Raw genomic sequence first — 56228 nt, forward strand, 5'->3', positions numbered from 1 at the left:
TGCCCCGGAATGACGGTGGCAAAAGCGGCTCTCCATCCCTCCCGGAACTGCCCCCACGCCTGGCCGTTATGGCCCCTGGGGCGGCCGCCCGGCCGCGTCAATTTCGCAGGGGAAGTGTTCACCTCCGCCAGCCACTTTCCGCTAAAATGCCGGTCACCCGCGCTGATCCATGAGGTCCGCCATGAGCTTCCGCCGCGACACCATCACAAAACCGGTCTTCTCCTGGGCGCGCGGCGTGCTGCCGGCGATGTCCGAAACCGAGCGCGAGGCGCTGGAGGCCGGCGACGTCTGGTGGGACGCCGATCTGTTCACCGGCAACCCCGATTGGGCGAAGCTGCTGAAGGTCCCGCAGGCGACCCTGACCGACGAGGAGCAGGCCTTCCTCAACGGCCCGGTCGATGAGCTCTGCGCCATGCTCGACGAGTGGAAGATCTTTTGGGAATGGCGCGATTTGCCGCCGGATGTCTGGCATTTCGTCAAGCGCGAAAAGTTCTTCGGCATGATCATTCCGAAGGAGTTCGGCGGCCTCGGCTTCTCGCCCTATGCCCATTCGGAAGTCGTGCGCAAGATCTCGACCCGCTCGATCGCTGCCGCCGTCACGGTGATGGTGCCGAACTCGCTCGGCCCCGGCGAGCTCCTGATGCGCTTCGGCACCAAGGAGCAGCAGGCGCGCTGGCTGCCGCGGCTGGCCAACGGCCGCGACATTCCCTGCTTCGGCCTCACCAGCCCGGAAGCCGGCTCCGACGCCGCCTCGATGGTGGACAGCGGCGTCATCTGCAAGGGCACCTTCGAAGGCCGCGAGGTCGTGGGCCTCAGGCTCAACTGGCACAAGCGCTACATCACGCTCGGCCCCGTCGCGACGCTGCTCGGACTCGCCTTCAAGGCCTATGACCCCGACCACCTCGTGGGCCAGCAGGAAGAGCTCGGCATTACCGTGGCGCTGATCCCGAGCAATCTGCCCGGCGTCGAGATCGGCCACCGCCACCTGCCGTCGATGCAGGTCTTCCAGAACGGCCCGAACCGGGGCCGCGACGTCTTCATTCCGCTCGATTACGTCATCGGCGGCAAGGAGCGCCTCGGGCAGGGCTGGAAGATGCTGATGACGGCGCTTGCCGCCGGCCGCGGCATCTCGCTGCCGTCGCTGTCGGCCGCGGGCGCCGCCTATGCCGCGCGCACCACCGGCGCCTACGCCCGCATCCGCGAGCAGTTCGGCATCTCCATCTCCAAGTTCGAAGGTGTCGAGGAGCCGCTCGCGCGTATCGTCGCCACCGCCTATCAGCTCGACGCGGCACGGCGGCTGACCTGCGCGGCGCTCAATGCCGGCGTCCATCCCGCCGTCATCTCCGGCATCATGAAGCTGCACGCGACCGAGCGGATGCGTACCGCCGTCGACGACGCCATGGATATCCACGGCGGCAAGGCCGTGATCGACGGTCCGCAAAACTATCTCGGCAATCTCCACCGCGCCGTTCCGGTCGGCATCACGGTCGAGGGCGCCAATATCCTCACCCGCAATCTCATCGTGTTCGGGCAGGGCGCGATCCGCGCCCATCCCTATCTGCTCGACGAGATGAACGCGCTCGCCGACACCGACCGAGAACGCGGTTTGACGGCATTCGACACCGCGTTCTGGAAGCATGTCGGCCACAGCTTTCAGACACTCTTTCGTGCCTTCGGCCGGAGCTGGACCTTCGGCGCGTTCGCGTCGGCGCCGGATGCGGGCGACGCCACGCCATTCTATCGCCAGCTCTCGCGCTATTCGGCGGCGTTTGCGCTCTGTGCCGACATGGCGCTGCTCACGCTCGGCGGCGCGCTCAAGCGCAAGGAGATGCTGTCGGCGCGCTTCGGCGACATTCTGTCCGAGCTGTATCTGCTCTCGGCCGCGCTGAAACGCTGGCAGGACGAGGGCCGGCAGACGGAGGACTTTGCCGCGCTGGAATGGTGCATGGCGACCGGCTTCAAGACCATTGAAAATCGGCTCGCCGAAATTCTCGCCAATCTGCCGAACCGCTTCGTCGCCGGATTCCTCAAGCTCGTGGTCCAGCCCTTTGGCGCCCGTGTGCTCGGCCCGTCCGACCGGGTCGTGCATCAATGCGCGAGCCTCGTGCTGGAGCCGTCGGCGGCACGTGACCGCCTGACGGCCGACCTCGCTCATGTCGACGATGACGGCGGCTTTGCCCGGCTGGAGCGCGCCTTCAAGCTGGTCGCGGGCACCGATGCGATCGCCAAGCGCATGCGCGCCGCGCACATCAGCGACTGGAAGGAGGCGGTCGCCAAGGGGGTGGTCACGCAGGCTGAGGGCGAGCAGCTCGCCGCAACCCGCGAGGCCGTCACGAAGGTGATCGAGGTCGACGATTTTGCGCCGGAGGCGCTGTCGCCGATTTACAAGAAAACCGGAGATGTGCATCAGTTCTTCCAGGAACTCGGTGAACAGAGGGCGGCGAGCTGATGGCACGACCGGTATTCATCGTCGACGGCAGCCGGACGCCGTTCCTGAAGGCGCGCTCGGGGCCGGGGCCGTTCACACCGGTCGATCTCGCCGTGCAATGCGGCCGGCCGCTCCTGGCGCGCCAGCCGTTTTCGCCCACAAGCTTCGACCAGGTCATCCTCGGCTGCGTCAACGTGATCGCGGACGAGATGAACCCGGCTCGCGTCGCGGCGCTTCGGCTCGGCATGGGCGAGGACATGGTCGCCTTCACGGTGCAGATCAATTGCGGCTCCGGCATGCAGTCGATCGACACCGCCTACCGCTACATTCGCGAGGGCCACGCCGACATGATCCTGGCCGGCGGCACCGAGGCGCTGAGCCACGCGCCGCTGGTGTGGCCGAATTCCGGCGTGCGCTGGTTTGCCGGTCTTGCCACGGCGAAGGGCGTGGCCGCAAAGCTCGCCGCCGCCTTCAAATTGCGGCCGCGCTATCTCAAGCCGATCATCGGCCTCGAGCGCGGCCTGACCGACCCCATCACAGACTTGAACATGGGCCAGACCGCCGAGGTCGTCGGCCATCTCTTCGGTATCACCCGCGCACAGTCCGACGCCTACGCAGCCGAGAGCCATCGCCGGCTCGCGCACGCGCAAGGCGCGGGTTTTCTGAAGGGCGAGGTCGAGACCGCCTTTTCCCGCGACGGCAAGTTCTTCGACCATGACGACGGCGTGCGGCCGGACTCCACGGCCGAGACGCTCGCAAAGCTGAGGCCGGTGTTCGAGCGCCCTTGGGGCCAGGTCACCGCCGGCAATTCCTCGCAAATCACCGATGGCGCCTCCTGGGTGATCCTCGCCTCCGACGCGGCAGTCGCAAAGCACAAGCTGACGCCGAAGGCCGTCATCGTCGACAGCAACTGGGCCGCGCTCGATCCCAGCATCATGGGGCTTGGTCCCGTGATGTCGGCGACGCCGCTGCTTGCGCGCAACAACCTCACCATCAAGGACGTCGAGACCTGGGAGCTGAACGAAGCTTTCGCAACTCAGGTGCTCGGCTGCCTCGCCGCCTGGAACGACGACAAGTTCTGCCGCGAGATTTTGGGGCTCGACGGCGCGGCCGGCGAGATCGACCGTGACAAGCTCAATGTCGACGGCGGCGCGATCTCGCTCGGCCATCCCGTCGGCACCTCCGGCAACCGCATCGTGCTGCATCTGGTCAACGCGATGAAGCGGCTCGGCACCCGGCGCGGCGTTGCCACCGAATGCATCGGCGGCGGGCTCGGCGGCGCCATGCTGATCGAGGCGGTGTGACCATGGATTCCAGGATCATGACCGCGCTCGGCGACCGCGTGCTGACGCTCGGGCCTCAGCCCGCGGCAGACAGTCCATACAAGCACTTCAAGCTCACGCGCGATGCCGACGGTGTCGCCTGGCTGCTGTTCGATCGCGCCGATGCGAGCGCCAATACGCTCTCCTCCGACGTGATGGAAGAGTTCGACGCGGTGCTCGCCGCGATCGAGACCGAACGCCCCGCAGGTCTCGTGATCCGCTCGGCCAAACCGTCCGGCTTCATCGCCGGCGCCGACGTCAACGAATTCCGCGGCGCCAGCGATCCCGAGATGGTGGAGACGCGCATCCGCGCCGCGCATGCCGTCGTCGACCATCTGGAGGCCTTGAGGCTGCCGACGGTCGCGGTCATCCACGGCTTCTGCCTCGGCGGCGGGCTCGAGGTCGCGCTCGCCTGCCAGTCGCGCATTGCCATCGAGGGGGCGCGCTTCGGCTTCCCGGAGGTGATGCTCGGCCTGCATCCCGGTCTCGGCGGCACTGCCCGTTTCACCGCGCTGGTCAATCCGACCCAGTCGATGGCCTTGATGCTGACCGGTCGCACTATCGATGCGCGCCGCGCCAAATCGCTCGGCCTCGTCGACACCGTGACGCAGGAGCGCCACGTCCGTGGCGCGGTGAAGGACGTGCTGTTCGGCCGGCTGAAGCGGGCCAAGCCCGGCCTGCTGACGCGGGCGGCCAATCTCGGGCCGGTGCGTGGACTGCTGGCCAAGCGCATGCGCTCGGAGGCGGCGAAGGCCGCACCGCGCGAGCACTATCCGGCGCCTTACGCGCTGATCGATCTCTGGGAAACGCATGGCGGCAGCAAGGCCGCGATGTTGGCGGCCGAGCAGGCGTCGTTCGCCAAGCTGATGGTGACGCCGACCGCGCAGAATCTGATCCGCGTGTTCTTTCTGCGCGAGCAGATGAAGAAGGCGGCAGGCTCCGGCAAAAAGGTGAAGCATGTCCATGTCATCGGCGCCGGCGCCATGGGCGGCGACATCGCAGCATGGTGTGCGGGGCAGGGGCTGCGGGTCTCGCTCGCCGACATGAAGGCGGAACCGATCGCAGGGGCGGTGAAGCGCGCGGCCGAGCTTTACGGCAAGATCATCCGCAAGCCCACCGAGGTGCGCGACGCCCTCGATCGCCTGATTCCGGACATGGACGGCGAGGGCGTCCGCAACGCCGATCTCGTCATCGAGGCGGTGCCGGAAAAGCTGGAGCTCAAGCAGAAAGTCTATGCCGGTCTCGAGCCGAAGATGAAGCCGGGTGCGATTCTTGCGACCAACACCTCGAGCATTCCGCTTCAGGATCTGCGCACCACGCTGGCGCGGCCCGAGCGGCTGGTCGGGCTGCACTTCTTCAATCCGGTGTCGCGGCTGCAATTGGTCGAGGTCGTCAGCCATGACGGCAACGAGCTGGCGGTCCTGAAGGAGGCGCTCGCCTTTGTGGGTGCGATCGACCGCCTGCCGCTCGCCGTGAAGAGCTCGCCCGGCTTCCTCGTCAACCGCGCGCTGACGCTCTACATGCTGGAGGCAATGGTGATGCTGGACGAGAAGACCGACCAGCGCCTGATCGACGCCGCGGCCGAGCAGTTCGGCATGCCGATGGGACCGATCGAGCTTGCCGACCAGGTCGGGCTCGACATCTGCCTCGATGTCGGCGACATGCTGCGCACCAAGTTCGGCGATCTGCTGCCGCCGACGCCGGCCTGGCTGCGCGAGAAGGTCGCCAAAGGCGAACTCGGCCGCAAGACCGGCAGGGGCTTCTACACCTGGAAGGACGGCAAGGCCGAGAAGGTGCCGCTTCCCGAGACCGGCCCGCGCGTGACCGACCAGATGATCGACCGCCTGGTGCTGCCGATGTCCAACGTCTGCGTCGCGGCGCTGCGCGAGGGCATTGTCGAGGATCCCGATGCGGTCGACGGCGCCATGATCTTCGGCACGGGGTATGCGCCGTTCCGCGGCGGCCCGCTGAACTATGCGCGCACGCGCGGCGTGGATAATGTCGTGTCGACTTTGCGCGAGCTTGCCGATCGATTCGGCGGACGTTTCGCGCCTGACGCGGGCTGGGACAATTTGAAATAGGGATGATGTCGGCAAAAGGTGCTATTATGGGTAGTGGAGCCCGTGGAGGAGCATCGCCGATGCCGACGATCCCGTTCTTCAAGCATGCGACCTTGCGCGAGATCATCATCACGCGGCTGTGCTGTGCGGCTGATGCCGTCGTGATCCTGTGCTGCGCAATTTATCTCGTCGAATGTTACCGCGCGGCAGGATTGCGCTGGCCGTGGCTGATCGTGGCACTCCTGATCGGTTATTTCCTCGCTGATTTTTTTTCGGGGCTGGTGCATTGGGCGGTCGACACGTGGCTGGACGAGGGGGTGCTCGGCCGCGGCATCGCGATGACGCGAGAGCATCACACCCATCCGAGCCACGTCCTGCTCTACGAATTCCTCGACCAGGCTTCCCTCGGTGCGGCACCGAGCGCCGTGGTGGTCGGCATTGCGGCCGCGATCACGGCGTTGTTCCCGGTTTCCGCGCTCACTTACGCGCTGATGATCGTCTGGTTCGTGATCGCGACTTGCATGCTGTTTGGCATGAGCTTTCATAATCTTGCGCATTGGCGGGTCCGCCCGCCGCTCCTGCGCATGGCGCAAAGGCTGCATCTGGTCTGCTCACCCGAGCATCATTTGCGTCACCACCGCGACCACACTGTCCGCTATTGTGTCATCAATGGATGGGCCAACTATCCGTGCGACCGTCTCCGGCTTTGGAGCAGGCTGGAACGGCTCGTGACGGCAACGACAGGGCGCACGCCGCGGGCCGACGATGCGGAGTGGCAACGCAAGCTCAACGATACCGGAATCTTCGTCGGGACGCCGCGGCCGGCTGGATAGCGCAAGCTTGTCGCGTGCCGATGTTGCGCAAGGCGCCGCGGCTTTGTATCCAGAGCCGAGAGCCGCGGAGATCAACCATATGACCGACACGCACGTCAAAACCCCTATCAGCTCCGGTACCGAGCCGAGCGGCGATCTCTGCATTCGCACGCTGGCGATGCCGGCCGACACCAACGCCAATGGCGACATTTTCGGCGGCTGGTTGCTCAGCCAGATGGACGTCGGCGGCGGCGTGTTCGCCTCGAAGATCGCGAAGTCGCGCACCGTGACGGTTGCGATCGAGGCGATGAATTTTCGCAAAGCGGTGTATGTCGGCGATCTCGTCTCTGTCTACGCCAATCTCGTGCGGGTCGGGCGCACCTCACTCACCGTGCATCTCGAAGCCTGGGCGCTTCGCCGCAGGGAGGCGCACCCGTTCCTCGTCACCGACGGCAACTTCACCTATGTCTCGATCGACGATCACGGCCGTCCGCAGTCGATAACCCCCACCGATACGCCGATCGCGACGTAGCCGCCGCGGCGCATCACCGCGCGACGTTGCGTCCGCGGTCGTCGCGTCTTCGCCAAGAACAAGTCATAAAACGGATGAGGTCCCGGCGTACTCAATTGCGTGTCGATTCGGGGTGGAAACGGCCTCAAATGCCCAGGAACCTTTGGGCAGAAGTGTCGTTATTTGCCCGCACTTGAGGAATCCACGGGCCATGCCGGACAGCTACATCATCGAAGTTAATTCACAGACCGCAGGTATCGTCGTTCGCTCTCAAGGAGGCTATTGCTTCTTCGCCTCATCCGACCGCTTCTACCGCCTCGAAGGCCAGCTCTTCCGCAACGCCCGCGAAGCCGAGCGCGCTGCGCGCAAGCTGGTTAACGGCGATGTGAAAGAAGCGGCGTAGCCCCTGTCATTCCGGGGCGCGCGTAGCGCGAACCCGGAATCTTTTGCCGCGCACTTCGCCTTACCCCCTCCCGCAAGGGGAGAGGGTAAGAAGCGACATCACAATTTCGTCGCCGCGCGTGACAGCAGCTTCCAGTCGTCGCCCTGCTTCTGCCAGTTCATCAGGATGTGAAGGTTGGTCGGCACTTTTTTCCCATCGGCCGCCATCTCCTGTTCCGCGACCCAGTGGAAGCGCACGATCGCGGCCGGGCCGACGACCTTGATGGTCGGGTCCTTGTATTCGATCGACAGGAATTTCGATTTGCCGTCGGTGGCGTTGGTGATGAAGGTCGCCTTGTCCTCCACCTTGCCGCTGGAATGGCTGTAGCTCAGATCGTCCCAGCACAGCGCGCCGAGCGCCTTCGGATCGGCCGCGATCTGGGCGAGGCGGAAGGCCTCGACCTTCTTCGCCACGGCTTCTTCGTCCGCCGCCGCGGCCAGCGCCGGTGTCGTAAGGGCGAGCGCAGAGATGGCGAGAGCTGGAACGGCAAGGGTCGAGAGAGCCAGATCGCGTCGGTTGATCGTCATCGTTTCCTCCTTTTTGCTCTTGATGAGAGTGTTACAGCCGCGCGCGGCTTTGTCGAGTGGTCACGTCGTCGTCATGCGCATGCGTCATTGCGTGATCGCAGCCATATTGATACGTGTCGCGCATCGATGCGTCGTGCATTTGGGAAAGTACGGAAATGATCGAGGCCAAGGACAATGCGACGGGCAGGGCATTGCTGTTCGACATCGACGGTACGCTTGCCAATACCGACCCGCTGCACTTGAAGGCTTTCAACGAGGTGCTCGGCCCTCGCGGCCATGTCTTCGATCACGCGCGGTTCTCGAGGGAGCTGCAAGGGTTCGCCAATGTATCGATCGGTGAGCGCTTTCTGCCCGACGAGGCGCCGGAACGGCGCGCCTCGATCCTCGATGAGAAGGAGGAAGTCTTCCGCGCGCTCGTCGCCGGGCAGATCGAGCCGCTGCCGGGTCTGATGGCGCTGCTCGACCGGGCGGACGCGGCCGGCGTTCCCATGGTTGCCGTGACCAACGCGCCGCGTCTCAACGCCGAACTGCTGCTCTCCGGCCTCGGCATCACGGACCGTTTCAAGGCGCTCGTGATCGGCGACGAGCTGCCGCACGGCAAGCCGCATCCGCTGCCCTATCAGGAAGGCTTGCGCTTCGTCGGCGCGAGGCCGGAAACCTCGGTCGCATTCGAGGACTCCCGCACCGGCGTGCAATCGGCCACCGCGGCCGGCATTCCGACCATCGGCATCCGGACCAGCCTCAGCCATGCCGACCTGGTTGCCGCCGGCGCGGTCGCCTCCGCCGGCGCCTTCGACGATCCGGCCCTGCTCGCGCCTCTGGCTGCCGCGATGGCGTGGTGAGAGGCCTCATCCGTTAACCGTGATCGGCGGGCGCATTGACCGATGGCGCGAACCGCCGCACCATGCACCTTCCTGATTTGAGGCCATTGCCGTGACCGGATTGACCCATCGCCAAGCCGAAATCCTCAACATCGCGCGCGCCTCCGGCCGGGTTATGGTCGAGGAGCTCGCGCGCCGGTTCGAGGTCTCGGCGCAGACCATCCGCAAGGATCTCAACGATCTCTGCGAACGGCGTTCGCTGACCCGCATCCATGGCGGCGCCATCATCGCCTCGGGCGTGGAAAACCTCGCCTATGAGGCGCGCCGCTTCGTTGCCGCCGAGGAGAAGAAGGCGATCGGGGCTGCGGCCGCATCGCTCATCCCGAACGGATGCTCGCTCTTCATCAACATCGGCACCACGACGGAGGAGGTCGCGAGCGCGCTGACCTCGCATGAGGATCTCCTCGTCATCACCAACAACCTCAACGTCGCGATGCTGCTCTACCGCCATCCCCGCATCGAGGTGGTGGTTGCCGGCGGCACGGTGCGGCGCGCCGACGGTGCGGTGGTCGGCTCGACCGCGACGCAGCTGATCGGCCAGTTCAAGGTCGACTATGCCATCATCGGCGCCTCCGCGATCGACGAGGAGGGCGCGCTGCTGGATTTCGACTATCGCGAGGTGCAGGTCGCGCAGGCCATCATCGCCAATGCCCGCAGTGTCATGCTGGTCGCCGATTCCACAAAACTCCGCCGCAGCGCGCCGGTGCGCATCGCCCACATGACCCAGATCCAGACCTTCGTCACCGACCAGGAGCTTCCCGAACGCCTCGCCACCATCTGCCACAGCAAGGGCATCGAAGTGGTGGAGGCGATGCCGAAGGGGGCGGATATTGATGATGTGCAGGCCGATGCTCAGGAAGCTGCACCCGAAGCGGCGCCGGTGGTGCGGTTAAGATAGGACTATCGGTCGTCCCACGGATTGAGCAGGGGGACGCCGAATGCAGCAAAATCCTTCACATTGCGCGTGGCGAGCGTGAGATCGTTTGCAAGCGCGGTCGCGGCAAAGAAGCCATCCATGACGGACAGAGCAACGCCGCTGCGGCGGCTCTGAGCCATCAGGTCGCCCCAGCGCTCGACCACCGCCTGGTCGATCGGCAGGACACGTTCGCCAAACCGCGTCGGCAGATCATCGGCAAGCCAAGCGGCCAGTGCCGAGCGCCGGCGGCCATCCTCCAGCAATGCGATGCCGCGGCGAAGCTCGGCGATCGATGCGACGCTGATGAACGCACGATCTTCATCGATCGTGTCAAGCCAAGCCAAGACATTCGGCGAGGGGGCTGGCCGCTGAACTTCCGACAGTATGTTGGTGTCGAGCAGCAGGTTCACGGCATCTCGTCGCGCGGCGCATCGTGCGTGCGATCAAGTGCGAGGTCGGCGCCGCGCAGCGGAGAGGCCAGCAGGAATTCGGCCAGCGTGCCTTTGCGTGCGGTCTTGCGGGCCCATTCCTCGGCGGAAACGACCACGGCGTTCGGCTTGCCGTGACGGGTGATGATCTGGGGGCCGGTCTGGGCACGGTCGATCACCTCGGACAGTCGTGCCTTGGCGTTGGCAAGCGTCCACGTGTCATCAGTCGGAAGCGTGTCGGGTGCAGTGTTGTGGTCGGCCATGTGAGCAAGAACCAATATGACTATTATGACTATAATCTATCGTGGCTGACCTTCAAGTGCGCTATTGCTTCTCGAATTGCCGTCTAAGCTGCTCATTTCCTCGTCCGATTGCCCACTAAAAAGTTCCGCTTTCACTTCCCTTCGCCTCTCTTTCATCTTGCTTTCGTTTTTCGGTGTGATCTAATCAAAAACGAAAGTAGTCGCTCGAAGGAACGAGCGAGTCGCCGGGGGATGCGTCTGTTGGAGCGTATTTTCGACCTCGCCATTATTGGAGGCGGTGTTAACGGCTGCGGCATCGCGCGCGACGCGGTGGGCCGCGGCAACACGGTTTTCCTGTGCGAAATGAACGATCTGGCGAGCGGGACGTCGTCCTGGTCGACCAAGCTGGTGCATGGCGGCCTGCGCTATCTCGAATATTACGAGTTTCGCCTGGTCCGCGAGGCGCTGATCGAACGCGAGATCCTCTGGGGCATCGCGCCCCACATCATCCGCCCCTTGCGTTTCGTTTTGCCGCATCACGCAGGGCTGCGCCCGGCCTGGCTGCTGCGGCTCGGCCTCTTCCTCTATGACCACATCGGCGGCCGCCATCTGCTGCCGGCGACCCGTTCGGTCGATCTCAGGCGCGACGAGGTCGGCCGCCCGCTGATCCCGAATCGCTACAGCCGCGCCTTCGAATATTCCGACTGCTTCGTCGATGACGCCCGCCTCGTCGTGCTCAACGCGCGCGATGCCGCCGACAAGGGCGCCGAGATCCGCACCCGCACCCGTGCCACCGAGATCCGCCAGGCCGACGGCGTCTGGACGGTCAGCATGGTCAACACGCTGACCGGTGCGCGCTCGCAGGTCCAGGCCCGCGCGCTGGTCAATGCCGGCGGCCCCTGGGTCGAGGACGTGCTCGGCCGCGGCGCCGGCGTCAACGCGAAAGCCAAGGTGCGCCTGGTGCAGGGCTCGCATATCGTGGTCAAGAAGCTCTACGACCACGACCGTGCCTACATGTTCCAGAATGCCGACGGCCGCATCATCTTCGTGATCCCGTACCAGGACGATTTCACGCTGATCGGCACCACCGACCGCGACTATGACGGCGATCCCGCCAAGGTGAAGGCGACGCCGGAGGAAATCCAGTATCTCTGCGCCGCCGCGAGCGAATATCTGGCCAAGCCGGTGACTTCAGAGGACGTGGTCTGGACCTATTCCGGCGTGCGGCCGCTCTATGACGATGGCGCCAGCGAAGCCAAGGCCGCAACGCGCGACTACGTGTTCGAGCTCGACACGCCCGGCGGCTCGCCGCTGCTCTCGATCTATGGCGGCAAGATCACGACCTACCGCCGCCTCGCCGAAGAGGCGCTGGAGCGGCTTTCGCCCTATCTTCGCAGCGCGAAAGCGCGCGAGGGCTGGACCGGCAAATGGCCGCTGCCCGGCGGCGACATGGATGTGTCCGACATCGACGGGCTGATCGCCGAGCTCCAGCGCGGCTATCCCTTCCTCGGCCATGCGCATGCGCGCCGCCTCGCGCGCGCCTATGGCACCCGTGCCATCAAGCTGCTTGGCGATGCGAAATCGGCCGCCGACCTCGGCCAGGCCTTCGGCGCGACGCTCACCGAGCGCGAGGTCCGCTACCTCATGGCCAACGAATGGGCCGTTACCGCCGAGGACATCGTCTGGCGCCGTTCCAAGCTCGGCCTGCGACTATCTGCCGACGAGATCGAGGCGCTTGACGACTGGATCAGGACCCACGCCGTGCCGCAAAGTCCCCTGCTGGAAGCGGGAGGACGCTCATGACCGTCACGCTCGATCACGTGACCCGGACCGTCGATGGTGTCGCGCACATCCGCGACGTCTCGCTGACGCTCGAGAGCGGCACGCTCAACGTCCTGCTCGGGCCGACGCTGTCGGGCAAGACCTCGATCATGCGGTTGCTCGCCGGCCTCGACAAGCCGACCACGGGCAAGGTGCTGGTCAACGGCAAGGACGTCACCGGCGTCGATGTGCGCCAGCGATCGGTTGCCATGGTCTATCAGCAATTCATCAATTACCCCTCGTTCACGGTCTATGAGAACATCGCTTCGCCCTTGCGCGTGCAGGGCAAGCCGCGCGAGGAGATCGAGGCGCGCGTGGCGGAAGCCGCAAAGCTGCTCAGGCTCGAGCCGTTCCTGAAGCGCACGCCGCTCCAGCTCTCCGGCGGCCAGCAGCAGCGCACTGCGATGGCGCGTGCGCTGGTCAAGGGCGCCGATCTCGTGCTGCTCGACGAGCCGCTCGCCAATCTCGATTACAAGCTGCGCGAGGAACTGCGCGCCGAGCTGCCGCGCATCTTCGAGGCCTCGGGCGCGATCTTCGTCTATGCCACCACCGAGCCGACCGAGGCGCTGCTGCTCGGCGGCAATACGGTGTGCATGTGGGAGGGCCAGGCGCTTCAGATCGGCGAGACGCCCAGCGTCTATCGCCGTCCGCAGACGCTGCGGGTTGCCCAGGTATTCTCCGACCCGCCGCTCAACCTCGTCGGCATCGAGAAGAAGAACGGTTCGGTGCAATATGCGGGAGGTATCGCCGCGCCGGCGTCCGGCCTCTATTCCGCTCTCGCCGACGGCGCCTATCGCGTCGGTTTTCGCGCGCATCAGCTTGCGCTCGCCAATGGTGAGACCGACCGCCATGCCTTCCACGCCACTGTCACGGTGACCGAGATCACCGGTTCGGAGAGTTTCGTGCATCTGACCCGCGACGGATCGAACTGGGTGGCGGTGCTGCACGGCGTGCACGAGTTCGAGCCCGGCCAGACCATCGATGCCGTGCTCGATCCCAATGATGTCTTCGTATTCGACGCGGCTGATCGCCTCGTCGCAGCTCCAAGCCAGTGAGGGGGATGCGCCATGGCCCGCATTGACCTCGTCGATCTCGCCCACTCCTACGGCGGCAACGCTGCGCCGCAGGAAAGCTTTGCGCTGAAGCCGGTGACCATGACCTGGCGGCAGGGCGGCGCCTATGCGCTGCTTGGGCCGTCCGGCTGCGGCAAGACCACGCTGCTCAACGTCATCTCCGGCATCATCACGCCGTCGCGGGGGAAAATCCTGTTCGACGGGGTGGACATCACACCGCTGTCAACCCAGAAGCGCAACATCGCCCAGGTGTTCCAGTTTCCGGTGATCTACGACACCATGACGGTGGGGGAGAACCTGGCGTTTCCGCTGAAGAACCGCGGCGTGCCGAAAGCCGAGATCGACAGGCGCGTCGCCGAGATCGGCCGTCTGCTCGACCTCGATCCCTATTTGAACCGCAAGGCGACGCGGCTCACGGCGGACGCCAAGCAGAAGATCTCGCTCGGCCGCGGCCTCGTGCGCAACGACGTCGCCGCGGTGCTGTTCGACGAGCCGCTGACCGTGATCGATCCCGAGCTGAAATGGCAGCTGCGCTCGAAATTGAAGGCGCTGCATCGCGAGCTCGACCTGACGATGATCTACGTCACCCACGACCAGACCGAGGCGCTGACCTTCGCCGACACCGTCGTCGTCATGCATGACGGCCGCGTGGTGCAGAGCGGCACGCCCGCCGAGCTGTTCGACAAGCCGGCGCACACCTTCGTCGGCTATTTCATCGGTTCGCCCGGCATGAACATCCTGCCGGCCGAGGTGAGGGGCCGCGAGGCGCGCATCGGCGGGAATGTCATCGCGCTGGGCCGCAGCTACGACAATCTGCCCGCGGGCGCGAAGATCGAGATCGGCGTGCGTCCGGAGTTCGTCGACGCCGTCGCGCCGGCACCTGGCCTGCTCACCGCAAAGGTCGAACGCATCGACGACCTCGGCCGCATCCGCTTCGCGCGCGTCCGCATCGGCGAGGCCAAGATCGCGGCGCGCGCGCCGGCGGGCTTCACCAGCGCGGACGGCACCGCCGGGCTGAAGTTCGATCCGTCGCATGTCCACGTCTATGCCGACAGCCTTCTGGTGGAGGGAGCCGCCTGATGGACAAGACCATCAACCAAAAAGCCTGGTTCCTGGTGCTGCCGGTGTTCCTGGTCGTCGCCTTCTCGGCGGTGCTGCCGCTGATGACGGTGGTGAACTATTCGATGCAGGACACGTTCGGCAACAACCAGTTCTTCTGGAACGGCGTCGGCTGGTTCAAGGAGCTGCTCGATCCCTCGACCGATCTCGGCGGCCGCTTCCTCGCGTCGCTCGGCCGCAATCTGTTCTTCTCGCTGGTGATCCTCGCCATCGAGGTGCCGCTCGGCATCGTCGTTGCGCTGTCGATGCCGCGCGACGGCTGGACCGTCGCGGCCTGCCTCGTCATCCTCGCGCTGCCGCTGCTGATTCCCTGGAACGTCGTCGGCACCATCTGGCAGATCTTCGGTCGACCCGACATCGGCCTGCTCGGCTATACGCTCAATGCGATGGGCCTCGACTACAACTACGTGTCCAACGCAGTCGACGCCTGGGTCACGGTCATCGTGATGGACGTCTGGCACTGGACCAGCCTGGTCGCGCTGCTCTGCTACGCCGGCCTGAAGTCGATCCCGGACGCCTATTACCAGGCGGCGCAAATCGACGGCGCCTCGCGCTGGGCCGTGTTCAAGGCGATCCAGCTGCCGAAGATGAACCGCGTGCTCTTGATCGCGGTGCTGCTGCGCTTCATGGACAGCTTCATGATCTACACCGAGCCGTTCGTCGTCACCGGCGGCGGACCCGGCAACTCGACCACCTTCGTCTCGATCGAGCTTGTCAAGATCGCGCTCGGCCAGTTCGACCTCGGCAAGGCCGCCGCGCTGTCGCTGGTCTACAATCTGATCATCCTGATCGTCTGCTGGATCTTCTACACCGTCATGACCAATGCAGGCGTCGAGCGTAAGGCACAGGCGGAGAAGGAGCCGGCGGCGGAGCCGAAACCCGCAGGCGCGCTCCAGCCTGCGCCCGCGCTCAAGCCGAAGGAAGGAGTGGCCTGATGCATTCGATTCCCGGCCGCCGCCTCATCATGGGGCTGTTCCTGGTCTTCCTGCTGCTGCCGATCTACTGGCTCGTCAACATGAGCTTCAAGACCAACAGCGAGATCGTCTCGACGATGACGCTGTGGCCGCACGCCCCGACGCTCCAGCACTACAGGCGCATCTTCACCGATGAGAGCTGGTACTCCGGCTACATCAATTCGCTGGAATACGTCGTCCTCAACACCATCATCTCGATCTCGGTGGCGCTGCCGGCGGCCTACGCCTTCTCCCGCTACCGTTTCCTCGGCGACAAGCACCTGTTCTTCTGGCTGCTGTCGAACCGGATGGCGCCGGCGGCGGTCTATGCGCTGCCGTTCTTCAACCTCTATTCGGCGATCGGGCTGTTCGATACGCCCTGGGCCGTTGCGCTCGCGCACTGCATCTTCAACGTTCCGCTGGCGGTGTGGATCCTGGAAGGTTTCGTCTCCGGCGTGCCGCGCGAGATCGACGAGACCGCGTTCCTCGACGGCTATTCCTTCCCGCGCTTCTTCATCAAGATCCTGGTGCCGCTGATCGCCAGCGGCATCGGTGTCGCCGCCTTCTTCTGCTTCATGTTCTCCTGGGTCGAGCTCTTGCTCGCGCGCACGCTGACCTCGGTGCAGACCAAGCCGATCGCGGCGATCATGACGCGCACGGTGTCGGCCGCGGGCATGGACTGGGGCCTGCTGGCCGCGGCCGGTGTGCTCACCATCATTCCGGGCGCGCTGGTGATCTGGTTCGTCCGCAATTACATCGCGCGCGGCTTCGCGCTCGGCCGGGTGTAGGGAGGCATCGATGGAATCTATTGCATGGATGGCCTGGACGCTGCCGACCGCGATCTTCTTCGCGGCGCTCGCCTGCACCCTCGCGGTCATGACGTACCTCGCCGCGGTCTATCCCGAGGCCGAGCGCGTCGGCGTGCTCAGTATTCCGACCACGCGCGGCGACCGCCTGTTCATCTCGCTGATTGCGGCCGCCGTCATCCATCTCGTGTGGATCGGCCTCGTCGGCACCGACGCGCTCGCGACGCTGCCGATCGGCGAGGATGGTTTTGAGATTTCGAGCCTGTGGCTCGCAAGTGGAATTTCGCTGGCCACGGCCGTGCTCATTTTCCGCACGGTCTGAAGCTCGCGAAGGGACGGCCAGATCCGGGGGCAACCCGGGCCTGTATAAAATTTTGTCGCTGCAACGGAGGAACAACATGCGACAGTTTAGGAGAAGGAAAGGTCCATTGACCAAGAGCAGTTTTCTGACCATGTCCAGCACTGCTGCGCTTCTGGCGGTGTCGTTCACCGTCTCGACGCCGGTTCGTGCTGCCGACGACGCCGCGATCCAGAAGTGGATTGCGGAATTCCAGCCCTCGACGCTGTCGAAGGACGACCAGAAGAAGGAGCTGGAGTGGTTCGCCAAGGCCGCCGAGCCCTTCAAGGGCATGGAGATCAACGTCGTCTCGGAAACCATCGCGACCCACGAATACGAGTCGCAGACGCTCGCCAAGGCGTTCTCCGAGCTGACGGGTATCAAGCTCAAGCACGACATCATCCAGGAAGGTGACGTCGTCGAGAAGCTGCAGACCCAGATGCAGTCCGGCAAGAACGTCTATGACGGCTGGATCAACGATTCCGACCTGATCGGCACGCACTTCCGCTACGGCCAGACCATCGCGCTGTCGGACTACATGACCGGTGAGGGCAAGGACGTCACCGACCCCATGCTCGACGTCAACGACTTCATCGGCAAGTCGTTCGGCACGGCGCCGGACGGCAAGCTCTACCAGCTGCCCGACCAGCAGTTCGCCAACCTCTACTGGTTCCGCTACGACTGGTTCACCAACCCCGACTACAAGGCCAAGTTCAAGGCCAAGTACGGCTACGAGCTCGGCGTGCCCGTGAACTGGTCCGCCTATGAGGACATCGCCGAGTTCTTCACCAACGACATCAAGGAGATCAACGGCGTCAAGGTCTACGGCCATATGGACTATGGCAAGAAGGACCCGTCGCTCGGCTGGCGTTTCACCGACGCCTGGCTGTCGATGGCCGGTAACGGCGACAAGGGCATTCCGAACGGCCTGCCGGTGGACGAGTGGGGCATCCGCATGGAAGGTTGCCGTCCGGTCGGCTCCTCGGTCGAGCGTGGTGGCGACACCAACGGTCCGGCCGCGGTCTACTCGATCACGAAGTACCTCGAGTGGATGAAGAAGTACGCGCCGCCGCAGGCCCAGGGCATGACCTTCTCCGAATCGGGTCCGGTGCCGGCGCAGGGCAACATCGCCCAGCAGATGTTCTGGTACACCGCCTTCACCGCCGACATGGTGAAGCCGGGCATCGCCGTGATGAACGCGGACGGTACGCCGAAGTGGCGCATGGCTCCGTCGCCGCACGGTTCGTACTGGAAGGAAGGCATGAAGCTCGGCTATCAGGACGCGGGCTCGCTCACGCTTCTGAAGTCGACCCCGGCGGATCGCCGCAAGGCGGCCTGGCTGTATCTCCAGTTCATCGTCTCCAAGACGGTGTCGCTGAAGAAGAGCCATGTCGGTCTCACCTTCATCCGTGAATCCGACATCTGGGACAAGTCGTTCACCGAGCGTGCGCCGAAGCTCGGCGGCCTGATCGAGTTCTACCGCTCGCCGGCGCGCGTGCAGTGGACCCCGACCGGCAACAACGTGCCCGACTATCCGAAGCTGGCACAGCTGTGGTGGCAGAACATCGGCGATGCGTCGTCCGGTGCGAAGACGCCGCAAGCCGCAATGGACGCGCTGGCCGCTGCCCAGGACTCCGTGATGGAGCGCCTGGAGAAGTCCGGCGTGCAGGGCGCCTGCGGTCCGAAGCTGCACAAGAAGGAGTCGGCCGAATACTGGTTCGCCAAGGCCCAGAAGGACGGCACCATCGCTCCGCAGCGCAAGCTCGCCAACGAGAAGCCGAAGGGCGAGACGGTCGACTACGACACGCTGATCAAGTCGTGGCCGGCCACCCCGCCCAAGCGCGCCTCGCTGCAGTAAGCTACGCCTCATCACGACGACCAAAGGCCGGGAGCAATCCCGGCCTTTTTCTTTGCGCGCGCACCGACGCGCTGGACGAAAGAGCCTGCCTACGTGTCAGGATTGGCGCCGTCGGACCGGCGATCACACCAGGAAATCGTGATGGTGATTGACCGGCGCCACCTTCTCCACGAAGTCGATGATCTGCGCGAAGGTCTGGTGCGCATTCTGCGACAGCGTGACGTCGTGCCCGGCATTCTTGACCACGAGTTGTTCGAAGTCGGACGAGTTGGGATAGAAGGCGCGTTCTGCCGCAAAGGTTGAGGGATCGGTCTGAAACAGCAGGTCGTGATCGCCGACGACTTCGAGCACCGGCGCTGTGATTCCCACCGAGCGCGCCGGATCGAGCGCAAATGCGAAGTTCAGTTCGGCGGCCGTGCCCGTGCCGATATGCGAGGCATCCCAGGCAAGGATCTTGGGCGAGGTGTTGTTGCTGTCAAACAGGAAGCTTCGATCGCCGAAGGTCAGGTACCCGTCGGGCTGGCCGGCGGCCGGGTGAATGGCGTTGGCGAACTCGCCGGCGCCGGCCGGGTTGACCTCGTGCCGAAAGCCCGTGAGCACGAGCGCGTCGGCATCGTGGTATGTGCCGGCCTCGGTTTGCGCGATGCCTGAACCCAGGGAGTGACCGACCAGGACGATCTTGGAGAACCCGTAGCTGCTCAGGGCGCCACTCTTGATGGACTGAATGATCTGATGCAGCTCGTCGGCCTGATCCTGGATCGTTGTCAGATCGGCGGGCGGTTTGTCGCTCGTTCCCGTCCCCAGCCGATCGAGATTCAAGGTCGCGTACCCGGCGTCATTGGCCGCATCGACGAACGAATATTTTCCGTTGCCGACCGGGGGATCCCAATAGGTGTGGTCATACGAGAAGCCGGGCAGCAGGATCATCAGCGGCCGGCCCTCGGTCGACCCGGGCGAATCCAGCACTGCGTGCATGTTGAAATCGCCGGACGTCGCCGTCGGAGCGACCGACAGAACCAGGTCCTTGTGAATGGCATGGTGGTCTTCGTGGCCACGGAAATCGAACCGGTGACTTTCGCCTCCCCATCCGGCGCCATCGTCGTCCCATCGTACGTCATCGTCGTTCAAATGGCCGGACCGGCCGAAAGCAAACTGCCTAGAACTCGTCATGAGATTTTCCCTTCGACCCGGCTGCTACAGACTTCGCCGTTCACATCTCCGGCGCTTCGCTCTTGAAGAGCGCGCGTCTCATCGGGGGCCTGCGCAGCAGAGGCGTACGCTCTGCATGCGACCCCACGTGCAAGGCGCACCCGTCAGGCACGCGGATGTTCGCGAAATTGCCTGTGCTTGACGGGTTGAACCCTATGTTCCAAGGTATCGGTCGCCTATCCCTGTTTTCTGGGATGCCCGGCTTCACGATGATGGCATGGGGTGGTGATGGCGATTTCACTTTCTGCGCGCGAAGTGACGCTGCTGAAACGCGTCGGCGAAGGGCTTCTGCAGCCCCTGCGACCCGATTGGCTTTTGGCCATGCCGGATCTCGCTGCGGATTTAAAGCGCCTGCTGGCGATGGATTTCATTGGAACGACGCGGTGGAATCAGCGAACCGGCCGCTACGAGAATCCGGCATGCTCCGGACGCGGAGTGGAGATGGCGCGCGCCTATGTCGAGGAGTTTCAGCGTTGCGATCCGATTTCGCCACGGCTGCGCTCCCGTCGCGGGCCGACCCCGATCTATTCGGTCATCAACCGAACCGAGCTCGAGCGCACGCGATATTTCAATGAATTCCTGCGCGTCCACCAGACGACGGATGGTATCGATCTCCACCTCTACGACGGTGACACAAGTGTCGGCGACTTTCGCTTCTGGCGTGCTCCCGGCCGGGCCCCCGTCGGATCTCGCGAAGTGGCGCTGCTGACCTTGCTGCAGCCGATCCTCCTGCGCGCGACCAAGGACGTGCACAGCACCAGCACGGCAGCAGGCCACCGCCTGCCGCAACTAACGGATCGGGAGAACCAGATCGTCGGTCTGGTCGCCGACGGCCTGACGGACGGCATCATCGCCCGGAAGCTGGGGATCAGCTACTGGACCGTCCGCTCACACCTCGATCATGTTTTCGAGAAGCTACAGACGCCCAATCGGGCGACTCTCATCGCGCGTATCCACCGCGAGGGTCGGTGACGCCGTTTCCGCGGCCCGCGGCGGACGCGACGCCGATCCAGCTCGATCTCCACCGAGCCGGTCTGGATCGTGTCGTCGCTTCGCGCACAATGATGGCGTGGAAGGCGCGCAGCCTCTACTGCGCCGCTTCCGCCGCTTCGAGCGTCGGGTAATCCGTGTACCCCTTCGCGCTGCCGCCGTAGAACGTGTTCTTGTCCCAGTCGTTCAGCGCTGCGCCCTGCTTCAGCCGCTCCACAAGGTCGGGGTTGGAGATGAACGGCTTGCCGAAGGCGATGAGATCGGCCGCGTTCGCGTCCAGCACCTTGGTCGCCAGATCGAAGTCGTAGCCGTTGTTGGCGACGTAGGCGCCGGAGAAGCGCTTGCGCAAGGACGCATAGTCGAACGGTGCGAAGTCGCGCGGCCCGCCGGTGGCGCCCTCGACGACGTGGAGATAGACCAGCTTCAGCGCGCTGAGGCCGTCGACGATGTGATCGAACAAGGCTTGCGGATTGCTGTCGGAGACGTCGTTGGCGGGCGTCACCGGCGAGATGCGGATGCCGGTGCGCTCAGTGCCGGCCTCGGCGGCAACCGCCCTGGAGACCTCGAGCATCAGCCGCGCGCGGTTCTCGATGGAGCCGCCGTAAGCGTCGGTGCGCTTGTTGGCGCCGTCCTTGGCGAACTGGTCGAGCAGGTAGCCGTTGGCGCCGTGAATCTCGACGCCGTCGAAGCCGGCCTCCAGCGCATTCTTCGTGGCGCGCTTGAAGTCGTCGATGATCCCCGGAATTTCGGAGAGCTCGAGCGCGCGCGGCTCGGAGACGTCGGCAAAGGTGCCGTTGACGAAGGTCTTGCCCTTGGCGCGGATCGCGCTCGGCGCAACCGGCGCTGCGCCATTCGCCTGCAGCGCGACATGCGAGATGCGGCCGACATGCCAGAGCTGGATGAAGATCTTGCCGCCGCGCTCATGGACCTTGTCGGTGACCTTGCGCCAGCCGGCGACCTGATCCTTGGAGTAGATGCCGGGGGTGTCCTGGTAGCCCTGGCCCTGCTGCGAAACCTGGCTCGCTTCGGTGATCAGGAGGCCCGCGGACGCACGCTGGCCGTAATAGTCGGCGGCGAGCGCACCGGGGACGAACGTGCCGGGAACGGCGCGGTTGCGCGTCAGCGGCGCCATGACGAGGCGGTTGGCCAGCGTGATCGGGCCGAGCTTGTAGGTCTCAAACAATTTGGTCGAACGGCTCATGGGAGTGCTTCCAGGCGGTGAGAGGTCCGGAACACTTGTGCATCGCGGCAATCAGCGCAAGGGAGGAGCCATACGGAAAGTGCAGGCGAGCTACGCGGCAACGCCCGCGTAGCATAATCCATGTGCAATCTTGGCCGCGACAGCGGATTTCGGCTATCGCGGCCGTGCGATTTCGCAAATCAGCTCGCGCCGAGGAAATCGCGCTTGCCGATCTCGACGCCGTTGTGGCGCAGGATGCCGTGCGCGGTCGTGGCGTGGAAATAGAAGTTCGGCAGCGAGAACGCGCTGAGGAATTGCTGGCCCTTCATGGTGATGGATTTGTCGGGGCCGGCCGGGAAGGTGACGTCCTTGGTGTCGGCGCCCTCGAACTGCGCGGGCTTGAACGACTTGACGTAGTCGATCGTCTTGGCCAGCCGCTGCTTCAGCTCCTCAAACGTCTTTTCCGTGTCGGGCGTCGAGGGCACCTCGCTATGGGTCAGCCGCGCGCAGCCCTTGGCGGCGAAGTCGCTGACGAGCTGGATCTGCTTCGACAGCGGCAGCATGTCCGGAAACAGGCGGGAGCCGAGCAGGACGCTCGGGTCGACCTTCTTGGCCGCGCAATGCGCCTCGGCTTTCGTGAGCAGGCCGGTGAGGCTGTTCAGCATCTGCAAATAGGCGGGGACGACGGCGTCGTAGAAGGACATGTGATGCTCGCTTCAATGGTGAGGAATCTCAGGAGAAAACCTGATCCACTCACATGGGAACGTCATGGAAAAATACAATCGCAGGAGCCGCTTTTGCGGTGCGAAAATTCTAGTGCCCGCGGCCCATCCTTCGAGACGCCCGCCTATGGCGGGCTCTCAGGATGAGGTCACGTTCTGCGGCGAAAGATTAGACCCTCATGGTGAGGAGCCCGCCAAAGCGGGCGTCTCGAACCATGCAGGCCGAGCTCTTCCGGCGAACTCTCGCTGCCATATGCGATGATTTTGCTCTCAAGGGCATGAGGGCGCGCAGGGGCTACCGCACCACCCCCACTGGCTGCGCCTGCGCCGTGCTGCCGCGCATGCGCGCGAGCAGCTCCGCGGTCGGCCAGGAATCGGCCGGCAGGCCGTATTTGATCTGCATCGCCTTCACGGCGGCGCGGCTCTGCTGGCCGAGCACGCCGTCGACCTTGCCGACATTGAAGCCGGCCTGGACCAGTAGCTGCTGCAATTGCTTGAGCTCATTGAATGGCAGCTGCGCGACCGGCGCCGCCGGCTTGCGCATCGGCGCGGCGCCCGCGATGCGGGTGGCGAGATAGCCCGCGGTGGTCGAGTAGATCAGCGAGTTATTCCACTCGGTATAGGCGGCGAAATTCGCATACGCCATGAAAGCCGGCCCGGAGCGCCCCATCGGCAGCAGCACGGACGCCGCGAGATTGTCGTTCGGCAGCGGCCGTCCGTCGGGATAGGTCACGCCTAGCTGCGCCCATTTCGAGCGCGGCTGCTGCACGGTGAGATCGGTCTGCTCCCACGGCAGGTTCTGCGGCACCTTGATCTCCTCCAGCCATGGCTCGCCGCGCCGCCACTTCAAGCCGTTGGCGATGTAGTTCGCGGTCGAGCCGATCACGTCGGGCTCGCTGCGCAGGAGATCGCGCCGTCCGTCGCCGTCATAGTCGACGGCGTAGTTGACGTAATGCACGGGCAGGAACTGCGTCTGTCCGAGCTCGCCGGCCCAGGAGCCGATCATCTCGTCGGCTGTGAGATCGCCGCGGTCGATGATCTTCAGCGCGGCGATGGTCTCGTTCACGAACATCTCCGAGCGGCGGCAGTCATAGGCGAGCGACACCAGCGATTTCAGCGTCGGCAGGTTGCCCATGTTGGCGCCGAAGTCGCTCTCCAGGCCCCAGAACGCGGCGATGACCGCCGGCGGCACGCCATATTCCTTTTCGGCGCGCGCGAAGGCAGCTGCGTGGGCCTTGATGTGCTGCTGGCCGTTCTGCATGCGATAGGGCGCGGCCATGCGGCCGGCGAACTCGGTGAAGAGCTGGCCGAACACGCGCTGGCCGCGGTCGCGGTTGACGATGCCCTGGTCGTAGACGAGGTAGGGCGAAGCCTCCGAGATCGTCCGCTGCGATACGCCGGCGGCCACCGCCTGCTGTTTCACGTCGGCCAGGAAGCGATCGAAGCTCGCCCCATTGTGGCACGAGGCCGCGCGCGGCGAGGGCGCGGTGGCCTTGGGCGCCGCAGGCCTTGCGGGCGGCGGCGCGAACTGGGCGGAGGCAGTGGCGGAGCATGCGAGGAGCGCGACGGTTGCGATCGCAAATCGGGTCTGGACCATTGGGGTTCCGGCGGGGAGGGAAGGCGTGGATTCGCTTGAAGTCTAGGTGAAGTGACGGCCTCAGGCCATCCTTTCCATGCCATGCCAATAAGCGGAATGCGAGGGAGCGGATGCCGCGCCAGCCTAGCCGAACAGACGCATCAGCAGCGCTTTTCCGACCGGAAGCGCCCTGACGCCCTGATAGGCGCGGACATACTCGCCGGCATAGAACGCCCGGATCGCATGCACGCGCGTATCCATGCCTTCCTCGAACCGCACCGCGAATCCGTCCGTGGTTCGTCGCACAACGACGGCCGCGATCGAGCGGCCATAGATGCGGCAGTCGATCGTGCTGCCGGGTGCCGGCGGATCGGGATCGATCAGCCGGGCGCCGGTAATGGAAATATCGGCGAGCCGCGCCAGATGCCACTTGCCGTCCTGACGCAACAGGATCGGCTCATTGCGATCGAAGCGCTCCGCCTTGCGCTTGCGTGGCTGCTCGATGCAGACGAAGCAGACCACGGTGAGGATGAGCGCGTTGTAGAGGCTCCAGGCCAGGGCCAGTCCGCCATAGGCGATGTTCTCGCCGCGCAGGTGCAGGATGAAGGCATAGGCAATGGCCGCCAGCGTGATGAGAAGCGCGCAGCCATAGATCCGCAGCAGCGGCCATTCGACAAATCTCCTGTCGCGGTCGCCGCCCTTCGCCGTGACCTTGAATTTGTGTCCCTTCGGCTTCAACAGGCCGGCTGCCACCGCCTTCAGCACCGCGGGCGCGGCGATGAGTTGCGAGACGTCCGACATCATGGCGAGCGAACGGCCGTGCGACAGCCAGGCCATGCTGAGTCCGTGCCAGACGTAGAACGGCAGGAAGAAGCGCAACAGCTCGGTGAGATCGGCCTGCACCGCCTTGATGCCGAACAGCAGGAACAGCCAGGGCACCATCAGTCCCGCGACCTTCGACGTGTAGACCGCAGACCAGCTCATGAAGGCATCGACCAGCGAGAGCCGGTCGATAAAGGACAGCTTCGAGTCCTGCGAGAACGGTCCGCTGCGGCCGCGCACGATTTGCATCAGGCCGAGGCACCAGCGCGCACGCTGGGTGATGTATTCCTTCAGCCCCTCGGGCGCGAGTCCGATCGTCAATCGTTCGTTGAGATAGATGGTGTTGAAGCCGCGCTCCTTCAGGCGAAGGGTGACGAGGTAGTCTTCCGTGACGGAGTCGGTTGGAAAGCCGCCGATCTGCACCAGCCCGGCGTAGCGAATGAGCGATGAGGTGCCGCAACAGAAGGCGACGCCCCAGGCGTCCTTCGCCGGCAGAAGGATGTCGAAGAAGAAGCGCTGCTCGTCGGGCCATACATCGGTTGCAGCGAGGTTGGTCTGGATCGGGTCGGGATTGATGAAGTGCTGCGGCGTCTGCACCACGGCGACCGAAGCGTCGTCCATGAGGGAGATAGTGCGCGCGAGGAAGTCGGGCCGCGGCACGAAGTCCGCGTCGAGAATGGCCACGAAATCCGGTCGTTCCGGCAGGGCGCCGACGTGCTTGAGTGCATGGTTGATGTTGCCTGCCTTGGCGTGGTGGTTGTCGGGCCGCGCGAGATAATGGCAGCCGAGTTCGCTCGCGAGGCGCCGCAGCCAGGGGCGCCTTCCGTCGTCGAGCACCCAGACGCGATAATTGCCGTACTCCATACCGGTCGCGCCGATGATCGTGCGCTCGAGGATGGATCGTTCCTCGTTGTAAGTGCAGATCAAGACGTCGATCAGCGGCGCGTGTGGATCGATGGCTCGGCCGTCTATCCTGGCCGCACCTGTGCGGTCGATGGTCCGGCTCAGAAACAGCAGGGACAATGCGACCGCGACGAGCGAGGCCGCCTCCAGCAGCATGAAGGGATAACCGATCATGGCGTCCGCCGTCAGATGCGGTGGCGGGAGTGTCGCGGTGACCCGCCAATAGAGATAGCGGAGCAGGAACACCAGCGACACGACCGCCAGGAGCGAGCGCGCCATCGTGCTGTCGCGCCGGAGCAGCGGCACGACCGCCATGAAGGCGCCGAGCGTGATCAGGCCTGGCGTCAACGCCGTCATCACGGTGCGGTCTCGCGCCGGGCAAACACAACGCGGCCGGTGCGCCCCACGGTGCAGGCGTGGGCAGCGGCATCGCCAGGCGCCACGGTCACGCGATAGGGCTCCTTGCTGAGCGCATCCGGATTGATGGCGAGATTGGCGGGTGCGCCGGCGGCGCCGGTCAGATTGACCACGGTGCCGGAGATCGGCTCGCCGCCGTCATTCGGCTCGAAGCTGGCGCGGTCGCCGAGCTGCAGGCGATTGTAGACGCTCTCGGTGACATTGGCCGTGATGACGGCGCCGCTGCAATCGAGGATCTTGAGCAGGGGTTGGCCGGCCTGCACGTCCTCGCCCGGCGAGGTCATCATCTCCCAGACGCGGCCCGCAACGGGTGTCGTGATGTTGGCTTCGGACAGATCGGCGAAGTGGACCTCCTCGATGATGATCTCGTTGGCGAGCCAGGCGATCTCGGTGTCGGTGCGCGCGAGATCGGCCTCGAGATCGCCGGCGCGCTGACGCATCTCCTCCTCGCGCTGCACCGAGCTCGGGCGGTCGTTGTAGCTGTCGCCGAGGAACGTGCCGTTCTGTGCCGCCGTGAGCTCGACCTTTGCAGCATCCAGCCGCTTGCGCGCACCGAGCTCGGTTTGCTGTGCCACGGAAAGCTCGCGCGTCAGCCGCGCCAGCTCGACCGTCGAGACATTGCCGGACTTCGCGAGTGAGGATGCGCGCTCGACGGCGGCGCTGGCTTCGTCCCGCCGCGCTGCCGCGGCCTCGATCGAGGTCTGGATCTCGGCGATGCGGGCCTCGAGCTGAAGCATGCGTCCCTCGCGGAATTGAGCGGCCTGCCGCGCCAGATCCTTTTGGGCTGCCTGGGCCGCGGCAAGCTTGGTGGCGAGACTGGGCCGCTCGTTCTCCAGGCGCGATTTCTGCCGCCGGAGATCGTCGAGCCGGGTGCGATCCCCGCGCGAGTTCACGATGCGCAGGAGCACGGTTCCGGCACCAAGCCTGGCCTGATCGGTGATGGGCTGGGCGGCGACCACGCGGCCGCCGATCGGCGTGCGCAGGGTGACGAGACGAGAATTCAGCACCGCCTCGACGCTCGAGTTCTCCCAGATCGCACGCAGCGGCAGCCAGCCGAACACGGCGACGATGGCAAGTCCAATGGCGATCTTGGCGCCGCGTCGCAGATGCGGCCAGCGCGGCCCTGGTTCCGGCGCCGTCTGCGCCTCGGATGCGTGGCCGGTTTCGTCATCGGCGAACAGCTGCTCGTGCAGCGCGTCCTGTAATCCCTTCGCGTCGGTCTTGGTCTCACTCTTGGTCTCGTGAGGGGAAGGAGTGGACGCGGGGTCGATGGAAGCGGCGCGTGAGCGGTCTACCATGACGGTCACCTTGTTGACGGGGAGCCCACGGAACCGGTCAATGCGCAACAACCGTGCGGTGTGCCCCGCTACCGCAGATTTAGCCGAGGCTGGGCTTTCCAGGTTGCTAAGCGTTCGCGCGTGTTTTTGTGCAAGCTTTAGCGACTGGGGAAAGGCTGGCCGCGCGGCTTTGGATCTGCGGCTCCGCGCCGCGTGAACCCTTGCGTTGCCCGGCGGCATTCATACTTCGAAGACGCCGGCTGGAGGCTCGCCCGCGGCCGGTTCAGGAGACGGCCATGAACTATCTTCGTACCGCAATGCTGCTCGCAGGCCTCACCGCCCTGTTCATGGGCGTGGGCTATCTGATCGGCGGTGCCTCCGGCGCCATGATCGCGCTCGTCATTGCCGCGGCGACCAATCTCTTCACCTATTGGAACTCCGACCGCATGGTGCTCTCGATGTACGGCGCCCATCAGGTCGACCGTTCGACCGCGCCGGAACTGGTCGGTCTCGTCGCCGAGCTTGCGGGCCGCGCGGGCTTGCCGATGCCGCGCGTGTTCCTGATGGACGAGGCGCAGCCCAACGCGTTCGCGACCGGCCGCAATCCCGAGAACGCCGCCGTTGCCGTCACCACCGGCCTGATGCACCAGCTCAGCCGCGAGGAGCTCGCCGGCGTGATCGCGCATGAGCTTGCGCATATCAAGCACCACGACACGCTGCTGATGACGATCACCGCGACCATCGCGGGGGCGATCTCGATGCTGGCGCAGTTCGGCATGTTCTTCGGCGGCCACCGCGACAACAACAACGGCCCGGGCATCGTCGGCTCGATCCTGATGATGATCCTCGCTCCGCTCGGCGCCATGCTGGTGCAGATGGCGATCAGCCGCACCCGCGAATATGCCGCGGACAATCTCGGTGCGCGCATCGTCGGCCAGCCGATGTGGCTGGCCTCGGCGCTGGTGAAGATCGAGGGCGCCGCACATCAGGTCCCGAACTTCGAGGCCGAACGAAATCCCGCGACCGCGCACATGTTCATCATCAATCCGCTGTCGGGCCACGGCGTGGACAATCTCTTCGCCACCCATCCCTCGACGCAGAACCGCATCGCGGCGCTCCAGCAGCTCGCGGCCGAGCTCGGCGCGCAGGCGGCGCCGTCGGTCGGCGCCAACGAGAACTATCCGCCGGCGAGCCCGTGGGGCCGCTCATCTTCGCGCGGTCCTTGGCGTGGTCCTTCGCAAGGTCCTTCTCGTGGGCCTTGGGGCTAATCCGGAACCGGCAAGGATTTGCGCGCTGCTTTGTGACCTGGCGCACACAGGATCGTCCCGGCCGGTGCTAACACCTCGCCGTGACACTTCCTTCGAAAGGGGATGCGTGGCCGGCCCGTCGCCGGTCACCGTCGAAGATGACCAGAGCTGCCGTACCATTGCTGATCGTCCTGGGCGTGCTGATCGGCCTGTCCACGCATATGGTCGTCAATTGCGGGGACGAGGACGAGCCCGACATCTGCGCGGCCGTGATCGGTTTCTCGCCGCTCCGCGGTTCTCTGATCGCCTTTGCCTATGAAGGGCGCGGGCGGATCGCGCTGCGCCACGGCGACTGGCGGCGGGCGATCGCGGATTTCGACGAGGCCATTCACCTCAATCCCAATCGCGCCTCGCTCTATCGCGACCGCGCGGAGGCGCGCCGGCAGAACGGCGATCTCGAGCTCGCCATTGCGGATTACGACGAGGCGATCGCGCATGATCCCAAGCTCGCCGCGCCCTATCACCAGCGCGGTCTTGCGCTCGCCGCCACCGGCGATCTCGATCGCGCCATCCTGAGCTACAACACGGCGGTCCGTCTCGCCCCCTCCGATGCGCAGGCCCGGCTCGACCGTGGCCTGGCGTTCCTCGCCCGCGGCCAGGCCGACGATGCGCGCGCCGATTTCGAAGCCGCTCTCGCGCTTCCCGCCGGCAAGGATGCCCGCACGCGCGAGGCGGCGCGCGCCAAGCTTGCCGAACTCGCCAGCGCCGAGCCGACCCGGGTTTCAGCACCGCGGCGGTGAGGGGAGTTGTCTCCGTCTCCGTTCTTACGGGGAGAGGGGCTCTCTCCACGCATGAGGCTGTCGAGAGACCTGTACCCCCTCACCCGGATCGCACCGGACGATGCTTCGCATCGCCGAGGCGATCCGACCTCTCCCCGCAAGCGGGGAGAGGTGAAGGGCGCGGGCGCGCCTACTTCGCCTTCTTGGCTTTCGCCTTCTTCGCCTTGGCCGCCTTCTTCGCCGGCTTCTCTTCCTTCGCCTTCTTCTCCACCTTCGCCGCGATCGGCGTGCTGGCCGCGATTCGCATCGATCGTGCGTAGCTGTCGGCGACGTTGTCGGCGGACATCTGGAGGCGCTTGGCGGCGGCGGTGGCCTGCTCCATGGTGGCCTTGGCCATCATCTTGAAGCGGTCGCCGGTCTCCTTGCCCTTGGCCTTGGCCGCAAGGCCGTTGAAGCGATCCCGCCGCTCCTTGGCGCGGGTCATCAGGCCCGTATGCAGCTGTCTGGCCAGTTGCCGGATCACGACATCCAGGTCGGCGTCCGCCATGTTCTTCTATCCCCTTGAAAACAGTATCGATGCGGGCGGGACTATGCAGATCGGGCCCCGCCTTGGCAATTCCCGGCCGGGCGTCATCCGCAGCTTCCGGGACCCAAAACAAAAAAAGCCGCGCATTTTGCGCGGCTTTTTGCCTGGTTGGTGCAGATGGGCTAGGTCCGCCTCACTTCAGCGAGGCCACCGGGCCGCTTGACGCAGTCGGGTCGGGGTCGAAGCCGAACACGCCGACCAGGTATTTGTAATAGTCCGGCATCTTCTCCTTGAGCGTCTCGCGCGACTTGGGGTCGTGGAATTCGCTCTTTCCGGCCAGGAAGATGCTGGCGGTCACGGCAAAGAACTCCATGGGATTCTTCAGCGCATAGGATTCCTTGGGCAGGAGGTCCTTGGACTTGGCCAGGGCATAATAGCCGATCACGCCCTTGTTGGCGTAGCCGTCCGGCAACAGGCGCGCGTGATAGGCGTGCAGCAGTTCGTGCAGCAGCACCGCCTCCTTCTCGTACCGCATCATGTCCGGCCGCAGCATGATCACGCCGAGCCCCGAATCGACGGCGAGGTCGATGGCATTCGGATTGGTCCAGCGCTGCTTGTTGGGGTCCCAGACCGTCAGCGTCCGGGGAGCGGTGCGCTGGATATCCGGCGTGACCCTGCCGTAGCACGCGGTCGCGGCGCCTTCGTCGAGGCAGGCCAGCTCGCTCGCGACGATCGGAACGGTATGGAAGAAGCGCAGCACGCGCGGGGAGAGGCCGGCGCCTTCGACGACGTCGATCTGGCGCTTCAGATTGTCGGTGAGCTTGTCGACGTCCTTGCGATCGGAATTCTCCGACAGGTCGAACATGTAGCCGCGGTAACTCTGGAAGCCCGGCGGCAGCGCCTGCGCTGCCTCGGCGGATGCATCGAGCGATCCGGCATTGGATGGACTGGCGAAAAGCGCGCCGACAATGGTTGCGGTCAGCAGCAACGCAATGCGCATGATGAACCCCCTGATGTCACTTCGCCCGGCAGAATAAGCCACCGTTGTTTGCGAAAAGTGAGTGGGGCGAGACTAGGGCAGCGATGTTGAGGCGTGCTTAACCATTGGTTGCAGATCGCGCAGACGGATTAGTGCCGGGTTAACCAAGGAGGGTATCCGGGCCCCGTGCTTCGGCGTAACATCCAGGCCGGGCACAAAGCCCCACATCAATAGCCGGGAGGAGGAAGCCATGTATGCCGCCATCCGTCAGGCCAAGGCGAAAAGCGGGAGCGCGGAGGAGCTGGCGCGCCGCATCAAGGACGGCGCCGTTCCGATCATCAGCGACGTCGACGGTTTCCGCGCCTATTACGTCGTCTATGCCGGCGACGACACGGTCACCGCGATCTCGATCTTCGACAAGTTCGAGCAAGCGGAGGAGGCGAACCGGCGCGCGATCGCCTGGATCGAGAAGGATCTCGGCCCGCTGCTCGCCGGCGACGCCCGCGCCGCCGCGGGGCCGGTGATCGTGCATACGCTGGCGTAGTTGGACGGATCGCTGCCTCCCAATGTCGTCCTGGCGAAAGCCAGGACCCATTACCCCAGGGAGGAGTTTTGCGGCGCGTGGCCGCCACCTGCGCTTGCATGATAGTTCGGTGGTTATGGGTGCTGGCCTTCGCCAGGACGACAGCGAGTTTGTGGCTGCATCTAAAGCCAAGCGCGAGCCTTCGCCCTCACAACTCCCGTGCGTTCGAGAACGCGAAACTCGACACCCGCCGCGTCGTCTCGTCCAGGATCAGCGTGCGCGTGATCGGCGGCTCGGCGCGCTGGGCGCAGTTTTCGCGCTCGCAGAGGCGGCAGTTGACGCCGATGGGCGTGCCTTCCGTCTTCTCCAGGTCCATGCCGGCGGCGTAGACGAGGCGCGCGGCGTGGCGGATCTCGCAGCCGAGGCCGATGGCGAAGCGCGGCTGCGGCAGCGGGTGCGGCGCGACCGGGCGGCGCACCATCTGCGCGATCGAGAAATAGCGCGTGCCGTCGGAGAGCTCGATCACCTGTTTCAGCAGGCGATCCGGCGTGTCGAAGGTCGAGTGCACATTCCACAGCGGGCACGTGCCGCCGAATTTCGAGAACGGGAAGGTGCCGGACGAGAAACGCTTCGAGACGTTGCCGGCATTGTCGACGCGCAGCAGGAAGAACGGAATGCCGCGCGCGTTCGGCCGCTGCAAGGTGGTGAGGCGGTGGCAGACCTGCTCGAAGCCGGAATTGAAGCGCTGCGCTAGCACATGGATGTCGTAGTTGAGCGCTTCCGCTGCGGCCAGGAACGCCGGGTAGGGCATCATCACGGCCGCTGCGAAGTAATTGCCGAGCGTGATGCGGAACAGGCGCCGCGGCGCGTCGTCGAGCGGGCCGGCGCGGTTGATGATGGTCTCCAGCTGCTGCGCGCATTCGCCAAGGCCGAGCTGGAAGGCGAGCTGGAACGCGCGGCCGGGCGGGTCGACCAGTTCCGAGATCAGGAGCTGGCGGCGGTGGCGGTCGAAGCGCCTCAGCGTCTCGCGCATCACGTCGACAGGCATGATGCGGGTCTGGATCGAATGCTTTTCGCGCAAGCGCGCGGCAAGGGCCGCGTAGAGCCCTTCGGCCGGCACGTTCAGCTCGTCGCGAAGCGTCTCCGCGGCCTGTTCGAGTTCCGGAAAATAGTTGCGGTTCGCCTCGATCAGCTCGCGCACGCGTTCGACCGGATTGGCCTCATAGCGCGTGCCGACGTCGCGGTCGGCCATTTGCGCGGCTGCCAGCGTCTCGCCCTGACGGGCCTCGGTATAGGCCGCGTAGAGCCGCTGCAGCGCGTGGGTGACGCCGGGACAGAGTTCGGCGAGGTCGCGCAGCTCCTGCTTGGGTACGTCAATCTGGCGGAACAGGGGATCGGAGAAGATCTCGTTGAGCTCGGCAAAGAACCGGTCCTCGTCGGCGGTGGCGAGGTCGCGCAGGTCGAGGTCGTAGGTTTCGGCCAGCCGCAGCAGGATCTGGGCGGTCACCGGGCGCTGGTTGCGCTCGATCAGGTTGACGTAGCTCGGCGAGATCCCGAGCCCCTCGGCGATCTGGGTCTGCGACAGGCCCAATTGCTGCCGGATCCGCCGGAAGCGCGGACCGACGAACAGTTTCTTCCCGGATTCGGCGGGCATTCTTCAGATCTCCAGGGCCATTAAGGACAGTCTCGCTGACCTATAATTTACAAACTTTACAAAATAACATCTATTACATGTTCTGATGTTACATGACATCACCAATAAAAAACAAGCCATCTATACGAAGTTTCCGTTTTCGCGTTTACGTCGTGACACGCATTTCGCAATGCACTGTCAAGAATGTCGATGGCCAGCCATCGCCATCGTCAGCGAAAGGATCAGGCACATGAACTACCAGCCCCGTGGCATCAGCACTTTCCAGGCGCCGGCCTCGTATCAGAGCGAGATCGATGCAGCGAAGGCGCTCCTCGAGACCCAGCCGACCTGGAACGGGGTGTCGGCCGAGGCCGTCGCGCGCATGCGCCTGCAGAACCGCTTCAGGACCGGCCTCGACGTCGCCCGCTACACCGCGGCGCTGATGCGGGCCGACATGGCGGCCTATGACAACGACCCCACCAAGTACACCCAGTCGCTCGGCTGCTGGCACGGCTTCATCGCCCAGCAGAAGCTGATCTCGGTCAAGAAGCACTTCGGTGGCAGGACCGATCGCACCTACCTGTATCTCTCGGGCTGGATGATCGCGGCGCTGCGCTCCGAGTTCGGACCGCTGCCCGACCAGTCGATGCACGAGAAGACCTCGGTGCCGGCGCTGATCGAAGAGCTCTACACCTTCCTGCGTCAGGCCGACTCGCGCGAGCTCAACGATATCTTCCGCAGCCTCGACAAGGCGCGCAAGGAAGGCGACAAGACCCGCGAGAAGGAACTGATCGAGAAGATCGACGGCTTCCAGACCCATGTCGTGCCCGTCATCGCCGACATCGACGCCGGCTTCGGCAACGCGGAGGCGACCTACCTGCTCGCCAAGAAGATGATCGAAGCGGGCGCCTGCGCGCTCCAGATCGAGAACCAGGTGTCGGACGAGAAGCAGTGCGGTCACCAGGACGGCAAGGTCACCGTGCCGCATGACGTCTTCCTGGCGAAGATCCGCGCCTGCCGCCACGCCTTCCTCGAGCTCGGCGTCGAAGACGGCATCGTCGTGACCCGCACCGACTCGCTCGGCGCCGGCCTGACGCAGCAGATCGCCGTCAGCCACAAGCCCGGCGACATCGGCGACCAGTACAACAGCTTCCTCGATTGCGAGGAAATCACCGCGGAGAACGCCCGCAACGGCGACGTCATCATCAACCGCAACGGCAAGATGATGCGTCCGAAGCGGCTGCCCTCCAACCTCTACCAGTTCCGCCCGGGCACCGGTGAGGACCGCTGCGTGCTGGATTGCATCACCTCGCTGCAGAACGGCGCCGACCTGCTCTGGATCGAGACCGAGAAGCCGCACATCGAGCAGATCGCCAAGATGGTCGATCGCATCCGCAAGGTGGTTCCGAACGCCAAGCTGGCCTACAACAACTCGCCGTCGTTCAACTGGACCCTCAACTTCCGTTGGCAGGTCTACGACGCGATGAAGGAAGCCGGCAAGGACGTCAGCAAGTACAACCGCGCCGAGCTGATGAAGGCGGAATATGACGACACGCCGCTGGCGAAGGAAGCCGACGAGCGCATCCGCACCTTCCAGGCGGATTCGGCCAAGCGTGCTGGCATCTTCCACCACCTGATCACGCTGCCGACCTACCACACCGCGGCGCTCTCGACCGACAATCTGGCCAGGGAGTACTTCGGCGAGCAGGGCATGCTCGGCTACGTCAAGAACGTCCAGCGCGCCGAGATCCGTCAGGGCATCGCCTGCGTGAAGCATCAGAACATGGCCGGCTCCGACATCGGCGACGACCACAAGGAGTACTTCGCCGGCGAGGCCGCCCTGAAGGCGGGTGGCGCGCACAACACGATGAACCAGTTCGGCTAACGGCGGAATTGATCAGTCCGGGGTCCCCTCGGAGCCCGGACTGGTCACGCACCTCAACAGGAGACTGACAATGACCAAGGGCAGCAATTTCTGGGTGATCGGCGGCGAGTTCGGCTCGATGAACTTCCACAAGCTCGTGGAAGGCTCGGCCCAGGTGCAGGGGCCGTTCAAGACCCGCAAGGAAGCCGAAGATGCCTGGCGTACGGTCTCGGAAGAGAACCGCCACAAGGCCGGCGTCCGCTTCTCCATCGTTGAAGAGCCGTCGCGCGTCTCGGCCTGACGGCTGCCTGAAAATCTAAGAAGACGTCCAAGGACGGAGGGTCCCATCCGGCGCAAGCCGGGTGGGATCGTCTGTTTTTGGCACAGGTGAGACAGCTGTGGGTGCCGTAAGTATCTGGAATTGTGGACCCTTTGCGGAAGGTGTGGTTGCTGATAGGTTAATGGAGGCAAGTGAGGACGAGGCCGACAATGTCAGAGCCCGAGACCAGCGGGACCCATCCCAGCCAGCCGCGCCCGGTGCGGCTGCGCGACGCGCTGCTGCGCGCGCGGATCGAGGCCGCCGACCGGACCGGCGTCGTCGTCGATTTGCGCGATGCCGAGGTGGCGCGGCTCGAGATCCTCAACGACGCGCTCGATCCCCTGTTTGCACAGGTGCCCGAGCAGATCGACCTGTTCGACCGCGGCATCAGCCAGGGCGATACGCCCAGACTCTGGATCGACGTCGTCGCGCACATCATGATGGGGCGCGACAAGCGGATGTATCGCTTCGTCCAGGACACCCGCTTCGGCCGCATCGTGCTCGCCGAATCGCACGACACGTCCGTGATCGTCGAGGCCGTCACCGACTATGTCGCCCGCCGCATGATCGAGCGCGAGCATGCGATGGTGGTCCTGCCCGAGCCGAAGCCGGAGGCCGCGGAGCGGCCGGCGCGCTCGCGCGTCTGGCCGTTCGTGTTCGGCTTCATCCTCGGCGCCGCCGCCTTGTTCGGCGTCGCCGTGCTGGCGGCCTTGCGGAGCTGGTGAATTTCCCTCCGCCGTCATTCCGGGGCGCGCATCAGCGCGAACCCGGAATCCATCGGGCCACAGCGTATGCGGCTGAATGGATTCCGGGCTCGCGCCTTTCGGTGCGCCCCGGAATGACAGTGGCCTCAAACCAACCTTGCATGCTTGATCTCTCGGATCTGAAATCCGGACCCGAGCCCGCGCACCGTCTGCTCGCAGCGCCAGCCGGCATTGTCCTTCTCGATCGTGAACAGATTATACGCCGCCGCCGGGTAGCGCCCGTGTGCGAGCGCGGACGCCGACGGCACGCCGATCGCGGGAATGTTGCCGTTGGGGCCCTCGAACCACATCGTCGAATGAATGTGGTCGTGGCCGTGCAGGACCAGCTCGACACCGTGGCGCTTCAAGAGCGCCAGCAGATCGGCCGCGTCCGTCATTCGCTTGTGGCGCGCATCGGACTTTAGCGGATGATGCACCAGCAGCACGCGGAAGACGTCTTCGGTCGCGAGCCGCTCGAGAACTCGTTCGAGCGCTGCGAGCTGATTGTGCCCCAGCGTGCCCGTCGCCATCAGCGGCAGGGTCGGCACCGCCGTGGACAGGCTGATGAGCGCGAGCGGCCCGCGCCGGCGCAGGGCCGGAAAGCCGGCGCTTCCGTTGTCGCTCGCAAGATAGGGCGCGAAGGTCTCGCCGAAGCGATGATAGGTGGCACGGACATAGGCGTCGTGGTTGCCGGGAATCGTGGTGACGCGGTCGGGCGGGCCGACGCCGTCGAGCCAGGCGCGCGCCGGCGCGAACTCCGCGTCCAGCGCCAGGTTGACGAGATCGCCCGTCACCGCGATGTGGTCGGGCGCCTGCGCCTTGACGTCGGCAACGAGTGCGTCGAGCACCTCGCGGCGCTGGTACTTGTGGCGGTTGCGCGTCCAGTTGACGTAGCCGAATACGCGCTTGCCGGCGAGCTCGATCAGCCGCGGCTTCGGCAAAGGCGGCAGATGCGGGTCGGACAGATGGGCGAGCGTGAAGGAAGCCATGGCGCGCGATTGCCTCGCTATTGCTCCGCTGTAATGGCAAGGTCGCGAGGACTGCGCAAGCGCAGCCTGAACAGGGGACCAAAGAGAACCTGATGGGAGATCGTCTGAACCGCATCCGACGGAAGTTCGAGCCGCTGCTGCGGCGAATCTTCCACGCCTATTTCCTGCTCGTTCGCGGCATGACCCTCGGCGTTCGCGCCGTGGTGGTGGATTCCGACAACAGGGTGTTCCTGGTCAGGCACAGCTACATCTCCGGCTGGTATCTGCCCGGCGGCGGCGTCGATCTCGGCGAGACCATGGAGCAGGCGATGCGGCGTGAGCTCAAGGAGGAGGGCGACATCGACCTCACCGCAGACGCCGCGCTGCACGGCATCTTCCTCAACAGTCACGTCTCCCGCCGCGACCACGTCGCGGTCTACGTCGTCAGGCAGTTCAGGCAGGATCGCCTGCCCGAGCCCAACCACGAGATCGTCGAATGCGGGTTCTTCGCGATCAATGCGCTGCCCGAGGGCACCACGCCGGGCACGCGGCAAAGAATCGTGGAAGTGCTGGATGGCACGCCGTTGATTGCGACATGGCGGTGAGATCAACCGCCGCGTTGGCCGTTGGCAGGGGCTCGACACCAGTCTCGCCCGTGCAACCGATGGCTATCTCGCGGACAAGCTGCACAGTATCGGTTATCCGGACTGGAGCTTCGCGACCATCCTCAGCCGCAGCCCGGCCGGCAGTTCGGCCCGGTATGAGCCCGATGGACCGCAGCCCTCCGAGATGTTATCCCGCTCCCCTCATTGACGCGTTTTCATGACGCGAACCCGGGTCCACTTCGCTCGAAGACGCATGCCGACATGAACGATCTCTCGCTCACCATCCTTCCCGAAGCTGCCGGCGACGCCCAGGCGATCGAGCGGCTGCACGAGCGCACCTTCGGCCCCGGCCGCTTCGTGCTCAGCGCCTACCGCATCCGCGAGCACGTCGACCATCTGCTCGAACTGTCCTTCACCGCTCGCATCGGCACGCTGCTGGTCGGCTCGGTCAGGCAATTGCCTGTGCTGGTCGGCGAGACGCCGGCGCTGCTGCTCGGGCCGCTCACCGTCGAGCCGCCGTTCCGGGACCGCGGCATCGGCCGTCTGTTGATGGAGCGCGCGCTGAAGGACGCCAAGGAGCGAGGTCACCGCCTGGTGCTGCTGGTCGGCGACGAGCCCTATTACAGCCGCGTCGGCTTCAAGCCGGTCCCCAAGGGGCGCGTCACCATGCCGGGCCCGGTCGACGCCGCCCGCATCCTGGTGTTCGAGCTCGTCGACGGCGCCTTCGAGGGCGTGTCGGGAGCGGTCGTGCCCGACTGGAGCAAGGCGCGGGGGTAGCGGCGTGTGATGCCGCGACAGCCCGCTCGCTCGACGTGGGTGTACCGGGGCCCGCAGGCCCCGGCTGGAGGCGATCAGAACTTGAAGTTCGCGAACGCCCGCACGCCGATGCCGGGCATCAGCACCTCGTCCTTGGTGTAGGACACCGAGTTGCGGATGCTCTCGTTGAGGAGATTGTTGCCGACGACGCCGGCAATCATCTCGCGCGCACCGAACCAGTTGCGGTCAAGCTTGGTCTTGTAGCTCACCTCGGCCTTCAGGAGGTTGTAGCCTGCCGTGGGCGTCTCCGCGATCACGGCGACGTTGTTCTGCGCGAAGGCGTGCAACAGGTTGACGCGCATCAGCCAGTTGTCGTCGCGCCAGAACACGCCGCCGCCCATTCTGAGCGGCGGAATCCGCGGCACGTTGGTGCCGTCGGTGAAGGTGGCGCGAACCACGTCGAGCTGGTTCTCGATGCCCCAGATGCCGCCCTGGAACGCGCCGACGTCGAGCTGCGACTGGAATTCGCCGCCACGGAAGTTCGCGTTCCGCTGCGAGTAGACCGCCTGGTTCAGCTCGGCCCCGGGCGTGCCGCACGAGGCGAAGTCGTCGCCGCACATCACGCCGGTGAGGCGGCGGAAGATGAAATTGTCGAAATGCGTGTAGTAGACGGTCGCCTCGAACCGGAACGGCCCCGTCGCCTTGCGCACGCCGAGCTCGACGGACTTTGCGGTCTCGATCGTCAGGTTCGGATTGCCGATGTCGAACGTCGCGGTCGCATCATGCGCGCCGCGCGAGAACAGTTCCGCCGCCTTCGGCGCGCGCTCGACATATTGCGCGGTGATGCTGCCGACCATGCCGCCCGGCAAGTCCTGCAACAGGCCGATGCTGCCGCTTTTCGGCGTGTAGGACGGATTGCGCGCGATCGCCACCTGCGGCGTGCCGTCGGGCAGGAAGTCGGCCGGGAAGTCCGGCGTCGTGCCGTGCAGCTCGACATGCTCGATGCGGCCGGCGATCTGCGCCCGCGTCGCGTCGGTGAACTTGAACTCGTTGAAGGCGTAACCGGCAACGCGCGTGCTGTTGTTGGGGTCCCACAGGCCGTTGAACAGCGTGCCGGGATTGTCCGGGCTCGGCGCGCTCAGCTCCTGATGCCCGACCTGGAAGCCCAGCGCCGTCGTCACCTCGGCGAAGCGCGCGTTGAACGGCATCAGCTGCACCTCGGTGCGAATCTCCTGCTCCTTGTTGGTGAAGGTCTGCCGCACGCCGTCGCTGTTGGGGTCGGCGGGATCGGCAAGCCCGATCTCGTTGTGCCGGTAGTCGGTCGCGCCGGCCCAGAACCGGATCGTGTCGATCGCGGCCGCATCGGGACGGTACTCGCCCTTGACGTTGATCTTGGTCTGGTGACCGTCGATGCGCGTGTTGTGGTCGGCGCCGTCGATGCCGGGGATGTGGTAGAGCGAGTCGTTCTGCGTGATCGCAGCCCCGATATAGCCGCCCTGGAAGAAGTAGGAGCCGCCGATCGAGGCGCCGTCCGAGCGCGTCGCCGAGTTCGGCTGGCGGCCGTTGGCGACGGATCGCGTCTGGTCGTTCAGATAGGGATAGCTCGGGATGCCGTAGTCCGTGGTGGTGCGGCCATAGACGTCGGCGTGGAAGGCAAAATTGCCGCCGCCGGTGTCGAGCAGCACGCCGCTTTCGACGCCGCGATCGACCGAGCTGAATGCGGAGCGCGTCTCGGCCGTGACGCAAGGCGAGGTCTCGGCGGTTGCCAGCGGCGCCTTGGTCGGGAGGCCGTAGGTCTGGAACGACGGAGCGCAACTCGGCAGCGCATCCGGAATCCGGTTGTTGGTCGCGCTGACGACGCCGCCGATCGAGGTCGAGCCGTAGCGGAGCGCAGCCGGCCCGCGCACCACCTCGACCTGGTTGGTCGCGAGCGGATCGATCGGGACGAAGTGATCTTCGCCGAGGTCGGAGGCGCCGCCGGAATTGGTGCCGTTCTCGACGATGCCGACGCGGTTGACGTCGAGCCCGCGGATGATCGGCCGGCTGGAGGCGCCGGGCGCGAAGCTCGAGCCGGTGATGCCCGGCTTGGAGAACAAGAGATCGCCGAGTTGACCGCCGCCCTCGCGGCGGATCTCCTCGTTCGGCACCACCGTGACGGTGGCGAACTGGTTGGTCACGATGGGCAGCACGCCTTGCTGAGGTGCGGCGGCGGCGACTGCTGCCGGTGGCGTGGCTTCGGCCGCGTGTTGCTGGCCGCGCGACCGTCCGGTGCGCGCGACATGGACCGGGCTGCGGGTCGGTACCACCCTGCGCACGATCGGGCTCGGCGCCGTCACGGTGATGGCGGGGAGCTCGGCCGACGACTTGTCCTGCGCAGGCTGTTGTACCGGCTGTTGTACCGGTTCTTGGGCGAGCGCGGATGTGGCGGCGGCGCCGAGCAGGAGCAGGCTTGCTCCTGCGAGACGCTGCACGCGTCGCAATTCAAATGACATGGTCCTGATTCCAGTCAGGCGCCGTCCGCATGCTTGTCTGATGATCGGAGGCGGCCTGCCGTCGCGGCGCGACGGAATTCGACTTCAACGGCTCCCGGGCGATCGTCCGCGCGTGTGGCGCGGCGAGCCCGGGCGTGATCAAGCGATGTCGAGAGTCAGGACGCTGGTGGGGCGCGGGGCTGGAACGCCGTGCCGGCCGATTTCAGATGGATGAACTCGGCATCTAGGGTGCGGTGGAGCAGCTCGATCGCCTGCGGCAGCTCCAGGAGAGGCGGCGTCGCGGACACCACAGTGCCCGCCATCGCGACCACGGCGCAGATGGCGCAATTGTCGTCGCCCGGCTGCTCCCGGTCGGATCCTGAAGGCGATTGCTTCTGGACCGCGGCGCGGTCGGTCGAAGCTATCGCCTTGGCGGTGTCGGTCTGCTGGAGCGAGGCTTGGGAGAGGGAGGCAGCCTGGACGAACCAGTGGCTGTGGCCGAATGTCAGCGCGAATTGCACCAGCATCGCGAACAACGCGAGCCGGGCGCCGTGCCTGATATTCGACCGGAACCACTTCATCTGGAAACGCCACCCCACATCGCGAGGATCACCCTCTGATACCGCGATGTTATAATGTAACATCGCAGGAACGAGGAACGGATGTCAACGGCAGGTCGGCCCCGCGCCTGCAGGCAGCCGACCCGATGTGTCGTTCGGGCAACTAACGCCTGGTGGAAAAGCCTGGCCTAGCGCCCCGATGGAGGTGCGTTCCCTCCCCCCTTGTGGGGGGAGGGAACGGAGAGAGCGTCGCTGTTGGCCGAATTCGATTCGACTTCAAGCTATCGGGCTTCACCGCCCTTCGCGGACCCAGGTGGCGGCGAAGGCGCCGAGCAGCAGCAGCAGGCCGATCAGGCCGGCGAAGATCGGCAGCACGCCGACGCCCTTGACGACGCTGGCGTCGCGCATCCGCACGCCCATCCAGCCGTCGCCATGGAAGACGCTCACCGAGCGCACCGGCACGATGCGCGGCAGCTCGACGCTGGCGCCGTCGACCACGCGCACGGCATTGCCGCCGGTCGCCTGCGTCAGCGGCTTCAGGGTCTCGGTGGTGGAGGTGACTTCCGAAAACTCCTTCGGATTGGTCGGGCCGACATTGATCAGCGCCTTCAGCGTGCCGTCGGTCGCCTGCCACAGGCCGAGCTCGTTGGCCGGCAGGCTGGCGCGCCACTCGCCGGGATCGCCGGCGCTGAGCGTCAGGTCGCGCGACACGCCCGACGGCGAGGTCACGCTCACCGGCTGGACGCTGTCAGACATGGTCTGGCGCACCACCACGAGATCCTTGCCCTGGACCTGGAGGCGCAGCGCTTCTTCATCAAGATCCGGCTGCTTCATCAGCCAGTGCGACATCCGTCGCAAGAGGTCGAGATGCGGGCCGCCGCCCTCATAGCCGCGTGCCCACAGCCAGATGTGGTCGGAGAGCAGCAACGCGACGCGTCCCTCGCCGAAGCGCGACAGGAACAAGAGCGGCTTGCCGTCGACGCCCGTCATGACCGGCGGGTTGACGGAATTGCGGGTGTCGACGGTGCGGAAGAAGCGGCTCCAGCGCGGCGGCTCGCTCGCCGAGCCCTCCAGCCCGCGCGTGACCGGATGGCGTTTGCCGATGTCGGACAGGTGTGCATAGAACGGCTTTTCGGTCACGCCGACCGGCTCGGCCGGCAGCACCGAATCCAGCGGCGTGCGCCAGATGCTGGTGTTGGAGGCATAGTCGGGACCGGCCGAGACCAGCACCGCGCCGCCCGCGCGCACATAGCGCGCGATGTTGTCGAAATAGGCGATCGGCAGCACGCCCTGGCGGGCGTAGCGGTCGAAGATGATCAGCTGGAATTCGTTGATCTTCTGCTGGAACAGCTCGCGGGTCGGAAACGCGATCAGCGACAATTCGTTGATCGGCGTGCCGTCCTGCTTCTCCGGCGGGCGGAGAATGGTGAAGTGCACGAGATCGACGCTGGCGTCGGACTTGAGCAGATTGCGCCAGGTGCGCTCGCCGGAATGCGGCTCGCCGGAGACCAGCAGCACGCGCAGCTTGTCGCGCACGCCGTCGATGGCGACGACGGCGCGATTGTTCACCGGCGTCAGCTCCCGCTCGAGCGGCGAGGCCTCGATCTCGACGATGTTCGGGCCGGCATGCTTGATGTCGACGTCCACGCTCGCGGTCTGGCCGCTCGAGAGCGTGCGCTCGTTGATGACCTCGCCGTCGCGGCGAACCGTGACCTTGGCGCGCTCGCCGGAAACGCCCTGGTCGTCGAGCCGGTAGGTGATGGTCTGGTTTTGCCCGACGATGCCGAAGCGCGGCGCCGCCGTGATCGCGATGCGGCGGTCGCGCTCGTCCTTCTGCCCGGTGATCAGCGCGTGCACCGGCGCCTGGAAGCCGAGCGCGGCGGCATTCGCGGGAATGTCGTGGACGCGGCCGTCGGTGATCAGGAAGGCGCCGGCGACGCGGTCGACCGGCACGTCCGACAAGGCCGAGGCGAGGGCGCCGAACAATCTCGTGCCGTCGGTCTCGCCGTCGGCCTGTCCGGCGTCGACGACGCGGACCTCGAGGCCCTTGATCTTCTTCAGGCCGTCGACCAGCGCTTCCTGCGCCTGGGCCGCCTCGCGATTGCGGTTGCCGAAATTCTGGCTCGGGCTCTTGTCGACGACGACGGCGGCGACCGAGGTGAGGGGATCGCGGTCCTCGCGGGTGAAGGAGGGATTGGCGAGCGCCAGCAGGAACAGCACCAGGGCGGCCACGCGCACCGCGGCGCCGCGCGCGCGCGCCAGCACCAGCACGAGTGCTATGACGACGATCGCGGCCAGCGCGAGCCAGAGGACGATCGCGGGAACAAGCGGCGTGAACGCGATGCCGTAATTCATCAGACAGACCTATCAACGTCATTCCGGAGCGACGTGAAGCATCGAATCCGGAATCTCGAGATTCCCCGGTGCGCAGTGCGCACCTGCGGTCTGGTCCTTCGGACCATCCCGGAATGACGGGGCGTGTGGCTCAAGCTCGTCACGCGCATCTCTATTGCCCCAGCCGTTCGATCAGGGCCGGTGCGTGCACCTGGTCGGCCTTGTAGTTGCCGGTCAGCGTGTACATCACGATGTTGGCGCCGGCACGATAGGCGAATTCGCGCTGGCGGTTGTCGCCGCCGGTCACCGGCAGCATGTACTGGCCGTCGGGGCGCACGGCCCAGGCGCCGGCAAGGTCGTTCGAGGTGATGATGATCGGCGAGACGCCGTCGCCGCCGCGCGCCGGACGCTGCGCGCTCTCGTCGTCGTCCTCGCGCGGCAGGGTCTCGACCCAGGTCTGGCCGGAGTTGAAGCGGCCGGGGAAGTCGCGCAGCAAATAGAAGGTCTTGGTCAGCACGTGCTCGCGCGGCACCGGCTCGAGCTCGGGCACGTCGAGCGAGGACAGGATCTCGCGCAGCGCCCGCATGCCCGGCGTCTGCGAGGCGCCGTTGTCGCCGGGCGGCGCCTCGATCGCGTCGCGGGTGTCGAACAGCACGGTGCCGCCCTGCTTCATGTAGGCGTCGATCTTGTTGATGGCGTCCTGCGGCGGCTTGGGCGCGCCGGGTACGATCGGCCAGTAGATCAGCGGGAAGAAGGCGAGCTCGTCGCGCCCGGGATCGATGCCGACCGGATCGCCGGCCTCGAGCGCGGTGCGCTGCGCCAGGAACAGCGTCAGCCCGGTCAGGCCGGCCTTGACGATGGAATCGACGTCGGCATTGCCGGTCACGACATAGGCGAGGCGGGTCTGCGACACCGCCTTCATCGCGAACTCGTCCGCGGCGCTGTCGGCGCGCGCGGGCGTCGGCGGCAGTGCGGAGAGGCCCGCAAGCGCGATGCCGAGCAGGATCATTGCGGGTGCGGCGCGGCGGCGCAGCAGCGCGGCGAGGCCGCCGCCGAGCACCGCGACGATGATGGCGTCGATCAGGAACAGAGCGAGCGCCGTCGACAGCAGCCAGCCGCGCAAGTCGCGCGGCTCGGCATTGGTGTAGGTGGCGTGCCGGGCGCGCAGGCTCGCGGTGTTCAGGGCTGCGATGCGGTCGGCGCTAGCAAGCGTGTTCACGGCGAGCGGTCCTTCTGCAGGACCATAGAAGCCCGGCGGATGATCGGGTGTGGCGCGGTCGCGATAATCGGCCGGAAGCGGCTTTGCCGTGGCCGGCGGCGGACCGAAGGCGCCGAAGCCGTCGAGCATGTGCAGCGGCGCCACCGTCTCGGTGGTTGCCTCGCTGGCAACGCCGGCGCCGGGCTTGGTGGTGTAGCCCGACATGTCGACGACCCGCCGCAGCATTTCGACGAAGATGCCCGACATCGGCAGATCCGACCAGCGCATGTCGGCACTGACGTGGAACAGGCTGACGACGCCCTTGCCGCGATGCTCGCCGGTCACCAGCGGCGTGCCGTCTTCCAGCGACGCCCAGCTCTTGGTGGCGAGCACGGCATCGGGCTCGGCCAGGACCTGGCGGCTCACGGTGACGTCCTTGGGGACCACGACGCCGGCAAACGGACCGTCGGCCGCGAAGGCGGCGAGGTGCTGCGGCTTCTCCCAGGTCAGGCTGCCGCCGAGCGTGCGGCCGCCCTTGCGCAGCTTGACCGGCACGAGATCGTCTTCGGCCTGCGCCAGGCGGGGCCCGGCGAACCGCACCAGCACGCCGCCCTGGTCGATCCAGGCATTGAGACGCTCGCGGATTTCAGGCGCGATGGTGCCGACATCGGCGAGGATGATCATCGGCAGCTTCTGGTCGAGGAACTGGGTGATGCCCTGCTGCGGCGAGCCCTTGTCGGCGAGCCGCACGTCGGCGAACGGCGCCAGCGCGCGGGTGAGGTAGAAGGTCGGCGCCAGCAGCGGCTGCGCGGTCTCGCTGGTCGAGCCCGAGACGATGCCGATGGCGCGGCGGCGCCAGCGCTTGTCGAGCAGCTGCACCGCGCCGGCGGAGCGCTCGCCCGATATTTCGAGCCGCGTGATGTCGTTGCGCAGCTCGACCGGCAGGTCGAACGAGGCCTCGGTTTCCTTGTCCTGCGGGCCGAACGAATAACGGGCTTCGCCGATCGGCGATGCCTTCTGGTCCAGAGCGCGCACGGTGCCGACGGCGATGCCGCCGTCGGTGCGCAGCACCTTCACCGTCATCCTGGCGGCGGCGTTCTCGGCCGCGACCAGCGCCAGCGGCGAGGAGGTGCCGCCTTCGAAGATGGTCAGGCTGCGATCGCCGATGGTCTTGCCGAGGGCTTGCACGAATTCCTCGCCGCGCCCGGTATCGACGCCATCCGACAGCCAGGCGATCTCGCAGTCGCCGGTGGCCTTGAGGAAGCGATCGACCGCTGCGAGGGTTTCGACGCGCTCGATCGAATAGGGCTTTGGTACCAGCTGGCGCAGCGCGACGCGCGCCGCCCCCGCCGGCATCAGGGTGATGTCGCGGTTCGGCTCGGACAGCGGCACCAGCGCGATGGCGCGGCGGTCGTTGTCGGCGTTGGCGATCAGTTCGTCGGCGGCCCTGATCCTGACGTCCCAGTTCGAGGCCGCGCTCCAGCCGTCGTCGAACATGATCATCAGCGGCGCCTTGCTGCCGGCGAGCCCGGTCTGCGGATTCCAGATCGGGCCGGCGGCGGCGAAAATGACCAGTGCCGCAGCCAGCAAGCGCAGCGCCGTCAGCCACCACGGCGTCCGCGAAGGCGTCTCTTCCCTTGGCGCGATGTCGAACAGCAGGCGCGTCGGCGGAAACTCGATCCGGCGCGGCCGCGGCGGCATCACGCGCAGCAGCCACCACAGCACCGGCAGGCTGACGAGGCCGATCAGGAGCAGCGGTTCGGTGAAGGCGAGCGGCAATCCCATCATGCGGCCGGCCCCGCTTTGATGGAGGTGGTGCGCGCGCCCGACTTGCTCACCTGCATGCCGGCATGCAGGAACAGCAGCAGCTCGGCGGCGGAGCGGTCGGTCGCATGGGTCGTGAACAGCCAGTCGAGCTTCGAGGTCTCGGCGCGGATCTGGTCGCGGTGCAGCGCGAGCCGCGCGGTGTAGTCCTGCGCCCAGCTTTCGGCGCGGCCGGCGGTGATCACGCCAAAACCTTCCGGCTCGACGAACTCGACGCGGCCGGAATAGGGGAAGGACTCCTCGGCGGGATCGACGACCTGCACCATCGTGCCATGCGCGCCGGAGCCGGAGAGCCCCGCGAGCGTCGTCCTGATCTCGGCGATCGGCGACCAGAAATCCGACAGCACGATGATCTCGGCGAGCGCGGAAGGAACGAAGGAGGGCGGCAGGCTCAGCCGGTCGGCATCGTCATGCAGCATCGCCTGCGCCATCTTGTCGATGACGCTGCGGCTCGCGGTCGGCGCCATCAGCCCGGGAATGCCGACGCGCTCGCCGCCGGAGACCAGCAGTTCGGCCAGCGCAAAGGCGACGATCAGCGTGCGCTCGAGCTTGGACTCGCGCGCGGTCTTCGAGGCAAACGCCATCGACGGCGAGCGGTCGGGCCAGATCCAGACCGTGTGCGAGGCTTCCCATTCGAGCTCGCGGACATAGAGATGGTCGTCGCGCGCCGAGCGGCGCCAGTCCACGTTCTGCGACGGCTCGCCGGAGACGAAGCGGCGGTATTGCCAGAAATTTTCGCCGGAGCCGGCGCGGCGCCTTCCGTGCAGGCCGTGGATGACGTTGGCGGCGACGCGGCGGGCTTCGAGCACCAGGCGCGGCAAGGAAGCGGCGAGCGTGCGGCTTTCGCCATCGGCACGTCGGATCGCGATGATCTCCTTCGCTGTGTGCCCGTTCTCGGCGGCCATCAACCGATCCGTGTTTTCAACTGCCGGATCACGTCCGGAATCGTGCGCCCCTCGGCGCGCGCCTGGAAGGTCAGCGCCATGCGGTGCTTCAGAATAGGTTCGGCGAGGTCGAGCACGTCGTCGACCGAGGGCGCGAGCCGTCCGTCGATCAGCGCACGGGCGCGCACCGCCAGCATCAGGGATTGGCTGGCGCGCGGGCCGGGGCCCCAGGCGATGAACTTGCCGGTCTCGCCGCTGTCCGGACCCGGACGGGCCGAGCGCACCAGCGACAGGATCGCCTCGACCACGGAATCGCCGACCGGCAGGCGCCGGATCAGCCGCTGCGCGGTGATCAGCGCATCCGCGGTCATCGATCCCTTCGCCAGCGTCTCCTCGGCGCCGGTGGTCTCGAACAGGATGCGGCGCTCGGCGTCGCGATCGGGATAGTCGACGTCGATCTCCATCAGGAAGCGGTCGAGCTGCGCTTCGGGCAGCGGATAGGTGCCTTCCTGCTCCAGCGGGTTCTGGGTCGCGAGCACGTGGAACGGCTTCGGCAAATCGTGCCGCGCGCCGGCAACGGTGATGTGCTGCTCCTGCATCGCCTGGAGCAGCGCCGACTGCGTGCGCGGGCTGGCGCGGTTGATCTCGTCGGCCATCAGGAGCTGCGCGAACACCGGACCTGCGATGAAGCGGAAGGAACGCTTGCCCGCGGTGCTCTCGTCAAGCACCTCGGCGCCGAGGATGTCCGACGGCATCAAATCGGGCGTGAACTGGATGCGCTTGGCGTCGAGACCGAGCGTGACGCCGAGCGTCTCGACCAGCTTGGTCTTGGCAAGGCCCGGCACGCCGATCAGCAGCGCATGGCCGCCGGAGAGGATGGTGACCAGCGTGTTCTCGATCACGCGGTCCTGGCCGAAGATGACGGACGCGATCGCGTCCTTTGCCGCCCGAATCTGGCTCGAGACCTGCTCGGCCGAGCGGACGATTCCATCCTCGAGTTTCTCGACACTCTCCGCCATCCGTTAGCTCCTTCAGCCTGCCGCGCGGCTCGCTCGCGTCGTCATGTCATCGCATCAGGTCAGATGCATCAAATCTTCACTTCAAGCGAAGACGTCAAACCAAGTCATGGCCCCTATGCTAGACTTGCAGGAAGGCCATGTATTCGTTGAATTAACCTATCCCCACCTTATCGGCTTAAGGGTATGTAGGGCATCACGAAGTGGCGACCTCCACACCGGACTAATCCGGGGTGGAACCGTTCGCCGATGGACAGCGTAGACCTGCACCAATCGTGCCAAAGGACAAAGTCAGGGCAAACCATGGCGAACCAAGGGCAGAGCGCCGATCGTGGTCTTGAGGGGCTGACTGCCGCCGCCAAGAGTGCTGCCAGTGCCGAAGGCGCCAAAAAGGGCCTGCCTCCGGTGCATCTATGGAATCCGCCGTTTTGCGGCGATCTCGATATCCGAATCGCGTCCGATGGTACTTGGTTCTACATGGGGACGCCAATCGGGCGTCACGCGCTGGTCCGCCTGTTCTCGACCATCCTGAAGCGCGAGGGCGACAAGCATTTCCTCGTGACGCCGGTGGAGAAGGTCGGCATCCGCGTCGACGACGCGCCGTTCATGGCGGTCGAAATGCAAGAGGACGGCGAGGACAACCATCGCGTGCTGCGCTTCCGCACCAATGTCGACGACTGGGTCACCTGCGATGCCGCGCACCGGCTGCGCTTCGAGCAGGCAGTGGACGGCGGGCTGACGCCCTATCTGCACGTCCGCGCCGATCTCTGGGCCAAGGTGACCCGCGCGCTCTATTACGATCTGGTTGACATGGGCGAGGAGCGGATGGTCGATGGCCAGCCGATGTTCGGCGTCGAATCGGCCGGCGAATTCTTCGCCATGGCCGATGCGGACGAGGTGAGGGCCGCGCTTTGAACAAGCCTATCCTGAAAAGTGATCCCGTCGCGCTTGGCGCTGCGGATTTCTTTACCCGTTCCAGGGCGAGGCTCGGCTTCGACGTGCCGCCCGGCCTCTACGATCCGAACATCATTCCGGCCTCGGGCGATCCCGGGACCGACAAGATGCTGGAAATCGTCGCGCGCGAGCAGCCGGTGCGGCCGGCGGCGGTCCTGATCGCGGTGGTGGACCATCCCGAGCCGACCGTCCTGCTGACGCAGCGCTCGGCGCATCTCAACGACCACGCCGGCCAGATCGCCTTTCCCGGCGGCAAGATCGACGCGACCGACACCTCGCCGCTCGATGCGGCACTGCGCGAGGCCGAGGAGGAGGTCGGGCTGTCCAGAGACTTCGTCGAGCCGATCGGCTATCTCGATCTCTACGGCACCGCCTTCGGCTTCCGCATCCTGCCGACGGTCGCGAGGGTCCGGCCCGGCTTTGCGCTCACGATCAACCATTCCGAGGTTGATGATGCGTTCGAGGTGCCGCTATCCTTCCTGATGAATCCGGCGAACCACCAGATGCACAGCAAGGAATTCCGCGGCATGGAGCGCTTCTACTATGCGATGCCGTTCGCGGAACGTTACATCTGGGGTGCAACCGCCGGAATGCTGCGTGTGCTGTATGAGCGGATCTACTCATCATGATCCGGACGGTTCTGACCGAGATCGGAATTTTCCTCGTTCCCTTTGCCGTCTATGCGTTGTTCCTGGCCGCCAGCCGGTCCGGCCTGTTCGTGCAATCGTCCTGGCCGGTCACCATCGTCGCTCGCCTTGCCCTCATGGCGATCGTGCTTGTGATCGCGGGTCTGATCGGCCTGGCGCAATTCTCCGGCGCCGGCCCGGAGTCGACTTACGTTCCCGCCCATATCGAGAACGGCAAGTTCGTGCCGGGCACGGAAAAATAGGGGCCTGCCGATGAGCGCGGAGCCGATCCTCGCCGATGCGCCATGGCTGATCTCCGGCGGCACCGCGCGCGTCCTGCAATTGCTCGATGCGGATGGCGAGGAGGCGCGGGTGGTCGGCGGCGCGGTGCGCAACGCGCTGCTCGGTCTTGTGCCCGGCGACATCGACATCGCGACCACGGCGCGGCCGGAGGAGGTGGTGCGGCGCGCCAAAGCCGCCGGCATCAAGAGCGTGCCGACCGGCATCGACCACGGCACCGTCACGCTGGTCATCGACGGGCATCCCTACGAAGTCACGACCCTGCGCGAGGATACCGAAACCTTCGGCCGCAAGGCCAAGGTCGCGTTCGGCCGCGACTGGGTGAAGGATGCCGAGCGGCGCGACTTCACCATGAACGGCCTGTCGGTCGATGCGACCGGTGTCGTGTACGACCATGTCGGCGGGATCGCGGACGCCAGAGCGCGCCGCGTGCGCTTCATCGGCGACCCCGACCAGCGCATCGCCGAGGATTATCTGCGCATCCTGCGCTTCTTCCGCATCCACGCCGCCTTCGGCGCCGGCGAGCCCGACCGCGACGGCTATCTCGCCTGCATCCGGGGACGTGGGGGCCTTGCCAGCCTGTCGGCCGAGCGGGTGCGCATGGAGATGCTGAAGCTGCTGGTGGCCGGCGGTGCGTCCGCGGCCGTGCTGGCCATGGCCGAGGGCGGATTGCTGCAGGCGCTGATCGGCGGCGTCGCCTATACCGGGCCGCTGGCGAGCATGGTCGCGATCGAGCGCGAGCTTGGCCTGCCGGCGAGCGTCACCCGGCGCCTGGCCGCGCTGACGGTGGCCGTGACGGAAGACGCCAAGCGCGTCGCCACGCGCCTGCGGCTCTCCAACGCCGAGGCCAAGGCGCTGGATTCGATGGGGCACCGCTGGTGGCGGTTTGCCACCAAGGACGAGGCCAATGCGCGGCGGTTGCTCTACCGGCTCGGTGCCGAGCGCTATCACGATCGCGTGTTGCTCGGCTGGGCGCGGGCGGCGGGCGACGTGCATTCGTCGCGCTGGCGCGAACTCGCCGAGCTGCCGCAGCGCTGGACTGCGCCGAAATTTCCGCTCCGCGCCGCCGACTTCATCGCGCGCGGGATGGCGGAAGGGCCCGCGCTCGGACATGTGTTGACGCTCGCCGAGGACGCTTGGCTTGCGGCGGATTTTCCACTAGAGGAAGCCGCGCTCGCTTCCATCGCAGATCAAGCTGCGGCACGCGTCAGCCGCGAACGGAAAACGTGACCATCGTCTCAGGCTTCGCCGACATCTCGATCTTTCAGCTTCTGCTGGTCGCGTTGATGGCGTTGTTTGCTTCGATCATCGGTGGTCTCGCCGGCTACGGCACCGGCGCGCTGATGCCGCTGGTGCTGGTGCCCCTCGTCGGCGCCGAGCCCGTGGTGCCGATCATCGCGATCTCCGCGATCTTCACCAATTCGAGCCGTGCGCTCGCCTATGTCCGCTATGCCGATCGCCGCCGCGCGCTGATCGTGCTGGCCTGCGCGGCGCTGACGACCGCGCTCGGCGCCTACGGCTATACGCGCCTCACCAATGCGGGCGCCGCGCTCGTGATCGGCACCATGCTGATCCTGAGCGTGCCGCTGCGCCGCGTGCTCCGCCGCCGCCAGGTCAGGATCGGCGACACCGGCCTTGCCGCAGGCTCCGTCGGTTACGGCGTGCTGGTCGGCGGCACCTCGGGCTCCGGCGTGATCCTGCTCTCGCTGTTGATGGCCGCAGGCCTCGAAGGCGCCGCCGTGATCGCGACCGATGCGATGATCTCGCTCGGCACCGGCCTGATCAAGATCTCGGTGTTCGGCCTCGCCGGCGCCGTGAATGCGCAGGTGCTCGCCTTCGCACTGCTGATCGGGGCGATCGCGATCCCCGGCGCGTTCCTCGCCAAAGCCTTCGTCGAGCGGATGCCGGTGAACATCCACACCGCGATCCTCGATGTCGCGGTGATCACCGGCGGGCTGGTGATGATCTCGGCGGCGGCGCGGCAGCTCGTCGCGTAGGTGATCCACGCGGCATTCGCGCCTGGATCGCGGATATTGGCCCCGTCGTCATTCCGGGGCGCGCCTCTTGGCGCGAGCCCGGAATCCATTCATCCATCGACGCTGCAGCCCGATGGATTCCGGGCTCGCGCGGCGCGCGCCCCGGAATGACGAGACGGGCCAGGGCGTGTGCCCAGGAACGTCAGGTTTCGCGCCCAAGCCGGAAATCGCCAGGCATAACCGCCATCGGCGGCTTTTGACCCAACTCGGATATCGGCGCCAGCTTCCGTCTCGCGTTTTGCGTTCAGGACCACGGCGGCTCTTCGCCCGCCGCGGCTGCCTCGTGGTTGATCGTGACGCCCGCCGAACGCAACCCGGTCAGCAAGACAGTTCTTACCGAGGCGGGATCAAATCCAATATCCTTGGCGTTTGGTGGATGTGCCTCGCTGTCCTTCAATCGGAGCGCCAGGTGCAATTGCTCGCAAAGGTGCTGAACGACGCGATTGACTTGATCGTCAGTCATCGTTGGCTTCCTCCTGCTACCTTTTGTTCGACTAGGTAGCACAAAATAGGGCGGTACGCGATTGGACGGCCCCAAGCCCAACCCCACACTCGTAGACGGGCCGGCCCGTCTGGTACGCCGGAAGTGACTGGCAGCGATGGGACATTGAGTCCAATCGGCGCATGCGGATGAGCTTGACTAGTGCCGTTCGGCTTCGGCTTCCTGTTCCAACTGCAGGATGCGCGCCCGTAACGCGTCGAACGTCTCTTCGGCGGCCTCGCTGAACAGCGGATCCTCAGGATTGGTCATGGCCGAGGCGATCTCCGTCCAATCCTCAGGCTCGAGAGCCTTCAGGGCGGCGGGAAAGAAATCGCGATCTTCCTTCATGATGTGGCGCCGCTCGTGCTCGATGAAATCGCGAACGATGGCATCCACGTCCTGCCGAAGCAGTTCGCGGTCGGCAAGAACGTTGTCGACCGCATGAGCGACGCGGCGCAAGAGTTCGGCCCCTTTCTGGTGTTCGCGGGCGAGATCACCGACCTTCGCAGCCGCAGCCGGATCGCGAATTTGCAACTTGGCGAAGACCAGGTCTTCCTGAGGGTGGTGGTAAACCTCCGGGTAAAGCTCGAAGTAGCTGATAACCGCGCCAATAACCTCATAGTCGGGGCGGTCGCCGCGGTCGAAAACCTCAAGTTCCCGCTCGAGGATGGCGAGCAGTTTCTCAATGTTGCGGTGCTCTTGGCTTAAGCGCTCAATGATCATTGCTGCGATCCACAAGGTGACCGATTGAGAAGCTCTTGAAAGCTTAGCCCCAAGTCGCCTCAGCGCTTTGCGCTAGATCAAGCTCCGACGTCGGCTTTCCGACCTAACCGGAAGTCGCCCGGCTCAGCCGTCATCGGCGGCTTATGACCCCGAATGTATGGTCCGGCCGTGCGTAGCAAGAGGTTCGTCGATCAGGTGGTGAGTGGTCTTGCATCAATGTATCCGGCCTTTGATTGGAGCATTCTCTCCGGGCCATCATGGATATCAGCGCGCGTGCGTTCTCATTAGCGGACAGGCCTCGATTGGGCCATTTGGGTCACCAGTGTTCGCATGCGCCGGGAAGACCGAACCTCCATCTCGTCTCATCCTCTCGCAGACCTTGGCTGGAACCTGTTGATGGGGTTACGTCATCGCTTGCTCCTCCTACCTCGCAGTTCCTGTGTTCGAGCCGGGGGCCGTTCCTTCGTCCCGGCCCGCAGGACGTGCGTCGCGTCGCGCGCACGGGCGGTCAAGGCCGGCCGTTGCGCTTTGCTTGCGGCTGGCTCCGGCGTTGCCAGGCCGCGCCTTGACCGCCCCGAGCACGGCGCGACGATCAAGCGGATTGGACGTCTGCATCGTTGGTCCTTGTCAGCTCGAAGGCGCGTCCTTTAGCCAGCACCGCCCAGGCGATGCGGGCAAGCTTGTTGGCGAGTGCGATCGCTAGCACGTTGTGGTGCAATCGCTTCTTGGCGGCTTCGATCCAGGATCTGAGTCCGTAACGTTCCCAGTTCTTGATCCTGACCAGCACCACCCATGCCGCCTGCACGAACAGAACGCGCAGGTAGCGATTGCCGCGCCTTGAGATTTTGCCGAGGATCGTGCGGTCTCCCGTCGAGATCTGCTTGGGCACCAGTCCGAGCCAGGCGCCGAAGTCACGGCCTTTGGAGAAGACGTCTCCAGTGCCGATCGCGGCTACCATGGCGCTCGAAATGATCGGCCCGATGCCAGGCACCGTCATCAGGCGCGAACATGCCTGATCTTGACGGGCCAGTGCTTCGATCTCGCCGGAGAGGCTATCGATGCGCTGATCCAGCCGGCGCCAGTCGCCTGCCAACTCCTCGATGACACGCAACATGCGTGGCGACAGGGCATCGGTGCGCGTGGCAAGGATGGTGGGCAGTTCTGTGCGCAGGAAGCCGATACCCTGGCGCACCGCGATCCCGCGTTCCAGCATGAAGGCGCGAATCTGGTTGATGATGCCGGTGCGTTGCGACACCAGCCGCTCGCGCACCCGATGCAGCGCCTGCAGATCCAGTTGCTCCGCGGTCTTGGTCGCCACGAACTTCATCGTCGGGCGTTGCACGGCTTCGGCAATCGCTTCGGCATCATTGAAGTCGTTCTTCGGTCCTTTGCTATAAGGGCGGACATATTTGGCCGGCATCAACCTGGCATCGTGACCTAGCGATGCGAGTTTGCGGCTCAAATGATGTGCGCCGACGCAGGCTTCCATGCCGATCAGGCAAGGCTGCATATTGGCGAGCCGCGCCTCCACCTGGCCACGCGACCACTTTTGCCGCAGCACGATGGCGCCGCGCGTATCGTGGCCCACGACGTGGAACGAGTTTTTGCCGATATCGATGCCGATCACGGCGATCGCAGTACTGGGTGTCTGGGACATGGCGTGCTCCTTGTCTTGGCGCCCCTGGCCAGCTTATCGCTGGCGGGGCAGGAGCACGGCCGGACCATCCCATTAGCGGACGTTGGCACCGATGAGGCGATTGAGATAGCTGCGTCGCCACAGCATGCTTCGCTACGTCAGACTGATTGCTGCTTATGCCCTCCGAGTTGCAAGCCGGAACACTGCAGGTCGTCGATTGCTGTCGGCTCCGGCTCGTGGCCCCCTGCGACCTCGGAGCGCCCAGCAGATTTGAGACCACTCCACGAGGATGAGAGCGTGCTCCAATTTGGAACTCGTGCGTTGACCATGGCGGTTATCATTTTATTGACCGTCCTGGGCAGTCAGCTATTCGACCAGCACGCATTAGGAATTCATTTTCGACCGGTACACATTAGGAATTCATTTGCAAATAGCGGCAATCTTCAGTTGCACAACCAAAGGTGGGGCTGCGGGAGATGCGCTATCGGTCAATCGGGGATGACAGATTGCTGTCAACCGTCACGTGGCAAGCCACCCTAGCAATTGCGCTTTTGGCGGCGCTCGCGCTGAACCTTGTCGGCTTGAGTTTCAGCGTTGACCTGTCAGCCGAT

General features: G+C 65.6%; 52 protein-coding genes (1 of these 52 only partly in view). 30 read left to right on the plus strand and 22 right to left on the minus strand.

Features of this window, described 5'->3' with window-relative positions; translation table 11 throughout:
* Positions 1–181: 181 nt before the first annotated feature.
* From ACE10W_RS08785 to ACE10W_RS08810, 6 genes are all read left to right on the plus strand, one after another.
* Positions 182–2449: an acyl-CoA dehydrogenase gene (locus ACE10W_RS08785; RefSeq protein ID WP_028175066.1), complete on the plus strand. Its 2268-nt coding sequence runs from the start codon at positions 182–184 to the stop codon at positions 2447–2449.
* Positions 2449–3732, plus strand: coding sequence for an acetyl-CoA C-acetyltransferase (locus ACE10W_RS08790; RefSeq protein ID WP_011085214.1), 1284 nt, complete (start codon positions 2449–2451; stop codon positions 3730–3732). The genes ACE10W_RS08785 and ACE10W_RS08790 overlap by 1 nt, the downstream gene beginning before the upstream one ends.
* Before the next feature lie 2 nt (positions 3733–3734).
* On the plus strand, positions 3735–5831 hold the full coding sequence (locus tag ACE10W_RS08795) for a 3-hydroxyacyl-CoA dehydrogenase NAD-binding domain-containing protein (RefSeq protein ID WP_304551113.1): 2097 nt from the start codon (positions 3735–3737) through the stop codon (positions 5829–5831).
* A gap of 59 nt (positions 5832–5890) precedes the next feature.
* A complete protein-coding gene (locus tag ACE10W_RS08800) occupies positions 5891–6643 on the plus strand; it encodes a fatty acid desaturase family protein (protein ID WP_304551114.1) in 753 nt (250 codons plus the stop codon).
* 79 nt (positions 6644–6722) lie between these two features.
* Positions 6723–7154, plus strand: coding sequence for an acyl-CoA thioesterase (locus ACE10W_RS08805; RefSeq protein ID WP_028175063.1), 432 nt, complete (start codon positions 6723–6725; stop codon positions 7152–7154).
* Positions 7155–7344: 190 nt separating this feature from the next.
* Entirely contained in the window at positions 7345–7536 is a 192-nt protein-coding gene (locus ACE10W_RS08810; protein ID WP_028175062.1) for a hypothetical protein, read from the plus strand.
* 98 nt (positions 7537–7634) lie between these two features.
* Here the strand turns inward: ACE10W_RS08810 and ACE10W_RS08815 are convergent, their stop codons facing one another.
* A complete protein-coding gene (locus tag ACE10W_RS08815) occupies positions 7635–8102 on the minus strand; it encodes a nuclear transport factor 2 family protein (RefSeq protein ID WP_011085218.1) in 468 nt (155 codons plus the stop codon).
* Between the two features lie 155 nt (positions 8103–8257).
* On the opposite strand from ACE10W_RS08815, the gene ACE10W_RS08820 reads away from it, so the two are divergent.
* Together ACE10W_RS08820 and ACE10W_RS08825 are read left to right on the plus strand one after the other, a co-directional pair.
* Positions 8258–8944, plus strand: a complete 687-nt coding sequence (locus tag ACE10W_RS08820) for an HAD family phosphatase (protein ID WP_038967389.1) — start codon at positions 8258–8260, stop codon at positions 8942–8944.
* A 91-nt stretch (positions 8945–9035) separates the two neighbouring features.
* Positions 9036–9881 (plus strand): DeoR/GlpR family DNA-binding transcription regulator, encoded by an 846-nt coding sequence (locus tag ACE10W_RS08825; protein WP_060910813.1) that lies wholly within the window; start codon positions 9036–9038, stop codon positions 9879–9881.
* A gap of 2 nt (positions 9882–9883) precedes the next feature.
* Here the strand turns inward: ACE10W_RS08825 and ACE10W_RS08830 are convergent, their stop codons facing one another.
* Positions 9884–10309: a type II toxin-antitoxin system VapC family toxin gene (locus tag ACE10W_RS08830; protein WP_028175059.1), complete on the minus strand. Its 426-nt coding sequence runs from the start codon at positions 10307–10309 to the stop codon at positions 9884–9886.
* The gene (locus ACE10W_RS08835) at positions 10306–10590 is read right to left on the minus strand and encodes a type II toxin-antitoxin system Phd/YefM family antitoxin (protein WP_161536120.1); all 285 of its coding nucleotides are present in this window, start codon (positions 10588–10590) and stop codon (positions 10306–10308) included. The genes ACE10W_RS08830 and ACE10W_RS08835 overlap by 4 nt, the downstream gene beginning before the upstream one ends.
* Before the next feature lie 231 nt (positions 10591–10821).
* Here ACE10W_RS08835 and glpD point away from each other — a divergent pair, with 231 nt between their 5' ends.
* The 7 genes from glpD to ACE10W_RS08870 all read left to right on the plus strand — a co-directional run bounded on the left by glpD (position 10822) and on the right by ACE10W_RS08870 (position 18536).
* Positions 10822–12372, plus strand: a complete 1551-nt coding sequence (glpD, locus tag ACE10W_RS08840) for a glycerol-3-phosphate dehydrogenase (RefSeq protein WP_161536119.1) — start codon at positions 10822–10824, stop codon at positions 12370–12372.
* Positions 12369–13445: an ABC transporter ATP-binding protein gene (locus ACE10W_RS08845; RefSeq protein WP_304551120.1), complete on the plus strand. Its 1077-nt coding sequence runs from the start codon at positions 12369–12371 to the stop codon at positions 13443–13445. The genes glpD and ACE10W_RS08845 overlap by 4 nt, the downstream gene beginning before the upstream one ends.
* Positions 13446–13457: 12 nt before the next feature.
* Positions 13458–14543, plus strand: a complete 1086-nt coding sequence (locus ACE10W_RS08850; protein ID WP_011085225.1) for an ABC transporter ATP-binding protein — start codon at positions 13458–13460, stop codon at positions 14541–14543.
* A complete protein-coding gene (locus ACE10W_RS08855) occupies positions 14543–15517 on the plus strand; it encodes a carbohydrate ABC transporter permease (RefSeq protein ID WP_304551121.1) in 975 nt (324 codons plus the stop codon). The genes ACE10W_RS08850 and ACE10W_RS08855 overlap by 1 nt, the downstream gene beginning before the upstream one ends.
* On the plus strand, positions 15517–16323 hold the full coding sequence (locus ACE10W_RS08860) for a carbohydrate ABC transporter permease (RefSeq protein WP_011085227.1): 807 nt from the start codon (positions 15517–15519) through the stop codon (positions 16321–16323). The genes ACE10W_RS08855 and ACE10W_RS08860 overlap by 1 nt, the downstream gene beginning before the upstream one ends.
* Positions 16324–16333: 10 nt before the next feature.
* Positions 16334–16663 (plus strand): DUF2160 domain-containing protein, encoded by a 330-nt coding sequence (locus ACE10W_RS08865; RefSeq protein ID WP_028175055.1) that lies wholly within the window; start codon positions 16334–16336, stop codon positions 16661–16663.
* Positions 16664–16793: 130 nt separating this feature from the next.
* Positions 16794–18536, plus strand: a complete 1743-nt coding sequence (locus tag ACE10W_RS08870) for an ABC transporter substrate-binding protein (protein ID WP_038967390.1) — start codon at positions 16794–16796, stop codon at positions 18534–18536.
* 123 nt (positions 18537–18659) lie between these two features.
* Here ACE10W_RS08870 and ACE10W_RS08875 read toward each other — a convergent pair whose 3' ends face one another.
* On the minus strand, positions 18660–19706 hold the full coding sequence (locus ACE10W_RS08875) for an alpha/beta hydrolase (RefSeq protein WP_304551122.1): 1047 nt from the start codon (positions 19704–19706) through the stop codon (positions 18660–18662).
* 267 nt (positions 19707–19973) lie between these two features.
* Between ACE10W_RS08875 and ACE10W_RS08880 the strand changes: the two genes are divergently transcribed.
* Positions 19974–20717 (plus strand): helix-turn-helix transcriptional regulator, encoded by a 744-nt coding sequence (locus ACE10W_RS08880; RefSeq protein ID WP_304551123.1) that lies wholly within the window; start codon positions 19974–19976, stop codon positions 20715–20717.
* A gap of 115 nt (positions 20718–20832) precedes the next feature.
* On the opposite strand, the gene ACE10W_RS08885 is transcribed toward ACE10W_RS08880, so the two are convergent.
* The 5 genes from ACE10W_RS08885 to ACE10W_RS08905 all read right to left on the minus strand — a co-directional run bounded on the left by ACE10W_RS08885 (position 20833) and on the right by ACE10W_RS08905 (position 27653).
* On the minus strand, positions 20833–21936 hold the full coding sequence (locus tag ACE10W_RS08885; protein WP_060910824.1) for an alkene reductase: 1104 nt from the start codon (positions 21934–21936) through the stop codon (positions 20833–20835).
* Between the two features lie 179 nt (positions 21937–22115).
* On the minus strand, positions 22116–22619 hold the full coding sequence (locus ACE10W_RS08890; protein ID WP_011085233.1) for a DUF1993 family protein: 504 nt from the start codon (positions 22617–22619) through the stop codon (positions 22116–22118).
* A 313-nt stretch (positions 22620–22932) separates the two neighbouring features.
* The gene (locus ACE10W_RS08895; RefSeq protein ID WP_304551124.1) at positions 22933–24234 is read right to left on the minus strand and encodes a lytic murein transglycosylase; all 1302 of its coding nucleotides are present in this window, start codon (positions 24232–24234) and stop codon (positions 22933–22935) included.
* Positions 24235–24357: 123 nt separating this feature from the next.
* The gene (locus ACE10W_RS08900) at positions 24358–26295 is read right to left on the minus strand and encodes a glycosyltransferase (RefSeq protein ID WP_304553711.1); all 1938 of its coding nucleotides are present in this window, start codon (positions 26293–26295) and stop codon (positions 24358–24360) included.
* Positions 26295–27653 (minus strand): HlyD family secretion protein, encoded by a 1359-nt coding sequence (locus ACE10W_RS08905; protein ID WP_304551126.1) that lies wholly within the window; start codon positions 27651–27653, stop codon positions 26295–26297. The genes ACE10W_RS08900 and ACE10W_RS08905 overlap by 1 nt, the downstream gene beginning before the upstream one ends.
* A gap of 275 nt (positions 27654–27928) precedes the next feature.
* Between ACE10W_RS08905 and htpX the strand changes: the two genes are divergently transcribed.
* Entirely contained in the window at positions 27929–28900 is a 972-nt protein-coding gene (htpX, locus tag ACE10W_RS08910; RefSeq protein WP_028175047.1) for a zinc metalloprotease HtpX, read from the plus strand.
* A gap of 137 nt (positions 28901–29037) precedes the next feature.
* Positions 29038–29679: a tetratricopeptide repeat protein gene (locus ACE10W_RS08915; RefSeq protein ID WP_028175046.1), complete on the plus strand. Its 642-nt coding sequence runs from the start codon at positions 29038–29040 to the stop codon at positions 29677–29679.
* Positions 29680–29848: 169 nt separating this feature from the next.
* On the opposite strand, the gene ACE10W_RS08920 is transcribed toward ACE10W_RS08915, so the two are convergent.
* Both ACE10W_RS08920 and ACE10W_RS08925 read right to left on the minus strand, forming a co-directional pair.
* Positions 29849–30205 carry a hypothetical protein gene (locus tag ACE10W_RS08920; RefSeq protein ID WP_028175045.1) on the minus strand — a complete coding sequence of 119 codons (357 nt, stop codon included), beginning with the start codon at positions 30203–30205 and terminating at the stop codon, positions 29849–29851.
* A gap of 172 nt (positions 30206–30377) precedes the next feature.
* Positions 30378–31184, minus strand: coding sequence for a hypothetical protein (locus ACE10W_RS08925; RefSeq protein ID WP_060910827.1), 807 nt, complete (start codon positions 31182–31184; stop codon positions 30378–30380).
* 229 nt (positions 31185–31413) lie between these two features.
* On the opposite strand from ACE10W_RS08925, the gene ACE10W_RS08930 reads away from it, so the two are divergent.
* Positions 31414–31707: an antibiotic biosynthesis monooxygenase gene (locus ACE10W_RS08930; RefSeq protein ID WP_027543691.1), complete on the plus strand. Its 294-nt coding sequence runs from the start codon at positions 31414–31416 to the stop codon at positions 31705–31707.
* A 187-nt stretch (positions 31708–31894) separates the two neighbouring features.
* On the opposite strand, the gene ACE10W_RS08935 is transcribed toward ACE10W_RS08930, so the two are convergent.
* Complete coding sequence (locus tag ACE10W_RS08935; protein ID WP_011085241.1) at positions 31895–33340, minus strand: short-chain fatty acyl-CoA regulator family protein; 1446 nt, start codon at positions 33338–33340, stop codon at positions 31895–31897.
* Positions 33341–33569: 229 nt separating this feature from the next.
* Between ACE10W_RS08935 and ACE10W_RS08940 the strand changes: the two genes are divergently transcribed.
* The 3 genes from ACE10W_RS08940 (at position 33570) to ACE10W_RS08950 (ending at position 36227) form a co-directional block, all read left to right on the plus strand.
* Positions 33570–35204: an isocitrate lyase gene (locus ACE10W_RS08940; protein ID WP_304551130.1), complete on the plus strand. Its 1635-nt coding sequence runs from the start codon at positions 33570–33572 to the stop codon at positions 35202–35204.
* Positions 35205–35274: 70 nt separating this feature from the next.
* Complete coding sequence (locus ACE10W_RS08945) at positions 35275–35484, plus strand: hypothetical protein (protein ID WP_018323282.1); 210 nt, start codon at positions 35275–35277, stop codon at positions 35482–35484.
* Between the two features lie 188 nt (positions 35485–35672).
* Entirely contained in the window at positions 35673–36227 is a 555-nt protein-coding gene (locus ACE10W_RS08950) for a hypothetical protein (protein ID WP_027543688.1), read from the plus strand.
* 125 nt (positions 36228–36352) lie between these two features.
* Here the strand turns inward: ACE10W_RS08950 and ACE10W_RS08955 are convergent, their stop codons facing one another.
* The gene (locus ACE10W_RS08955) at positions 36353–37234 is read right to left on the minus strand and encodes a metallophosphoesterase (RefSeq protein ID WP_304551137.1); all 882 of its coding nucleotides are present in this window, start codon (positions 37232–37234) and stop codon (positions 36353–36355) included.
* A gap of 92 nt (positions 37235–37326) precedes the next feature.
* Between ACE10W_RS08955 and ACE10W_RS08960 the strand changes: the two genes are divergently transcribed.
* Entirely contained in the window at positions 37327–37818 is a 492-nt protein-coding gene (locus tag ACE10W_RS08960; RefSeq protein ID WP_304551138.1) for an NUDIX domain-containing protein, read from the plus strand.
* 261 nt (positions 37819–38079) lie between these two features.
* Positions 38080–38595 carry a GNAT family N-acetyltransferase gene (locus ACE10W_RS08965; protein WP_011085246.1) on the plus strand — a complete coding sequence of 172 codons (516 nt, stop codon included), beginning with the start codon at positions 38080–38082 and terminating at the stop codon, positions 38593–38595.
* Between the two features lie 74 nt (positions 38596–38669).
* On the opposite strand, the gene ACE10W_RS08970 is transcribed toward ACE10W_RS08965, so the two are convergent.
* The 6 genes from ACE10W_RS08970 to ACE10W_RS08995 all read right to left on the minus strand — a co-directional run bounded on the left by ACE10W_RS08970 (position 38670) and on the right by ACE10W_RS08995 (position 48864).
* The gene (locus ACE10W_RS08970; RefSeq protein WP_304551139.1) at positions 38670–41066 is read right to left on the minus strand and encodes a TonB-dependent receptor; all 2397 of its coding nucleotides are present in this window, start codon (positions 41064–41066) and stop codon (positions 38670–38672) included.
* Between the two features lie 155 nt (positions 41067–41221).
* The gene (locus ACE10W_RS08975) at positions 41222–41626 is read right to left on the minus strand and encodes a DUF2946 family protein (RefSeq protein ID WP_304551140.1); all 405 of its coding nucleotides are present in this window, start codon (positions 41624–41626) and stop codon (positions 41222–41224) included.
* Between the two features lie 270 nt (positions 41627–41896).
* Positions 41897–43960, minus strand: coding sequence for a hypothetical protein (locus tag ACE10W_RS08980; RefSeq protein ID WP_304551141.1), 2064 nt, complete (start codon positions 43958–43960; stop codon positions 41897–41899).
* A 151-nt stretch (positions 43961–44111) separates the two neighbouring features.
* Positions 44112–46925 carry a DUF4159 domain-containing protein gene (locus ACE10W_RS08985; RefSeq protein ID WP_028175036.1) on the minus strand — a complete coding sequence of 938 codons (2814 nt, stop codon included), beginning with the start codon at positions 46923–46925 and terminating at the stop codon, positions 44112–44114.
* Positions 46922–47866, minus strand: coding sequence for a DUF58 domain-containing protein (locus ACE10W_RS08990; protein WP_028175035.1), 945 nt, complete (start codon positions 47864–47866; stop codon positions 46922–46924). Before ACE10W_RS08990 ends, ACE10W_RS08985 begins: the two co-directional genes overlap by 4 nt.
* On the minus strand, positions 47866–48864 hold the full coding sequence (locus tag ACE10W_RS08995; protein WP_011085252.1) for a MoxR family ATPase: 999 nt from the start codon (positions 48862–48864) through the stop codon (positions 47866–47868). The genes ACE10W_RS08990 and ACE10W_RS08995 overlap by 1 nt, the downstream gene beginning before the upstream one ends.
* A gap of 300 nt (positions 48865–49164) precedes the next feature.
* Between ACE10W_RS08995 and ACE10W_RS09000 the strand changes: the two genes are divergently transcribed.
* From ACE10W_RS09000 to ACE10W_RS09020, 5 genes are read left to right on the plus strand one after another with little or no spacing between them, the layout of a single operon-like run.
* Complete coding sequence (locus ACE10W_RS09000) at positions 49165–49776, plus strand: DUF1285 domain-containing protein (protein ID WP_028175034.1); 612 nt, start codon at positions 49165–49167, stop codon at positions 49774–49776.
* Entirely contained in the window at positions 49773–50444 is a 672-nt protein-coding gene (locus tag ACE10W_RS09005) for a CoA pyrophosphatase (RefSeq protein ID WP_028175033.1), read from the plus strand. Before ACE10W_RS09000 ends, ACE10W_RS09005 begins: the two co-directional genes overlap by 4 nt.
* Positions 50441–50704, plus strand: a complete 264-nt coding sequence (locus ACE10W_RS09010) for a DUF6111 family protein (RefSeq protein ID WP_011085255.1) — start codon at positions 50441–50443, stop codon at positions 50702–50704. The genes ACE10W_RS09005 and ACE10W_RS09010 overlap by 4 nt, the downstream gene beginning before the upstream one ends.
* Positions 50705–50714: 10 nt before the next feature.
* Entirely contained in the window at positions 50715–51971 is a 1257-nt protein-coding gene (locus ACE10W_RS09015; protein ID WP_304551142.1) for a CCA tRNA nucleotidyltransferase, read from the plus strand.
* Positions 51968–52738: a sulfite exporter TauE/SafE family protein gene (locus ACE10W_RS09020; protein WP_304551143.1), complete on the plus strand. Its 771-nt coding sequence runs from the start codon at positions 51968–51970 to the stop codon at positions 52736–52738. Before ACE10W_RS09015 ends, ACE10W_RS09020 begins: the two co-directional genes overlap by 4 nt.
* A gap of 283 nt (positions 52739–53021) precedes the next feature.
* On the opposite strand, the gene ACE10W_RS09025 is transcribed toward ACE10W_RS09020, so the two are convergent.
* From ACE10W_RS09025 to ACE10W_RS09035, 3 genes are all read right to left on the minus strand, one after another.
* Positions 53022–53240, minus strand: coding sequence for a hypothetical protein (locus ACE10W_RS09025; RefSeq protein ID WP_039183971.1), 219 nt, complete (start codon positions 53238–53240; stop codon positions 53022–53024).
* Between the two features lie 177 nt (positions 53241–53417).
* Complete coding sequence (locus ACE10W_RS09030) at positions 53418–53981, minus strand: hemerythrin domain-containing protein (RefSeq protein WP_011085258.1); 564 nt, start codon at positions 53979–53981, stop codon at positions 53418–53420.
* A gap of 592 nt (positions 53982–54573) precedes the next feature.
* Positions 54574–55638: an IS110 family transposase gene (locus ACE10W_RS09035; RefSeq protein WP_011088795.1), complete on the minus strand. Its 1065-nt coding sequence runs from the start codon at positions 55636–55638 to the stop codon at positions 54574–54576.
* 485 nt (positions 55639–56123) lie between these two features.
* Between ACE10W_RS09035 and ACE10W_RS09040 the strand changes: the two genes are divergently transcribed.
* On the plus strand, positions 56124–56228 hold the beginning of the coding sequence (locus ACE10W_RS09040) for a phosphatase PAP2 family protein (RefSeq protein ID WP_304551144.1). It continues 810 nt past the right edge of the window; only the first 105 of its 915 coding nucleotides appear in the window; its start codon is at positions 56124–56126; its stop codon lies off the right edge, out of view.

The sequence above is a fragment of the Bradyrhizobium sp. B025 genome (assembly GCF_042257955.1).
Lineage (GTDB): Bacteria > Pseudomonadota > Alphaproteobacteria > Rhizobiales > Xanthobacteraceae > Bradyrhizobium > Bradyrhizobium diazoefficiens.

What these genes read in the sequence shown, in the direction of transcription:
- ACE10W_RS08885 (WP_060910824.1), bottom strand. Translation starts at nt 21,936, where the DNA reads ATGAGCCGTTCGACCAAATTGTTTGAGACCTACAAGCTCGGCCCGATC.
- ACE10W_RS08870 (WP_038967390.1), top strand. Translation starts at nt 16,794, where the DNA reads ATGTCCAGCACTGCTGCGCTTCTGGCGGTGTCGTTCACCGTCTCGACG.
- ACE10W_RS08955 (WP_304551137.1), bottom strand. Translation starts at nt 37,234, where the DNA reads ATGGCTTCCTTCACGCTCGCCCATCTGTCCGACCCGCATCTGCCGCCT.
- ACE10W_RS08855 (WP_304551121.1), top strand. Translation starts at nt 14,543, where the DNA reads ATGGACAAGACCATCAACCAAAAAGCCTGGTTCCTGGTGCTGCCGGTG.
- ACE10W_RS08900 (WP_304553711.1), bottom strand. Translation starts at nt 26,295, where the DNA reads ATGACGGCGTTGACGCCAGGCCTGATCACGCTCGGCGCCTTCATGGCG.
- ACE10W_RS08875 (WP_304551122.1), bottom strand. Translation starts at nt 19,706, where the DNA reads ATGACGAGTTCTAGGCAGTTTGCTTTCGGCCGGTCCGGCCATTTGAAC.
- glpD (WP_161536119.1), top strand. Translation starts at nt 10,822, where the DNA reads ATGCGTCTGTTGGAGCGTATTTTCGACCTCGCCATTATTGGAGGCGGT.
- ACE10W_RS08990 (WP_028175035.1), bottom strand. Translation starts at nt 47,866, where the DNA reads ATGGCCGCCGAGAACGGGCACACAGCGAAGGAGATCATCGCGATCCGA.
- ACE10W_RS08925 (WP_060910827.1), bottom strand. Translation starts at nt 31,184, where the DNA reads ATGCGCATTGCGTTGCTGCTGACCGCAACCATTGTCGGCGCGCTTTTC.
- ACE10W_RS08800 (WP_304551114.1), top strand. Translation starts at nt 5,891, where the DNA reads ATGCCGACGATCCCGTTCTTCAAGCATGCGACCTTGCGCGAGATCATC.
- ACE10W_RS08795 (WP_304551113.1), top strand. Translation starts at nt 3,735, where the DNA reads ATGGATTCCAGGATCATGACCGCGCTCGGCGACCGCGTGCTGACGCTC.
- ACE10W_RS08965 (WP_011085246.1), top strand. Translation starts at nt 38,080, where the DNA reads ATGAACGATCTCTCGCTCACCATCCTTCCCGAAGCTGCCGGCGACGCC.
- ACE10W_RS08895 (WP_304551124.1), bottom strand. Translation starts at nt 24,234, where the DNA reads ATGGTCCAGACCCGATTTGCGATCGCAACCGTCGCGCTCCTCGCATGC.
- ACE10W_RS08820 (WP_038967389.1), top strand. Translation starts at nt 8,258, where the DNA reads ATGATCGAGGCCAAGGACAATGCGACGGGCAGGGCATTGCTGTTCGAC.
- htpX (WP_028175047.1), top strand. Translation starts at nt 27,929, where the DNA reads ATGAACTATCTTCGTACCGCAATGCTGCTCGCAGGCCTCACCGCCCTG.
- ACE10W_RS08850 (WP_011085225.1), top strand. Translation starts at nt 13,458, where the DNA reads ATGGCCCGCATTGACCTCGTCGATCTCGCCCACTCCTACGGCGGCAAC.
- ACE10W_RS08790 (WP_011085214.1), top strand. Translation starts at nt 2,449, where the DNA reads ATGGCACGACCGGTATTCATCGTCGACGGCAGCCGGACGCCGTTCCTG.
- ACE10W_RS09015 (WP_304551142.1), top strand. Translation starts at nt 50,715, where the DNA reads ATGAGCGCGGAGCCGATCCTCGCCGATGCGCCATGGCTGATCTCCGGC.
- ACE10W_RS08935 (WP_011085241.1), bottom strand. Translation starts at nt 33,340, where the DNA reads ATGCCCGCCGAATCCGGGAAGAAACTGTTCGTCGGTCCGCGCTTCCGG.
- ACE10W_RS08970 (WP_304551139.1), bottom strand. Translation starts at nt 41,066, where the DNA reads ATGTCATTTGAATTGCGACGCGTGCAGCGTCTCGCAGGAGCAAGCCTG.
- ACE10W_RS08805 (WP_028175063.1), top strand. Translation starts at nt 6,723, where the DNA reads ATGACCGACACGCACGTCAAAACCCCTATCAGCTCCGGTACCGAGCCG.
- ACE10W_RS08975 (WP_304551140.1), bottom strand. Translation starts at nt 41,626, where the DNA reads ATGAAGTGGTTCCGGTCGAATATCAGGCACGGCGCCCGGCTCGCGTTG.
- ACE10W_RS08980 (WP_304551141.1), bottom strand. Translation starts at nt 43,960, where the DNA reads ATGAATTACGGCATCGCGTTCACGCCGCTTGTTCCCGCGATCGTCCTC.
- ACE10W_RS08950 (WP_027543688.1), top strand. Translation starts at nt 35,673, where the DNA reads ATGTCAGAGCCCGAGACCAGCGGGACCCATCCCAGCCAGCCGCGCCCG.
- ACE10W_RS09010 (WP_011085255.1), top strand. Translation starts at nt 50,441, where the DNA reads ATGATCCGGACGGTTCTGACCGAGATCGGAATTTTCCTCGTTCCCTTT.
- ACE10W_RS09025 (WP_039183971.1), bottom strand. Translation starts at nt 53,240, where the DNA reads ATGACTGACGATCAAGTCAATCGCGTCGTTCAGCACCTTTGCGAGCAA.
- ACE10W_RS08945 (WP_018323282.1), top strand. Translation starts at nt 35,275, where the DNA reads ATGACCAAGGGCAGCAATTTCTGGGTGATCGGCGGCGAGTTCGGCTCG.
- ACE10W_RS08985 (WP_028175036.1), bottom strand. Translation starts at nt 46,925, where the DNA reads ATGATGGGATTGCCGCTCGCCTTCACCGAACCGCTGCTCCTGATCGGC.
- ACE10W_RS08920 (WP_028175045.1), bottom strand. Translation starts at nt 30,205, where the DNA reads ATGGCGGACGCCGACCTGGATGTCGTGATCCGGCAACTGGCCAGACAG.
- ACE10W_RS08995 (WP_011085252.1), bottom strand. Translation starts at nt 48,864, where the DNA reads ATGGCGGAGAGTGTCGAGAAACTCGAGGATGGAATCGTCCGCTCGGCC.
- ACE10W_RS08880 (WP_304551123.1), top strand. Translation starts at nt 19,974, where the DNA reads ATGGCGATTTCACTTTCTGCGCGCGAAGTGACGCTGCTGAAACGCGTC.
- ACE10W_RS08785 (WP_028175066.1), top strand. Translation starts at nt 182, where the DNA reads ATGAGCTTCCGCCGCGACACCATCACAAAACCGGTCTTCTCCTGGGCG.
- ACE10W_RS08940 (WP_304551130.1), top strand. Translation starts at nt 33,570, where the DNA reads ATGAACTACCAGCCCCGTGGCATCAGCACTTTCCAGGCGCCGGCCTCG.
- ACE10W_RS08960 (WP_304551138.1), top strand. Translation starts at nt 37,327, where the DNA reads ATGGGAGATCGTCTGAACCGCATCCGACGGAAGTTCGAGCCGCTGCTG.
- ACE10W_RS09035 (WP_011088795.1), bottom strand. Translation starts at nt 55,638, where the DNA reads ATGTCCCAGACACCCAGTACTGCGATCGCCGTGATCGGCATCGATATC.
- ACE10W_RS08815 (WP_011085218.1), bottom strand. Translation starts at nt 8,102, where the DNA reads ATGACGATCAACCGACGCGATCTGGCTCTCTCGACCCTTGCCGTTCCA.
- ACE10W_RS08860 (WP_011085227.1), top strand. Translation starts at nt 15,517, where the DNA reads ATGCATTCGATTCCCGGCCGCCGCCTCATCATGGGGCTGTTCCTGGTC.
- ACE10W_RS09000 (WP_028175034.1), top strand. Translation starts at nt 49,165, where the DNA reads ATGGCGAACCAAGGGCAGAGCGCCGATCGTGGTCTTGAGGGGCTGACT.
- ACE10W_RS09030 (WP_011085258.1), bottom strand. Translation starts at nt 53,981, where the DNA reads ATGATCATTGAGCGCTTAAGCCAAGAGCACCGCAACATTGAGAAACTG.
- ACE10W_RS08905 (WP_304551126.1), bottom strand. Translation starts at nt 27,653, where the DNA reads ATGGTAGACCGCTCACGCGCCGCTTCCATCGACCCCGCGTCCACTCCT.
- ACE10W_RS08810 (WP_028175062.1), top strand. Translation starts at nt 7,345, where the DNA reads ATGCCGGACAGCTACATCATCGAAGTTAATTCACAGACCGCAGGTATC.
- ACE10W_RS08835 (WP_161536120.1), bottom strand. Translation starts at nt 10,590, where the DNA reads ATGGCCGACCACAACACTGCACCCGACACGCTTCCGACTGATGACACG.
- ACE10W_RS08915 (WP_028175046.1), top strand. Translation starts at nt 29,038, where the DNA reads ATGACCAGAGCTGCCGTACCATTGCTGATCGTCCTGGGCGTGCTGATC.
- ACE10W_RS08890 (WP_011085233.1), bottom strand. Translation starts at nt 22,619, where the DNA reads ATGTCCTTCTACGACGCCGTCGTCCCCGCCTATTTGCAGATGCTGAAC.
- ACE10W_RS08845 (WP_304551120.1), top strand. Translation starts at nt 12,369, where the DNA reads ATGACCGTCACGCTCGATCACGTGACCCGGACCGTCGATGGTGTCGCG.
- ACE10W_RS08930 (WP_027543691.1), top strand. Translation starts at nt 31,414, where the DNA reads ATGTATGCCGCCATCCGTCAGGCCAAGGCGAAAAGCGGGAGCGCGGAG.
- ACE10W_RS08865 (WP_028175055.1), top strand. Translation starts at nt 16,334, where the DNA reads ATGGAATCTATTGCATGGATGGCCTGGACGCTGCCGACCGCGATCTTC.